Origin of the sequence: Nocardia sp. NPDC057440 (assembly GCF_042802915.1) — a bacterium.
Lineage (GTDB): Bacteria > Actinomycetota > Actinomycetes > Mycobacteriales > Mycobacteriaceae > Nocardia.
This window is the reverse complement of record NZ_JBHVDF010000001.1, coordinates 295237-352783: the sequence shown is the minus strand read 5'-3', so window position 1 is coordinate 352783 and position 57547 is coordinate 295237. Positions and strand designations below refer to the sequence as shown.

49 protein-coding genes and 1 pseudogene (2 of these 50 running past the window's edge) are annotated in these 57547 nt (G+C 66.1%); 27 read left to right on the top strand and 23 right to left on the bottom strand.

Annotation, left to right across the window (positions count from 1 at the left end):
* Positions 1-1400, bottom strand: the 5' portion of a protein-coding gene (gene eccA / locus ACFU4Z_RS01660; protein WP_379058788.1) for a type VII secretion AAA-ATPase EccA. It extends 424 nt beyond the left edge of the window; 1400 of the gene's 1824 nt are visible here — the first part of the coding sequence; it begins with the start codon at positions 1398-1400; the stop codon falls past the left edge of the window.
* A gap of 288 nt (positions 1401-1688) precedes the next feature.
* Here eccA and eccD (ACFU4Z_RS01655) point away from each other — a divergent pair, with 288 nt between their 5' ends.
* The 3 genes from eccD (ACFU4Z_RS01655) to eccCa (ACFU4Z_RS01645) are packed head-to-tail and all read left to right on the top strand — an operon-like array spanning position 1689 to position 8613.
* Positions 1689-3152 carry a type VII secretion integral membrane protein EccD gene (gene eccD, locus ACFU4Z_RS01655; protein WP_379058785.1) on the top strand — a complete coding sequence of 488 codons (1464 nt, stop codon included), beginning with the start codon at positions 1689-1691 and terminating at the stop codon, positions 3150-3152.
* Positions 3149-4555 (top strand): type VII secretion-associated serine protease mycosin, encoded by a 1407-nt coding sequence (gene mycP / locus ACFU4Z_RS01650; protein ID WP_379058782.1) that lies wholly within the window; start codon positions 3149-3151, stop codon positions 4553-4555. Before eccD (ACFU4Z_RS01655) ends, mycP (ACFU4Z_RS01650) begins: the two co-directional genes overlap by 4 nt.
* 5 nt (positions 4556-4560) lie before the next feature.
* The gene (eccCa, locus tag ACFU4Z_RS01645; protein ID WP_379058779.1) at positions 4561-8613 is read left to right on the top strand and encodes a type VII secretion protein EccCa; all 4053 of its coding nucleotides are present in this window, start codon (positions 4561-4563) and stop codon (positions 8611-8613) included.
* A gap of 8 nt (positions 8614-8621) precedes the next feature.
* Here the strand turns inward: eccCa (ACFU4Z_RS01645) and ACFU4Z_RS01640 are convergent, their stop codons facing one another.
* Together ACFU4Z_RS01640 and ACFU4Z_RS01635 are read right to left on the bottom strand one after the other, a co-directional pair.
* A complete protein-coding gene (locus tag ACFU4Z_RS01640; protein ID WP_379058776.1) occupies positions 8622-9227 on the bottom strand; it encodes a GNAT family N-acetyltransferase in 606 nt (201 codons plus the stop codon).
* Positions 9224-10033, bottom strand: a complete 810-nt coding sequence (locus ACFU4Z_RS01635; RefSeq protein ID WP_379058773.1) for a GntR family transcriptional regulator — start codon at positions 10031-10033, stop codon at positions 9224-9226. The genes ACFU4Z_RS01640 and ACFU4Z_RS01635 overlap by 4 nt, the downstream gene beginning before the upstream one ends.
* A 282-nt stretch (positions 10034-10315) precedes the next feature.
* On the opposite strand from ACFU4Z_RS01635, the gene ACFU4Z_RS01630 reads away from it, so the two are divergent.
* Positions 10316-10708, top strand: a complete 393-nt coding sequence (locus ACFU4Z_RS01630) for a DUF4254 domain-containing protein (protein ID WP_379058771.1) — start codon at positions 10316-10318, stop codon at positions 10706-10708.
* A gap of 52 nt (positions 10709-10760) precedes the next feature.
* Here the strand turns inward: ACFU4Z_RS01630 and ACFU4Z_RS01625 are convergent, their stop codons facing one another.
* Both ACFU4Z_RS01625 and ACFU4Z_RS01620 read right to left on the bottom strand, forming a co-directional pair.
* Positions 10761-11144, bottom strand: a complete 384-nt coding sequence (locus ACFU4Z_RS01625; RefSeq protein WP_379058768.1) for a hypothetical protein — start codon at positions 11142-11144, stop codon at positions 10761-10763.
* 18 nt (positions 11145-11162) lie between these two features.
* The gene (locus ACFU4Z_RS01620) at positions 11163-11630 is read right to left on the bottom strand and encodes a VOC family protein (RefSeq protein WP_379058765.1); all 468 of its coding nucleotides are present in this window, start codon (positions 11628-11630) and stop codon (positions 11163-11165) included.
* Positions 11631-11750: 120 nt separating this feature from the next.
* Here ACFU4Z_RS01620 and ACFU4Z_RS01615 point away from each other — a divergent pair, with 120 nt between their 5' ends.
* A complete protein-coding gene (locus ACFU4Z_RS01615; RefSeq protein ID WP_379058763.1) occupies positions 11751-12725 on the top strand; it encodes a GlxA family transcriptional regulator in 975 nt (324 codons plus the stop codon).
* Positions 12726-12729: 4 nt separating this feature from the next.
* On the opposite strand, the gene ACFU4Z_RS01610 is transcribed toward ACFU4Z_RS01615, so the two are convergent.
* Complete coding sequence (locus tag ACFU4Z_RS01610) at positions 12730-16287, bottom strand: AAA family ATPase (protein WP_379058761.1); 3558 nt, start codon at positions 16285-16287, stop codon at positions 12730-12732.
* A gap of 355 nt (positions 16288-16642) precedes the next feature.
* Between ACFU4Z_RS01610 and infA the strand changes: the two genes are divergently transcribed.
* The 8 genes from infA to truA all read left to right on the top strand — a co-directional run bounded on the left by infA (position 16643) and on the right by truA (position 21524).
* Complete coding sequence (gene infA / locus ACFU4Z_RS01605; RefSeq protein ID WP_003418601.1) at positions 16643-16864, top strand: translation initiation factor IF-1; 222 nt, start codon at positions 16643-16645, stop codon at positions 16862-16864.
* Between the two features lie 132 nt (positions 16865-16996).
* Complete coding sequence (gene rpmJ / locus ACFU4Z_RS01600; protein WP_011207363.1) at positions 16997-17110, top strand: 50S ribosomal protein L36; 114 nt, start codon at positions 16997-16999, stop codon at positions 17108-17110.
* Positions 17111-17353: 243 nt separating this feature from the next.
* Positions 17354-17728 carry a 30S ribosomal protein S13 gene (gene rpsM / locus ACFU4Z_RS01595; RefSeq protein WP_378687788.1) on the top strand — a complete coding sequence of 125 codons (375 nt, stop codon included), beginning with the start codon at positions 17354-17356 and terminating at the stop codon, positions 17726-17728.
* A gap of 9 nt (positions 17729-17737) precedes the next feature.
* A complete protein-coding gene (gene rpsK / locus ACFU4Z_RS01590) occupies positions 17738-18151 on the top strand; it encodes a 30S ribosomal protein S11 (RefSeq protein ID WP_040731638.1) in 414 nt (137 codons plus the stop codon).
* Positions 18152-18172: 21 nt separating this feature from the next.
* Complete coding sequence (gene rpsD, locus ACFU4Z_RS01585) at positions 18173-18778, top strand: 30S ribosomal protein S4 (protein WP_328409306.1); 606 nt, start codon at positions 18173-18175, stop codon at positions 18776-18778.
* A 122-nt stretch (positions 18779-18900) separates the two neighbouring features.
* The gene (locus ACFU4Z_RS01580; protein ID WP_040686662.1) at positions 18901-19959 is read left to right on the top strand and encodes a DNA-directed RNA polymerase subunit alpha; all 1059 of its coding nucleotides are present in this window, start codon (positions 18901-18903) and stop codon (positions 19957-19959) included.
* Positions 19960-20008: 49 nt separating this feature from the next.
* The gene (gene rplQ, locus ACFU4Z_RS01575) at positions 20009-20530 is read left to right on the top strand and encodes a 50S ribosomal protein L17 (RefSeq protein WP_366529235.1); all 522 of its coding nucleotides are present in this window, start codon (positions 20009-20011) and stop codon (positions 20528-20530) included.
* Positions 20531-20663: 133 nt separating this feature from the next.
* Positions 20664-21524: a tRNA pseudouridine(38-40) synthase TruA gene (gene truA, locus ACFU4Z_RS01570; RefSeq protein WP_379059295.1), complete on the top strand. Its 861-nt coding sequence runs from the start codon at positions 20664-20666 to the stop codon at positions 21522-21524.
* 147 nt (positions 21525-21671) lie between these two features.
* Here the strand turns inward: truA and ACFU4Z_RS01565 are convergent, their stop codons facing one another.
* Positions 21672-22118, bottom strand: coding sequence for an Hsp20/alpha crystallin family protein (locus tag ACFU4Z_RS01565; protein ID WP_379058757.1), 447 nt, complete (start codon positions 22116-22118; stop codon positions 21672-21674).
* A gap of 159 nt (positions 22119-22277) precedes the next feature.
* Here ACFU4Z_RS01565 and ACFU4Z_RS01560 point away from each other — a divergent pair, with 159 nt between their 5' ends.
* Complete coding sequence (locus ACFU4Z_RS01560; protein ID WP_379059294.1) at positions 22278-23111, top strand: LLM class F420-dependent oxidoreductase; 834 nt, start codon at positions 22278-22280, stop codon at positions 23109-23111.
* Positions 23112-23767: 656 nt separating this feature from the next.
* On the opposite strand, the gene ACFU4Z_RS01555 is transcribed toward ACFU4Z_RS01560, so the two are convergent.
* From ACFU4Z_RS01555 to ACFU4Z_RS01545, 3 genes and pseudogenes are all read right to left on the bottom strand, one after another.
* On the bottom strand, positions 23768-24229 hold the full coding sequence (locus tag ACFU4Z_RS01555; RefSeq protein ID WP_379058754.1) for a hypothetical protein: 462 nt from the start codon (positions 24227-24229) through the stop codon (positions 23768-23770).
* Between the two features lie 48 nt (positions 24230-24277).
* Positions 24278-25036, bottom strand: a complete 759-nt coding sequence (locus ACFU4Z_RS01550) for an alpha/beta hydrolase (RefSeq protein ID WP_379058751.1) — start codon at positions 25034-25036, stop codon at positions 24278-24280.
* Between the two features lie 1103 nt (positions 25037-26139).
* Positions 26140-26597: pseudogene (locus ACFU4Z_RS01545) on the bottom strand (IS5 family transposase); the annotation flags it as partial.
* On the opposite strand from ACFU4Z_RS01545, the gene ACFU4Z_RS01540 reads away from it, so the two are divergent.
* The 5 genes from ACFU4Z_RS01540 (at position 26556) to ACFU4Z_RS01520 (ending at position 32036) form a co-directional block, all read left to right on the top strand.
* The gene (locus ACFU4Z_RS01540; protein ID WP_379059321.1) at positions 26556-26933 is read left to right on the top strand and encodes a hypothetical protein; all 378 of its coding nucleotides are present in this window, start codon (positions 26556-26558) and stop codon (positions 26931-26933) included. The pseudogene ACFU4Z_RS01545 and the gene ACFU4Z_RS01540 sit on opposite strands and share 42 nt — an antisense overlap.
* 268 nt (positions 26934-27201) lie before the next feature.
* Positions 27202-28623, top strand: coding sequence for an MFS transporter (locus tag ACFU4Z_RS01535; protein WP_379058748.1), 1422 nt, complete (start codon positions 27202-27204; stop codon positions 28621-28623).
* Between the two features lie 62 nt (positions 28624-28685).
* Positions 28686-29345: a response regulator transcription factor gene (locus ACFU4Z_RS01530; RefSeq protein ID WP_379058746.1), complete on the top strand. Its 660-nt coding sequence runs from the start codon at positions 28686-28688 to the stop codon at positions 29343-29345.
* Between the two features lie 19 nt (positions 29346-29364).
* Complete coding sequence (locus ACFU4Z_RS01525) at positions 29365-31128, top strand: ATP-binding protein (protein ID WP_379058743.1); 1764 nt, start codon at positions 29365-29367, stop codon at positions 31126-31128.
* Positions 31125-32036: a TAXI family TRAP transporter solute-binding subunit gene (locus ACFU4Z_RS01520; RefSeq protein ID WP_379058740.1), complete on the top strand. Its 912-nt coding sequence runs from the start codon at positions 31125-31127 to the stop codon at positions 32034-32036. Before ACFU4Z_RS01525 ends, ACFU4Z_RS01520 begins: the two co-directional genes overlap by 4 nt.
* 193 nt (positions 32037-32229) lie before the next feature.
* Here ACFU4Z_RS01520 and ACFU4Z_RS01515 read toward each other — a convergent pair whose 3' ends face one another.
* Positions 32230-33126 (bottom strand): LysR family transcriptional regulator, encoded by an 897-nt coding sequence (locus ACFU4Z_RS01515; RefSeq protein ID WP_379058737.1) that lies wholly within the window; start codon positions 33124-33126, stop codon positions 32230-32232.
* Positions 33127-33249: 123 nt separating this feature from the next.
* Here ACFU4Z_RS01515 and ACFU4Z_RS01510 point away from each other — a divergent pair, with 123 nt between their 5' ends.
* Together ACFU4Z_RS01510 and ACFU4Z_RS01505 are read left to right on the top strand one after the other, a co-directional pair.
* Positions 33250-34083: an SDR family oxidoreductase gene (locus tag ACFU4Z_RS01510; protein ID WP_379058734.1), complete on the top strand. Its 834-nt coding sequence runs from the start codon at positions 33250-33252 to the stop codon at positions 34081-34083.
* 28 nt (positions 34084-34111) lie between these two features.
* Entirely contained in the window at positions 34112-34672 is a 561-nt protein-coding gene (locus ACFU4Z_RS01505; RefSeq protein ID WP_379058730.1) for a DUF1772 domain-containing protein, read from the top strand.
* Between the two features lie 7 nt (positions 34673-34679).
* On the opposite strand, the gene ACFU4Z_RS01500 is transcribed toward ACFU4Z_RS01505, so the two are convergent.
* Positions 34680-35024 (bottom strand): metal-sensitive transcriptional regulator, encoded by a 345-nt coding sequence (locus ACFU4Z_RS01500; protein WP_379058727.1) that lies wholly within the window; start codon positions 35022-35024, stop codon positions 34680-34682.
* Positions 35025-35214: 190 nt separating this feature from the next.
* Between ACFU4Z_RS01500 and ACFU4Z_RS01495 the strand changes: the two genes are divergently transcribed.
* A complete protein-coding gene (locus ACFU4Z_RS01495) occupies positions 35215-36024 on the top strand; it encodes an S-methyl-5'-thioadenosine phosphorylase (protein ID WP_379058724.1) in 810 nt (269 codons plus the stop codon).
* A gap of 113 nt (positions 36025-36137) precedes the next feature.
* Here the strand turns inward: ACFU4Z_RS01495 and ACFU4Z_RS01490 are convergent, their stop codons facing one another.
* A complete protein-coding gene (locus ACFU4Z_RS01490) occupies positions 36138-36980 on the bottom strand; it encodes an NAD(P)H-binding protein (protein ID WP_379058721.1) in 843 nt (280 codons plus the stop codon).
* Positions 36981-37111: 131 nt separating this feature from the next.
* Between ACFU4Z_RS01490 and ACFU4Z_RS01485 the strand changes: the two genes are divergently transcribed.
* Positions 37112-37660, top strand: a complete 549-nt coding sequence (locus ACFU4Z_RS01485; RefSeq protein WP_379059293.1) for an NADPH-dependent FMN reductase — start codon at positions 37112-37114, stop codon at positions 37658-37660.
* Here the strand turns inward: ACFU4Z_RS01485 and eccE are convergent.
* Positions 37648-39300, bottom strand: coding sequence for a type VII secretion protein EccE (gene eccE, locus ACFU4Z_RS01480; protein ID WP_379058718.1), 1653 nt, complete (start codon positions 39298-39300; stop codon positions 37648-37650). The genes ACFU4Z_RS01485 and eccE overlap by 13 nt on opposite strands.
* Positions 39301-39412: 112 nt before the next feature.
* Here eccE and eccB point away from each other — a divergent pair, with 112 nt between their 5' ends.
* Both eccB and ACFU4Z_RS01470 read left to right on the top strand, forming a co-directional pair.
* A complete protein-coding gene (gene eccB / locus ACFU4Z_RS01475) occupies positions 39413-40897 on the top strand; it encodes a type VII secretion protein EccB (protein ID WP_379058715.1) in 1485 nt (494 codons plus the stop codon).
* 448 nt (positions 40898-41345) lie between these two features.
* Complete coding sequence (locus tag ACFU4Z_RS01470) at positions 41346-41588, top strand: hypothetical protein (RefSeq protein WP_379058713.1); 243 nt, start codon at positions 41346-41348, stop codon at positions 41586-41588.
* Between the two features lie 143 nt (positions 41589-41731).
* Here ACFU4Z_RS01470 and mycP (ACFU4Z_RS01465) read toward each other — a convergent pair whose 3' ends face one another.
* Together mycP (ACFU4Z_RS01465) and eccD (ACFU4Z_RS01460) are read right to left on the bottom strand one after the other, a co-directional pair.
* Positions 41732-43144 carry a type VII secretion-associated serine protease mycosin gene (gene mycP, locus ACFU4Z_RS01465; protein ID WP_379058710.1) on the bottom strand — a complete coding sequence of 471 codons (1413 nt, stop codon included), beginning with the start codon at positions 43142-43144 and terminating at the stop codon, positions 41732-41734.
* Positions 43141-44607 (bottom strand): type VII secretion integral membrane protein EccD, encoded by a 1467-nt coding sequence (gene eccD / locus ACFU4Z_RS01460; protein ID WP_379058707.1) that lies wholly within the window; start codon positions 44605-44607, stop codon positions 43141-43143. The genes mycP (ACFU4Z_RS01465) and eccD (ACFU4Z_RS01460) overlap by 4 nt, the downstream gene beginning before the upstream one ends.
* Before the next feature lie 172 nt (positions 44608-44779).
* On the opposite strand from eccD (ACFU4Z_RS01460), the gene eccCa (ACFU4Z_RS01455) reads away from it, so the two are divergent.
* On the top strand, positions 44780-48820 hold the full coding sequence (gene eccCa, locus ACFU4Z_RS01455; protein ID WP_379058704.1) for a type VII secretion protein EccCa: 4041 nt from the start codon (positions 44780-44782) through the stop codon (positions 48818-48820).
* Positions 48820-50274 (top strand): type VII secretion-associated protein, encoded by a 1455-nt coding sequence (locus tag ACFU4Z_RS01450; protein WP_379058701.1) that lies wholly within the window; start codon positions 48820-48822, stop codon positions 50272-50274. The genes eccCa (ACFU4Z_RS01455) and ACFU4Z_RS01450 overlap by 1 nt, the downstream gene beginning before the upstream one ends.
* A gap of 96 nt (positions 50275-50370) precedes the next feature.
* Here ACFU4Z_RS01450 and ACFU4Z_RS01445 read toward each other — a convergent pair whose 3' ends face one another.
* From ACFU4Z_RS01445 to ACFU4Z_RS01415, 7 genes are all read right to left on the bottom strand, one after another.
* Positions 50371-50670 carry a WXG100 family type VII secretion target gene (locus tag ACFU4Z_RS01445; RefSeq protein ID WP_379058698.1) on the bottom strand — a complete coding sequence of 100 codons (300 nt, stop codon included), beginning with the start codon at positions 50668-50670 and terminating at the stop codon, positions 50371-50373.
* Positions 50671-50700: 30 nt separating this feature from the next.
* Positions 50701-51036 carry a WXG100 family type VII secretion target gene (locus ACFU4Z_RS01440; RefSeq protein WP_328409355.1) on the bottom strand — a complete coding sequence of 112 codons (336 nt, stop codon included), beginning with the start codon at positions 51034-51036 and terminating at the stop codon, positions 50701-50703.
* Between the two features lie 412 nt (positions 51037-51448).
* Positions 51449-53026 (bottom strand): serine/threonine-protein kinase, encoded by a 1578-nt coding sequence (locus ACFU4Z_RS01435; protein ID WP_379058694.1) that lies wholly within the window; start codon positions 53024-53026, stop codon positions 51449-51451.
* A gap of 150 nt (positions 53027-53176) precedes the next feature.
* Entirely contained in the window at positions 53177-54433 is a 1257-nt protein-coding gene (locus tag ACFU4Z_RS01430; protein ID WP_379058691.1) for a hypothetical protein, read from the bottom strand.
* The gene (locus ACFU4Z_RS01425) at positions 54434-55600 is read right to left on the bottom strand and encodes a hypothetical protein (RefSeq protein ID WP_379058688.1); all 1167 of its coding nucleotides are present in this window, start codon (positions 55598-55600) and stop codon (positions 54434-54436) included.
* 37 nt (positions 55601-55637) lie between these two features.
* Positions 55638-56843 carry a hypothetical protein gene (locus tag ACFU4Z_RS01420; protein WP_379058685.1) on the bottom strand — a complete coding sequence of 402 codons (1206 nt, stop codon included), beginning with the start codon at positions 56841-56843 and terminating at the stop codon, positions 55638-55640.
* A gap of 162 nt (positions 56844-57005) precedes the next feature.
* A protein-coding gene (locus ACFU4Z_RS01415) for a hypothetical protein (RefSeq protein WP_379058682.1) crosses the window boundary here: on the bottom strand, positions 57006-57547 show its 3' end. The gene runs 661 nt beyond the window's last position; only the last 542 of its 1203 coding nucleotides appear in the window; its start codon lies beyond the right edge, outside the window; its stop codon occupies positions 57006-57008.

Sequence of the window (57547 nt, the reverse complement as noted above, 5' to 3'; positions counted from 1 at the left end):
TAGCCCGCGATGATCACCACCAGGCGATCACGGTCGTTCTCCATCCTGGCCAGCAGCGTGTCCACCGCCTCGCGACCGAAGGCGTCACCACCGGACAAGCCGGTCTGGATCAGCGTGTATGCCTCGTCGATGAACAGCACGCCGTCCATCGCGGTGTCGATCAGCTTGTCGGTCTTGATCGCGGTGCTGCCGAGGTGCTGGCCGACGAAGTCCATCCGCTTGGCCTCGACCACCTTGTCGGTCTTCAGTAGGCCGACACCGCAATAGATTTTGGCGACGACCCTGGCGATCGTCGTTTTGCCGGTGCCAGGCGGACCGGTGAAGACCAGGTGATTGCCGCGGGCCATGCTGGCCATGCCCTTCTCGGTCCTGATCTTGGCCAGTTGCGCGGTGGCCTGCAGCTTGGCCACCTGGGTCTTCACCGAGGCGAGCCCGACCTGCTTGTCCAGCTCGGCGCGCGCCTCGGCCAGGATCCGCTTGGCCCGGTCCTCGGCGTCGGCGCTCTGCAACTGTTCGACCGACGGCGCGGAGGCCGGATCCCAGCGATCGGTGCGCGCGTCGATCGATTCCTTGCTCGTCACCGTGATGCGGTAGGCGCGGTCGCGCATGGCCGCTGTGTTCGCGGCGAAATCTGGTGCCTGCGAATACACCTTCTCGAACAGCGCCTGCGCTTCTTCCTCGTTGCCGGTCTCGCGCAGGCACAGCCCGCGGCAGAACATGGCGGTGGTACGGGCCGCCGGGATCGGGCCGGATTCGGCCTGCTCCATCCTGCGGATCGCCTCACCGAACAGACCGAGCTGGGCACACGCCGAGCCGACCATCACATGCGCGCCTGCCGCCAGATAGGTGTCGTCCCACTCGGCGGAGCCCGCGAGCACCGCCATGACATCCGGCCAGCGCTGAGTAGTGAAATGCAGGACGCCGCGGATATAAGCGCTGATCCGATCGTCGATCTCGCGATCGGTGTCCGAGAGCATGGACCTGCGATGGGTGGCGAGCTCGTCGAGCACCCGCTCGGCCTCGTCGTACTCCCGGTCGGCGATCAGCTGCGCCGCCTGCGCCAACCAGATCTCGGTGTAGCCGGCCAGCGGATAGTCGATGTACAGACCGGCGAGGAAGCGGCCTGCCAGCGCGCGCGGCGCGAGCCCGAGCCTGCGCTGCTCCCGGAAAAGGGTTGTGCCGCTGGTCTTGTACAGGTTGTAGAGGACCTCGGTGGTCACCTCGCCCGCCGCCGCGCGCCCCAGCCACGCGTCGCACATGGTCGGATCCCATTCGGTGGCCCGCTGAAAAGCCAATTTCGCGTACTCGAGGTCGCGGGCCGATTCCTGTCCATCGATGGTCAGACCCAGCGACAGGATTCCGGCGTCGAAGGCGCGTTGTGCTTGGCGATTACCCGTCATGGCAGTCGAACCCCGAAGTCTTGTTGGAGCTATTTTTGGTTGGAACGATTGACTGAGTTCATCTTCCGATTCAGCTTAGCGATCGCATGCGCACGGTCCGTCCGATACATTGGGTTTTGCTGCCGGTACGTTGCAACGTGTGCGACAACCACATCGCCGTCTATGCACAACGAGTGCGCGGTAGGTGCGAAGACCGAAGTTCTGAGTTGGTTCGACAGGTAGGTTGCTGAAGCAAGTGTCTGGGTCGTTCACAAATGAGTTGGGGTCGTTCAGCAATTGACCGAGCCGATGAGCAGTGGCTCACGAGCCGCTGAACCCGAACTGTGCCGAGTCTCCGTCATCGGCGGAAATACTCAGCTCGATGTCGGACTGCCCGCGACGGTGCCGATCGCCACTTTCATCGGTGATCTTGTCGCACTCATCGAGTCCCGTAACCCCGATGTCGTCGAGAGCGACGACGGCGACACCCCGCTGCACACCGAGCATTGGACCCTGGCCCGACTCGGCCGAGATGCCATCGCGCCCAGTCGAAGTCTCACCGAGGCCGAGGTGTATGACGGCGAGCTGCTCGTGCTGCGCTCGGTGACCGCGAAAGAGTCGCCCGCGCTGTTCGACGATGTCATCGACGCGGTGTCGCGGCTCACCGCCGACGACTTCCGTGGTTGGTCGCCTGCCGCCGCGCGGTGGACCGGTCTGATCGCCGCGGTGGTTGCGGTGGTGCTCGCCATCGCAGTGCTCGCCGGGGGACGCGCGCACTCCGGCGGACTCGCCGCGCCGTTCCTGGCGACCGGGGTGGCGATCATCGCCACCGTGGCCGCGGGCATCGCGGCACGCAAGTACCGCGACCAACTGACCGCCACCTGGCTGTCGCTGTGCGCGCTGCTGCTGTTCTTCGGCGGCGCCGTGCTGTTCGTGCCGGGCCGGGTCGGCAGTCCCCCTCTGCTGCTCGGCTTTTCGGTGACCGTCGTGGCCGCCGCCGTCGTCTACCGTGCCACCGCGACGGGGGCCGCGCTGTGCGCGGCGGCGGTGACAACGGCGTTGTTCGGCGGCGTCGCGGCGCTGGTGCGCATGGTCTGGGACCCGGCGCTGCCGAAGATCGCGGCCGGGATGCTGGTCGCGGCGATCACCATGATTTCCATGGTGCCGAGGCTGGCCGCGGTGTTCGCGCGCTTGCCGGTGCCGCCGGTGCCGACTGCGGGCGGCGCGATTGATCCCGCCGATCACGAGCCGCGGCCGACCATCGAGGGCATCGGCGCGATCGGCGCCACCGCACTGCCGTCGGCCGCCGGACTCGGTCAGCGGGCGCGCGCGGCCAACAACTACCAGACCGGCATGCTGGTCGGCTGCTCGCTCGCGGCGGTGTTCGGGGCGCTCGGTGCGGCCGATCCGCTGGGATTCACACGCTGGCAAGGTATTGCGCTCGCGGTGATCGCCGCGGTGATTCTCGCCCTGCGCGGTCGTTCGTTCGCCGATCTGGTCCAGGCCTGCGTGCTGATCGCGGCCGGCTGCCTCATTGTGCTCGGACTCGTCACCGGGCTGGCGCTCGGCGATGCGGACCTGGTGTTGCTCGCCGGGATGCTGCTGCTCGCCTTTGCGGCGGGGGTGGTGGTCTTCGGGGTGATCGGTCCGCACCTCGAGGTGACGCCGGTGACGAGGCGGGCCATGGAGATCGTCGAGTACTTGTTGATCGTCGCGGTGATACCGCTGGTGCTCTGGATCATGGGCGTGTATTCGATGGCCCGGAATCTATGACAGCTCGCGCGCTCGGAATGGCTTGCACCGCCGCGATACTCAGCGTATCCGCGTTCGGGTGGGCCGCTCCGGCCGCCGCGGTGCCGCCGCCGGTGATCGACCCCGGCGCGTTCGGCATCGCGCAGGCGCTCAGCGGCAGGGCCGCGCCACCGGAGCCGACCGAGCAGAAACAGTTGTGCAGCGAACCGCTGAACACGCGTGGCGCCGCGGTCGACGCACCGCTGGCCCAACGGGTGCTCGAGCTGCCTGCGGCCTGGCAGTTCAGTCGTGGCGCGGGTCAGAAGGTCGCGGTCATCGACACCGGAGTCAATCGACATCCCCGATTGCCTGCCGTGCAGGCAGGCGGTGACTACGTGTCCGACACCGACGGCACCGCCGACTGCGACGGTCACGGCACCTTGGTCGCGGGCATCATCGCGGCCAAGCCGAGTCCCGACGACGCCTTCTCCGGTGTCGCGCCCGATGCGGAGATCCTGACCATCCGCCAGTACAGCCTGGCCTATGAAGCCAAGGACCGCCGCAACGACAAGACGCCGGGCGCGGTGGCCAGCTCCGGCTACGGCAACGTGCTCACCATGGCGGCGGCGGTGATTCGCGCCGTCGACATGGGCGCCACCGTCATCAATATCTCCGAGGTGTCGTGCACCCCGGCCGGTGGCGACACCGCCGACGCGACACTCGGCGCCGCAGTCGGATACGCCTATGAACGCAACGTGGTCGTGGTGGCCGCGGCGGGCAACATCACCTCCGACGGCGCGTGCGAGAAGCAGAACGAAGGGTCGGGCTGGGGGAGCGTGCAGACCATCGCAAGCCCGGCCTGGTTCCAGCCTTACGTGCTGTCGGTGGCCTCGGTCGACCCCGATGGCAAGGCCACCCCGATATCGCTGCACGGACCATGGGTCGGCGCGGCCGCGATCGGCAGAGAGATCGTGTCGCTCGACAGCAAGCCGGGCGGCACCGGACTGGTCGACAGCGCGCAGACCGAGGAAGGCCCGCGCCCCATCAACGGCACGAGTTTCGCCGCGCCCTATGTCTCCGGGCTCGCGGCGCTGGTGCGCGCCAGATTTCCGGAACTCACCGCGGGTCAGGTCATCGACCGGATCACCCGCACCGCGCTGGCCCCCGGACAGGGGCGCGACGACCGGATCGGCCACGGCCTGATCGATCCACTGGCCGCGCTCACCGCGCAGCTGCCGGACCAGCCGGTGAACGTGGGCGCGGACATGCCCCGCCCGATCGCCGCACCGGTGCGCCCGCCTGGACCCGATCCGCTGCCGCGCCGCATCGCCGTCATCGGTTCTATCACCTGTTTGGTGGTGCTGGGACTCGGTGCCGCGGTGTCGATTCCGTTCCGGCGCGAAGCCGCTGCCGTCGACCTCGATTCCGACGCGACAGAGGTGTAGAACCCATGGCTACCGAAGGTTTCGTGCGTCGTCCCCGCATCGCACCACCGCGTGCGCCCGGCGGCGAAGTGGCACTGAACTCGCCGCCGGAGATTCAACGCGCCGTGCCGGGCCCGCTGCTGATGAAGGTGATGCCGGTCGTCATGGTGTTCGCCGTCGTCGGCATGATCGCGATGATGGTGATGATGGGCCGCAGCCTGCTCGCCAACCCGTTCATGATGATGTTCCCGATGATGATGCTCATGTCGATGGTCGGCATGATGATGGGGATGCGGGGCCAAGGGCCCAAGGGCGCAGGCGAACTCAACGAGGAACGCAAGGATTACTTCCGGTATCTGGACCAGATGCGCAGGGAGGTCAGGCGGACCGGCGGCAAGCAGTTGGAAGCGCTGATCTGGAGCCATCCCGAACCGATCGACCTGCCGTCGGTGATCGGCACCCGCCGCATGTGGGAGCGCCGCCCGGCCGACCCGGATTTCGGACACGTGCGGGTCGGGGTCGGCAGTCATCGGCTGGCGACCAAGCTGGCTCGGCCGGAGACCGGTCCGCTCGAGGATCTGGAACCGGTGTCGACGGTCGCGTTGCGCCGGTTCGTGCGCACCCACTCGGTGGTGCACCGCTTGCCGACCGCGGTCTCGCTGCGCGCGTTCCCCGCCATCAATATCGGTGGCGGTCCGGAAGAATCCAGAATGCTGGCGCGCGCCATGCTGATGGAGCTCACCGCATTTCACGGACCCGATCATGTCGCGGTCGCCATCGTCTGCGCCGACCCGGACGGCCCCGCCTGGGCATGGGCGAAATGGATTCCGCACCTGCAACATCCGACCGTGCGCGACGGCGTCGGCTCGGCCAGGATGATGTACGGGTCGCTGGCCGAACTGGAGACGGCGCTGGCCTCGGAACTGCTCGAGCGGGGCCGCTTCATGCGCAATCCGCAGCCGACGCAAGGCAGGCTGCATCTGGTCGTCGTGATCGATGACGGATACGTCAATGGCACCGAGCGGCTGATCAGCGAATCGGGGCTGGATTCGGTCACCGTGCTCGACCTGACCGCGCCGGAGAACGGCCTCGCCGCGCGCCGCGGTCTGCAACTGGTGACCACGGGCGGCGAGGTGAGTGCCAAGAGTGCCAGCGGCACCGAGAAATTCGCCACCGCCGATGCGGTCAGCGTGGCCGAGTCCGAAGCCTTCGCCCGCGATCTGGCCCGCTACCGGATCGCCACCGCGGCGCAGATCGTCAGCCTCGGCGATGACACCCGCGCGGACCCCGGACTGATGGCGCTGTTGAAGATTCCGGATGCCGCACAGATAGATCCGGCCAAGGTCTGGCGGCCACGCACCGCGCGCGAGCGGCTGCGGGTGCCCATCGGAGTGACGCCGGACGGGACGCCGGTCGACATCGACATCAAGGAATCCGCGGAGAACGGCATGGGGCCGCACGGGTTGTGCATCGGTGCGACCGGTTCCGGCAAGTCGGAGTTCCTGCGCACGCTGGTGCTCTCGCTGGTGACGACGCATTCTCCCGACGCGCTGAACCTGGTTCTCGTCGACTTCAAGGGTGGTGCGACCTTCCTCGGTCTGGACTCATTGCCGCACGTCGCCGCGGTTATCACCAACCTCGAGGAAGAGCTCTCGATGGTCGACCGCATGAAGGACGCGCTCGCCGGTGAGATGAACCGCCGGCAGGAATTGCTGCGTTCGGCGGGAAACTATGCCAACGTCACCGACTACGAGAAGGCGCGCGCCGCAGGGGTGGCCCTCGACCCGCTGCCCGCACTGTTCGTGGTGGTCGACGAGTTCTCCGAACTACTCTCGCAGAAACCCGATTTCGCGGACCTATTCGTGATGATCGGCCGCCTCGGCCGTTCGCTGCACGTGCACCTGCTGCTGGCATCGCAGCGGCTGGAGGAGAACAAGCTGCGGGGACTCGACTCGCACCTGTCCTACCGCATCGGTCTGCGCACCTTCTCCGCCAACGAGTCTCGCGCGGTGCTCGGCATCACCGATGCCTATCACCTGCCCGGCATTCCCGGTTCCGCTTACCTCAAGAGCGATGCCGACGATCCGCTGCGGTTCAACGCCACCTACGTGTCGGGTCCCTATGTCTCGCCGCGTGGCGCGAGACAGGTGGACGGCAGGCTTTTCGGTGGGCAGTCGCCGACCGTGTTCACCGCCGCACCGGTCGAGGCCCAGGCACGGCCCGAATCGGAGACGGTGCGGGTCGGTCTGCCCGATCTGCCGCCGCCGCCCTCGGAAACGCCCGAGGAAGAGGGCATTCCGGAGACGTTGCTCCAAGTGGTCGTGAAACGTCTCACCGGACACGGCCGTCCGGCGCACGAGGTGTGGCTGCCGCCGCTGGACGAGTCGCCGACGGTGGACATGCTGCTGCCCGACCCGGATTGGCGTTCCCCGGTCAACCGGCACGGTCAGCTGTGGCTGCCGATCGGTGTCATCGACAAGCCTTACGAGCAGCGACGTGACGTGCTGACCATCCAATTGGCAGGCGCCCAGGGCAATGTCGCCGTCGTCGGCGGTCCGCAGTCGGGCAAGTCGACGACCCTGCGCACCATCATCATGGCGGCCGCGGCCACTCACAGCCCCGAGCAGGTCCAGTTCTACTGCCTGGATTTCGGTGGCGGCAGCCTGGCCGGCCTGTCCGGACTGCCGCACGTCGGTTCGGTGGCCGGTCGGCTGGACAGTGACCGGGTGCGCCGCACCATCGCGGAGCTGACCAGCCTGATGCGCCAGCGAGAGGAGCGGTTCAGCGAACTGGGCATCGAATCCATGGTCGAGTTCCGCCGGCGCAAGTACGCCCAGCTGGAGGCGCGACTGATCAATGGCACCCAGGCCGCGCCTGGCGATCCGCTCGCCGCCGACCAGTTCGGTGACGTCTTTCTCGTCATCGACGGCTGGGCCGTGGTGCGCGACGAATTCGACACTCTCGAACCGCAGATCAATGCCATTGCGGCACAGGGCCTTTCCTACGGAATCCACCTGGTTCTGGGCGCTTCGCGCTGGGCGGAGATCCGGCCGAACGTCAAGGATCAGATCGGCACCCGGCTGGAGTTGCGCCTCGGTGACCCATCGGACTCCGAAATGGGCAGGCGCAGTGCGGGGCTGGTGCCGGTGGGCAGGCCGGGCCGCGGCCTGACGCCCGATGAGCTGCACCTGCTCATCGCGCTGCCGCGACTGGATTCCGACTCCGATCCGCAGACCCTGGCCGACGGTGTCGGCCAGGCGAAGGCGCAGCTGGAGCAGTTGTACAGCGGCAGGCGCGCACCCGAGGTGCGGATGCTGCCACTGGAGATCAGCCGCGAGCAGGTGCTGAAGATCGCGAAGGAACACGATGTCGAACTCGGCCCGACCAAGGTCGTCGTCGGGCTCGGCGAGAACGAATTGGACCCGTTCGTCCTCGATTTCGGCGCCGAACCGCACTTCATGGCCTTCGCCGACGTCGAGTCCGGCAAGACGACGCTCCTGCGCAATATCGTCATGGGCATCACCGAGAACTCGACGAGCGAGCAGGCGCGGATCATCATGATCGACTACCGCCGCACCATGCTCGGCGTCGTCGACGAGGAACAGCTGGCGGGCTATTCCACCTCGTCGCAAACGTCCGGTCCGATGATCAATGAGCTCGCCCGGTATCTATCCAGGCGCATCCCGGGCTCCGACATCACGCCGCAGCAGTTGCGCGAGCGCAGTTGGTGGAGCGGGCCCGAGATCTACATTGTCGTCGACGATTACGACATGATCGCCGCGGGCTCCAGCGGCAACCCGCTGTTCGCGCTCCTCGAGTACCTCCCCCAGGCCCGCGATATCGGCATGCACCTGATCGTCACCCGCCGCACCGGCGGTGTGTCCAGAGCGTTGTATGACCACGTGCTCGGCGGCATGAAGAATCTGTCGGTCGACGCGCTGATCATGAGCGGACCCAAGGACGAAGGCAAGATCATCGGGGATGTCCGCCCGACCAAGCTACCGCCGGGGCGTGGCATCCTCGTATCCCGTTCGCGGGGGCAGGAAATGGTGCAGATCGCGCATCTGCCGCCGTTGTGACCTCGGCGTCAGTTGTTGGGCAGCGCCGCCCCGAGCGCGATCTCTGTGATCGGCTGCCCGGTGGCCGGAATCGGCACGGCGGCTTCGTAATCCCAACTGTCGGCGCGCCGTTCGAAAAGTGCGCGGGAAGGGCCGGTGGCGATCGGGCCCGCGATGCGGGCCATCCGGAAGCCCGCTCGGCGGTAGTAGTCGTGCAGGTCGTCGTTGGTGGTCCAGGCGTCGAGACGGACCCAGGTGCGCTGTCGGCGGCGGGCGAGCATGCCCGCGTGGGCTAGTAGTCGGTCACCGACGCGCTGGCCGGCGAAGCGGAGGTCGACGATCATGAAGTGGACGACCACCGCGTCGGCTAGTTCCCACGGCGACCACAGTCCGTTGTCGGCGTGATGGTTGACGGTGATCGTCCCCGCCGGTTCACCCGCGACCTCGGCGATCCAGGTTTCCCCTGCTTCCAGTGCCCGGCCGACCGCCCTGGCGAAGATCTCGATGGGCAGCCCGCGTCCTGCCACCGTCCACTGGTCGGAGCCGCGCGCGGTGAGCCATGACGTGCGCTGGACCCGCAGGCGGCAGATCATGCCGAGATCGCCGAAGGTCGCTTGGCGAAGCACGGTAGTCATGGCATCGAAATGCCTGGCCTGTACGAGGTGCCTAGCGCGCGCCGGATGACCGCGGTGCCCTCGTCGTCGCCGAGTTCGTAGGCGAGCCGGTTGCGCGTGGCGATCGACCGGTGCCGGGTGGCGCGGGTGACCCGCTCGTGGTTGGCGCCGATCCTCAGGTGATCGAGCAGAATGGTCCCGGTCGCGACACCGAGGACGATGGCCTCCTCGACGCTGGCGGGCCTGGCGGCCAGGGTGTCCCGGTGCGCGGTCTCGGCGTGGCCACGATCGGCCAGCCGCCTGGTCGTGCCCTCGGGGATATCGTGCGGTGAGTCGATGCCGGTGCTCTCGGCGAGGTCCCTCGGGTAGAAGCTGACCTCCCACGACCACGGCTCGTTGTCGAGGTACTGAACGACCGTTCGGGCCAGCACCCACGAGTCCTCCGGCACGCCGAGCCACAGGGCGACCTGCGGACTGGCCGGTTCCATCCTGGCGCTGAACACCTTGGCGGGTTCCCGGCGCGCCGCCCGTGCGATCTCCTCGAAAATGTCGTGCGCCGACTGCGGGCGATTCGGCCGGATGTGGTCGGTGACAACCGATTCCAGTACCTCCTGGCTTCGTACGATCGTCCCACGGGAAGTAGCGGTATAGACCAGATTTTCGGCGACAAGCACCTGAATAGCGTTGCGCGCTGTCGTTATCGAGACTTCCATGTGATCGGCCAGCTCGGTGTGACTGGGCAGTCGATCGCCCGGACGCCACTTGCCTGCGCGGATCTCCTCGCGGAGGAGGTCTGCGATCCGGCGATACGTCGGACCGTCCGCCATCTTGCTCCTCGGTCAGTCGTGCAGGTAACGAAGTGTACTCTTCGTGACTCCCTACGGCCCGGTAACGCTTGACAGGTGCCTTCAGAGGTTTATTGTAATGAACGTCCTGATCCGGTGTTGTGCGGCGACGAACGGCGAGGCAACGTGGCAGGTTCGGAGATTTCGACAGTCGTTATGGCTCTCCCCGGCACACCGCGGTGTGTCGACTCGGCAGTTCAGTCACTGACCCTCGGACTACTGCCTACCTCTGATCTACTTGTTCGGGCGTGTCGCGGGCACCGCGTGGTCGGCGGTCCGCTGCTCTGGTTCGCCCGTGATCTCGCGGTGCTGCACGAGCGTCGGCTGGTCGGTCGCGGCGGCTCGGTGCCGACCGACCCGGCCACCGTGCTCGAAATCGATCGGCGCAGAACCGAATTGGTTATGGCCGTTGACGACTGGGTGGCGCGCAGCGTCCCGCAGCATCGGCTCGGCGCCACGCTGCACACCGAGACGGTCGGCGCGGTCATCGACCGCATCGCCGAATCCTCGGTGCGTGCGCATCACGCGCTGATGACGCTGGACGCGCACAACGAGCGGTTGCACTGCGCCTGGCACCACCTCGCGGAACTGGCCGACGCCTATGACGACCTGGTTCGCGATATCCAGGCGGGCCGCAGGCGCTTGCCGGAGTGGTGACCCGCCCGGCGCATTGATCACCGAGTGTCAGTGGCACATTGGGCGTCTGTTGTCATGCCGACCACAGCGTCGCGCATGGCAGCGGGGGCATGTCGGGATGCACGTTTCGGTCGATGACGACGTCGAGGTCGGTGCGGGTTCTGTCCAGTATCGTCGCGAGCTCTTCCGCGGCCGCACAGTCACATTGGAAGTCGAGCGGCGCCTCGAGATGCGGGAAGGACACCCGCAGATGGCGGCGCCGTGAGTCGAGCACGTAACGTCCCGTGCGCACCAGGTAGTGCAATGCCGCGCGGCGTTGCGCGCACGGTGATCCCATCCAATGTGCGTGGGTCTGCATGATCCGATGCGCGCTCGCCGGTGTCAGGTGATCGGGCGCAATATCGCAGCGCCCGAGGCTGATCGGCCACGCTTCGCGTTGCTCCGGCAATACAGACATGATGGTGAAACCGGTCGGCTACGACGCCGGTGAGATCGGTGGTGTCTCGCTGCTCCCTAGCGGTGCGGTGAGTTCGAGATGGATGCCGTCCGGGTCGCTGAAAGACAGGATCGCGATGCCGAACGCGTCGAGCGCCGTGACTTCGCCGTGTTCGATCCCGGCGGCGTCCAGCCGGGCAGCCGTGTCGGCCAGCTCGTCCACCGATGACACGGCGAAGCTGAGGTGATCGAGCCCGACCCGCTCGGAGTCGAACCGGTCGGCTTCCGACGCCACGGGCCGCAGGCCGAACAGCATCCCGTTGGTCTGGAAAACGACACCGCCGTAGAGCTGTGCCGGATCGGCGCGCACCTGCGGATCGTCCGGGCTGCCCGGCGATTGCGCCGCGATCTCGAAACCGAGTACGTCCTGGTAGAACGCGCGGGAACGCGCCAGGTTCGTTACCGTCAGCCGAACGTGGTGGATGCCGGTGGTCGCGATCATCGTCATGAGAACTCCGCCGTGAGATGGCCTGGATACGACTGCCGGGTTCGGCGTCTTCAGGAACACTAGGGCGCACATCGCAGATCTTCGAGTGTCGGAAACGACATATTCGGTACTGTAGGCGACATGGATGTCGCGGTATTCGTCGTCGACGGGGTGGCCGATTTCGGATTCGCCGCCCTGCTGGAAACTTTCAACACCGCGAACGCGCTGCGCGGCGAATGGGCAGCCTCCGTCGACCCATGGAACGTGCGGACCGTGTCACTGGGCGAGAGCGTCCGATCGGGTAACGGCCACCTCGTGCCGACTACGCCGCTGGCCGACCTGCCCGGCGAATTCGATCTGATGATCGTTCCCGCGGTGAACGTGCGGGATGCCGAAACCCTGATCAGGATGGTCTCCTCGGCGCCCAATCTGCCTGTGCTGGACCTGATTACGCAAGCACGCGGTGCCGGTGTCCACTTGGCTGCGGCCTGCACCAGCACCTTCTTCCTGGCCGAGGCGGGTGTGCTGGACGGTTTACAAGCGACGACGAGCTGGTGGCTCGGCCCGACTTTTCGCCGTAGGTATCCGAGAATCGTTCTCGACGAGGGCCGGATCCTGTGCCGAGGTGATCACGTCACCACGGCGGGCGCAACGTTGTCGCATGTGGATCTTGCCTTGTCCCTGATCTCCGCCAAGAGTCCGGCACTGGCCGAACTGGTGGCCAAATACCTGGCGTTCGGAGTCCGAAATGCGCAGGCCGACTTCGCTGTATCCGAGGTGATCGCCAAGGGCGATTCGCTGGTCGCGGCCTTCGAACGCTGGGTCCGTGACCATCTCGCCGAGCAGTTCCTGATTTCCGGTGCGGCACAGGGGCTCGGCGTCACCGAACGCAGTCTGCAACGTGCGACCCATGCCGAACTCGGGATGTCCCCAAGGGATTTCGTCAACGAGATACGGCTGGAACGTGCCACGCACCTGCTGCGAAACACCCAGCTGACCATCGATTCGGTGGCCGCCAAGGTCGGATATCTCAACGCGGGTACTCTGCGCGGCCTCTTCCGACGCCGACGCGGCAGAAGTATCGCCGATATCCGAGCCTCCTGGCTGTCGTGGTGAACGATCAGTTCCGGTAGCGGCGGTGATCGACGCTGAATTCGTCGGCGACCGTCGCGGCGAGTTCGACATACGCGCGCTTGGTGGTCTTGTGCAGGCGATGCAGGTCGATCTCGGCGCCCTCCGACAGATGCACGTCATAGGGGATGACGTGCACGGCGCGACAGCGCGACAGAAAGTATTCGCGCAGCTGCTGGATGCCGACATTCGGTGATCCCTCACGCGGCAGGTTGATCACCACCACCGCATTGCGGACCAGGTGATCGTGGCCGTGCAGCGACAACCAGTCGAGCGTTGCCGCCGCGCTGCGAGCTCCGTCGATCGCGGCCGAAGAGATCAGTACCAGGGAATGCGCCAGATCGAGCACCCCGCTCATGGCCGAGTGCATGAGCCCGGTGCCGCAGTCGGTGAGGATGATGTTGTAGAACCGCTGCAGGATTCGGGCGACAGCACGATACTCGTCGTCGCTGAACGCCTCGGAGGCCGCCGGATCCCGTTCGCTGGCAAGAACTTCCAGTCGACTCGTGCCCTGCGAGGTATGCCTGCGCACATCCGAGTACCGCTGGATCGCCGGATCGAGCAGCAGATCACGCACCGTCGACCGCGTCTGCAGCGGTACCCGCTGCGAGAGCGTGCCGAAGTCCGGGTTGGCGTCCACCGCGATCACCCGGTCACCACGGATGGACGAGAAGATCGACCCGAGACCCATTGTCGTGGTGGTCTTTCCGACGCCGCCCTTCAGCGACAGCACCGCGATCCGGTAGTCGCCGCGCACCGGCTGCCTGATTCGTGCGACCAATTCCTGCAGCCGCATCTCCTCCGCTGACAGACCCGGATTGATCGCACCACCGGACACATGGTGCACGGCCTTGCGCCAGCCGCTACCCGGCGCCTTCTTGGCCCGCCGCAACGGAACATCGTCGAGCGACGGCTGCGGCATGTGCAGGTGGTGCGGACCCGGCTGGTGATGCTGCTGCGCAGGCGCTCCAGGATGTGGCCCGGCCTGCGGCTGTCCCCACCCCACGGCACCCGGGCCTGGCCCCGCCGGAGGCTGCTGCCCGTGCCCCGCCGCGCCCTGCCACTGCTCGCTGCCCGCCGCTTGTGGCTGGTAGCCGCCCGGTGCGTGCGACTGCCCGAATCCGGCCGGGTCGCCGACCGGTGCCTGCGCTGCCGCGTGCGGCTGTCCCGGGCCGGCTGGATTGCCCCACTGGTCGCTGCCCGTCGAATGCGTCGCCTGGCCGCCGCCTGCTGGCTGCGGTCCCGTGGGCGGTTGTCCGAATCCGGCTGGGTCGCCGGCCGCTGCGGGTGCTCCCGTGGGCGGTTGTCCGAGCCCGGCCGGGTCGCCGACCGATGGGTGCGTTCCTGTGGGTGACTGCGCGAATCCTGCAGGGGCGCTGCCCGATACGTACGGTCCTGTGGGTGACTGCGCGAATCCCGACGGGGCGTCTGCGGGTGCTTGTGGCGTGGACTGGTCGACGCCAAGGGGGTACGGCGGATGGCGATCTTGTTCCGGTGCGCGCGGCCCTGTCGGTGGCTGTCCGAATCCTGTTGGGCCCCACTGGCCGCCGCCCGGTGCCTGCGGCATCGGTTGATCGTGGGCCGGGTGGTGCGGTCCGGTTGGTGGCTGTCCGAATCCTGCTGGGTTCTGCCACTGGGCGTTACCGGGTGCGTGCGGGGTCGGCTGATTGCCGCCAGCGGGGTACGGGGCACGGCGGTCTTGTTCCGGTGCGCGCGGCCCTGTCGGTGGCTGTCCGAATCCTGTTGGGCCCCACTGGCCGCCTGGTGCCTGTGACCCCGCCGGGGGGCGCTGCCCGTATCCGGTCGGGTTCTGCCACGGCTCGCCAGTCGGTGCCTGTGCCTGCGTCGAAGGCTGGGCGTAACCGGTCGGAGGCTGCGGGCCCGGCGTCGGTTGCGCGAACGCCGCCGGGTTCTGCCACGGCTGGCCCGGTCCTTGCGGCATCGGCTGGTCGGACGCCGCTTGCTGACCGGGTATCGGAGTCCGTGAGTGATCGTTGGGCTCGGCGGCTGCCTCGTCGGCGTCGATCTCGGACGCGAGGCGGTGGCGGCCCCGCACCGCGGACTCCGGTGCGGCAGGCCGTGCGGTCGGCGGCTCGAAAGTGTTGGAGCTCTGGTCGAGTGTCGAGGTGGCGCCGCGCGGTTCCGGCCACTGGGGCGAGGCCATGGGCGTGGCACCGGTTCCGGCGGCCGCTGTGTCCCCGGTCGGCTCGGTTCCCGCTTGCGTTGTCCCCTCCAGTGCGCGCGGATCCTGCTGTGCGGCGCCGACGGTCGAGGACTCCCACGTCGAGCGACCGCCTGCCGCGACGGCCGATCCTGCGTTGTCCACCGACTCGCGCGTGACGAATTCGCCAGGGGGAGGCGGGAGTTCGGGGCGATGTCGCACTGGCGCGGACGGCGGCTCAGCAACCTGCTGACCGCTATCGGCGCGCTCGCCGCTCAGCCACGGCGGCGGACCGTCCGTGCTGTGTGGAACCGACGACTGCGGCTCATCGCGCTGCGAGATCTCCGAAGCGTCGAGTTCGCCGGTGCGCGTGCTCTGTTCCGTTGCGGCAGCGGCTGATCCGTAGGCGGCATCCACGCGATCGGTGTTCGGTGCTTCGGGCTCGAACCCGTGGCCGCCGTGCTCGGGCGCGACGGTCGATTGGGGTCCGTGCACCGGGGGAGTCGGCGGGCCGGTGAGGTCGCGTGGACCGCTCGGGGCATCCGACTCGTATTCCATACGGGCGTGGTCGGAACCGGGTCCGGCGAGCCACGGCGGCGGCCCATCGGGCTCCGGCGTCATCGGCACGCCATGGAGTTCGGCGGACGGTGTCGAAAGGTCGGTCGGCGCAACCGGTTGCCCGCCGGTCGACGGATGCGACGGCGCGGACGGCGACAACGCTTGTGCCGCAGCCGGATCCGGTCTCGGCGCAGACGTCGGCAGATCGGGGTGCTGCTGGTAGCGCACCGTGGAGTCGGTCGAGGCCGGTGGCTCTCGGGGCGCGTCGACCGGCCGTGCACCGAGTGGTTGGAAGCCCTCCGACGGCCGGCTCGGGTTGCGCGTGGGCAGCGGTCCCGACTGCCATGAGTTGTCGGGATGGAGCGGCAGCTGGCCGGGCGCCTGTTGGCGCTGCTGCGGCGGCCAGGAGTCGTTCTGGCGGTGCGGTTCCGGCTGCGATCGCGGTCCATGCTGCGGTTCCGGACCGCGCTGCCGCTCTGGCTCGCGTTGCTGCTCTGGCCCGCGCTGGAACTCGGGCCCGCGTTGCTGCTCGGGACCACGCGACGGTTCGGGAGAGCCGGGGCGCGGCAGCTGATCCTGCTGCTGCTCCTCGCCGTGTTCGTCCTTGTCCCTACGCCAGCCCTTGCGTCGTTTGTCCCGGCGTCCGGGATTGGGCTCCGGTCGATCGCTCTCGGGAGAGCGAGACTTGAAACGGCCGCGACGGGGCGCTTCGTCGATGAGTTCTTGGTGTGGCAGGTTCTGTACGGGTGCTTCGTAGCCGACCTGTGTGACTTCGCTCTCGGATAGCCACGGTGGAAGCATGGGGAGGCCGTCGTTATTACGGCTCACGGCTGCTCCTCGCTACGCTCGATTCCGCCGTGCCCGGGGGCGCTGTGTCCATGGCTCGCTCGCTACGCTCGCTCACCCATCCCCCTTGGATCTGCTGGACCGATTCCTGGACAGCGGCCAGTTTACGCGAAGGCTGCTTGCCGTCGTTGGGAGGGACTTCCCCCGGTCGGTGGGCTCTTCGGTGGGTTCTCGCGGAGCCATTTTTGCCGGATCCCGTACCTCCCGGTAAGCTGGAGCGGCGGTGCACCTATGCGCCGACTGTTTGCATGCCACCGTTTCGTTGGTCAACGGCTTCATACAAGCAGACACGAAGCAATCAAACCAGGTTTGAGCGTAAACCAGGATCGCGGAGGACATGGCGAAGAAAGACGGGGCCATCGAGGTCGAGGGTCGAGTTGTCGAGCCGCTGCCCAATGCGATGTTCCGGATCGAGCTCGAGAACGGTCACAAGGTTCTCGCGCACATCAGCGGGAAGATGCGGCAGCACTACATTCGTATCCTCCCCGAGGACCGTGTGGTCGTCGAGCTTTCGCCCTACGACCTGTCGCGCGGCCGCATCGTTTACCGCTACAAGTGATCGCGCCTGCTCCCGCTTCGGGTGCAGCGCGAACGCATGAGCCGCAAGGCTCACCCACAGAGACTTCCCCAGCCGTCGGCTGGGGAAAAACTGTGTTCACACCCGTGTGAACCATAAGAAGATTGGACGGACGTGAAGGTTCAGCCGAGCGTCAAGAAGATCTGCGAGAAGTGCAAGGTGATCCGCCGTCACGGGCGGGTCATGGTGATCTGCGACAACCTGCGCCACAAGCAGCGCCAGGGCTGATCCGACTCTTTGCAGTCGATCACCAGCCGGGCACCGATCACTGATCGGCTTGGCCACAAAAAGAAGAACTCCCAGCTCCAGCCGCACACTGCGGAATTTCGGGTAGCGATGGCTTCGACCAACTGTCGAGGATCTCAATGCCCGAAGGTGTGCGTGCCAACCCCCGGTTCGGAGGCCGGGGCCCCACCAAGACGAGGGGACGGACAGGGAGCAGACCTCCGCAACAGTTAAGGAACCTGCCACATGGCACGTCTCATGGGCGTTGATCTCCCGCGCGAAAAGCGCATGGAGATCGCGCTGACTTACATTTTCGGCATCGGCCGTACCCGCTCCAAGGAGATCCTCGCGGCCACCGGCGTCAGCCCGGACCTGCGCAGCAAGGACCTCAGCGACGACCAGGTGACGCAGCTGCGTGACTACATCGAGAGCTCGCCCGAGCTCAAGGTCGAAGGTGACCTGCGCCGTGAGGTGCAGGCCGATATCCGTCGCAAGATCGAGATCGGCTGCTACCAGGGTCTGCGCCACCGTCGTGGCCTGCCCGTGCGTGGTCAGCGCACCAAGACCAACGCTCGTACCCGCAAGGGCCCGAAGCGCACCGTCGCCGGCAAGAAGAAGTAGGGATAACCGATGCCTCCGAAGTCACGGGCCTCCGGCCCGAAGAAGACCCAGAAGTCGCGTCGCCGGGAAAAGAAGAACGTCCCGCACGGCCACGCGCACATCAAGAGCACGTTCAACAACACCATCGTGTCGATCACCGATCCGGCAGGCAACGTCATTTCCTGGGCGTCGTCGGGCCACGTCGGCTTCAAGGGTTCGCGCAAGTCGACCCCGTTCGCCGCGCAGCTCGCCGCCGAGAACGCTGCCCGCAAGGCGCAGGAGAACGGCGTCAAGAAGGTCGACGTCTTCGTGAAGGGCCCGGGTTCGGGTCGCGAGACCGCGATCCGTTCGCTGCAGGCCGCAGGCCTCGAGGTCGGCACGATTTCCGATGTCACCCCGCAGCCGCACAACGGCTGCCGTCCGCCCAAGCGGCGTCGCGTCTAGCGGGAAAGGATTAGATAACAAATGGCTCGTTATACAGGCCCCATCACCCGCAAGTCGCGTCGTCTGCGTGTCGACCTCGTCGGAGGCGACCAGGCGTTCGAGCGTCGCCCCTACCCGCCCGGCCAGCACGGCCGCGCGCGGATCAAGGAGAGCGAGTACCTGCTCCAGCTGCAGGAGAAGCAGAAGGCTCGCTTCGCCTACGGCGTCATGGAGAAGCAGTTCAGCCGGTACTACAAGGAGGCCAACCGCCTCAAGGGCAAGACCGGCGACAACCTGCTGCGTCTGCTCGAGTGCCGACTGGACAACGTGGTGTACCGCGCAGGTCTCGCGCGTACCCGTCGTCAGGCTCGCCAGCTGGTCAGCCACGGCCACTTCACGGTCAACAACAAGAGCGTGAACGTGCCCAGCTTCCAGGTGACCCAGTACGACATCATCGATGTCAAGGAGAAGTCGCTCGGCACGCTGCCGTTCCAGGTTGCCCGCGAGACCGTCGGCGACCGTCCGGTTCCCGGCTGGCTGCAGGTGATCCCGGGCCGTCTGCGCATCCTGGTTCACCAGGTGCCGGAGCGCGCTCAGATCGATGTGCCGCTGCAGGAACAGCTGATCGTCGAGTACTACTCGAAGTAAACGGCTCAACCGCTGCTGGTGTGTGGGGGGGGGGGGGGCCCCCCCCCCCCCCCCCCCCCCACACACAACCCCCAGAACGTGGGCGTCAAATAGTGGGCGCCCGTACAGGAGGATGATTCCTAATGCTGATTTCACAGCGTCCGACGCTGACCGAAGAGGTCGTCGCCGAGAACCGCTCGAAGTTCACCATCGAACCGCTCGAGCCGGGCTTCGGTTACACCCTCGGCAACTCGCTGCGCCGTACCCTGCTGTCCTCGATCCCGGGGGCCGCGGTTACGAGCATTCGCATCGACGGCGTCCTGCACGAGTTCACCACGGTTCCCGGTGTGAAGGAAGATGTCACCGACATCATCCTGAACCTCAAGGGCCTGGTCGTGTCCTCGGAAGAGGACGAGCCGGTCACGATGTACGTGCGCAAGCAGGGTCCTGGCACCGTCACCGCCGGTGACATCGTCCCGCCCGCCGGTGTTGTCGTGCACAACCCGGACATGCACATCGCCACCCTGAACGACAAGGGCAAGCTGGAGATCGAGCTCGTCGTCGAGCGTGGTCGCGGTTACGTCCCTGCCGTGCAGAACAAGGCGTCCGGCGCGGAAATCGGCCGGATCCCGGTGGATTCGATCTACTCGCCGGTGCTCAAGGTGACCTACAAGGTCGAGGCCACCCGTGTCGAGCAGCGCACCGACTTCGACCGTCTGATCCTGGACGTGGAGACCAAGAACTCCATCACCGCACGGGATGCGCTCGCTTCGGCGGGCAAGACCCTGGTCGAGCTCTTCGGCCTGGCCCGTGAGCTGAACGTCGAGGCCGAAGGCATCGAGATCGGCCCGTCGCCGGCCGAGGCGGATCACATCGCTTCGTTCGGTCTGCCGATCGAGGATCTGGACCTCACCGTCCGGTCCTACAACTGCCTCAAGCGCGAGGGTGTGCACACGGTGGGCGAGCTCGTTGCCCGCACCGAGTCGGACCTGCTGGACATCCGCAACTTCGGCCAGAAGTCCATCGACGAGGTCAAGGTCAAGCTGCACGCGCTCGGCCTCTCGCTCAAGGACAGCCCGGCGTCGTTCGATCCTTCTTCCGTGGTGGGTTATGACGCGAGCACTGGAACGTGGAGCGACAGCGGCACGTTCAGTGACACCGATGGCGGCGAGCAGGACTACGCCGAGACCGAACAGCTCTAGGCCGCTGGGGTAGGCACCCCGGCCCGGCCTCACACAAGGAGAACAAACAATGCCCAAGCCCAAGAAGGGTGCTCGCTTCGGCGGGTCGGCGTCGCACCAGAAGGCGATCTTCGCCAATCTGGCGACGGCGCTCTTCGAGCACGGTCGTATTTCGACCACCGAGGCCAAGGCCAAGGCGCTGCGCCCCTACGCCGAAAAGCTTGTCACCAAGGCGAAGGCCGGCACTCTCGCCGACCGTCGCGAGGTGCTCAAGGTGATCCGCAACAAGGACGTCGTGCACGAGCTCTTCGCCACGATCGGCCCGTCGTTCGAGGGTCGCGAGGGTGGTTACACCCGCATCACCAAGACGCTGCCCCGCAAGGGTGACAACGCGCCGATGGCGATCATCGAGCTGGTTCGCGAGAAGACCGTGACCAACGAGGCCGACCGCGCTCGCCGTGTCGCCGCGTCCAAGGCCGAGGCGCCTGTCGCCGAGGTTGTCGAGGAGACCGCCGACGAGGCTGTCGCCGAGACCGCCGAGGCCGAGGCCCCGGCTGCCGACGAGGCAGCTGAGGACAAGAAGGACGCCTGACCTCGCGTCGGAGTTCTCGAAAGAGCCCGCCACCCGTTTCCGGGTCGGCGGGCTCGTTCGCGTTGACCAGGAGATCGTTGTGACTGTGGAAGATTCGGTGGGTTCGACTGCGGCGTCCGATTCGGTTGAGCCGGTGCGGGATTCGCTACCTGTGGCGGGCGCGCAGACCGAATCGGTCCGTGTCCGGCTCGATATCGGTTACGACGGCACCGATTTCACCGGCTGGGCGCGTCAGCCCGGGCTGCGCACGGTGCAGGGCGTGCTGGAGGAATCGCTGAGCAAGGTATACCGCGAGTCGGTGCAGTTGACCGTCGCGGGGCGCACCGACGCGGGCGTGCACGCCGAAGGGCAGGTCGCGCATTTCGATACGACCGCCGAATTCGATGCCGGGAGGCTGGTGCATCGGATGGCGCGCTTTCTGCCGAAAGACGTGCGTATCAAGGCCGCTCGTGTCGCGCCGCCCGAATTCGACGCCCGCTTCTCGGCGATCCGCCGCCACTACGCCTATCGACTGACCACCGCGCCGTACGGCGCCGAACCGTTGCAATCACGCAGCGTGGTCGCCTGCCGGTCCGACGTCGATGTCGAGGCCATGCGTGAAGCTTCGCGAAAACTCCTCGGACTGCACAACTTTGCCGCATTCTGCCGACGGCGCGACGGCGCGACCACGGTGCGCGAACTCCAGCGCTACGACTGGGAACGCGACGGTGACGCATTGACCGCCTATGTCAGCGCCGATGCATTCTGCTGGTCGATGGTCCGCAGCTTGGTCGGCGCCGCGCTCGCCGTCGGGGAGGGGCGGCGCACGCCCGATTGGGTTGCCGGTCTGCTGAAGGAAACCGAGCGCTCGAGCTCGGTCACGGTGGCCCCCGCGCACGGCTTGAGCCTGATCGCCGTCGACTACCCCGCCGACGCCGAGCTCGCCGCTCGCAATGCCCAGACTCGCGAAATGCGTTCGGTACCGGTGTCGGACGAGGGCTGCTGCGGCGACTGATCGGATCCGGTCGCGGCGGGGCGGTCGCCGTCTGATCGCGCCACGGATCCGCCTGCCATCCAGCAGAGTGCCTGTGTTCCCGCGCGAGTCGTGAAAAGGGTGCTCCCGCACCGTGAATCATGACACGGCGCGGGAGCGGGAGACAGGTCAGTTGGACGAACCCGCTTCGATGGTCTTCGGCTGCGATGACGAGCCGGAGATCTCGATGCGGCGCGGCTTCGCCTTCTCTGCGATCGGGATCGTCACCGAAAGCACGCCGTTGTTGTAGGTCGCGCTGATCTTGTCGGCATCGACATTGTCGCCGAGCGAGAGCTGGCGCATGTATGTGCCCGCGAAGCGCTCGGAGGCAATCCACTGAACGCCTTCGTCGCTCGGCGTGCTGCGCTGCGCGCGCAACGTGAGTGTGCCGTTATCGACACTGACGTCGACCGAACCGGGGTCGACTCCGGGCAGGTCGGCGTTCAGCACATAATGGTCGCCTGCCCTGAACAGATCCATCGGCATGAATCGCGGAGCGCGGGTGGTGCCGGCGGCTTCGCCCAGCAACTGGCGGGCGACGGTATCGATGTCATGAAACGGATCGAACCTCAGCACAGCAATCACCTCCATACCCGTCGGTGACACTCACCACGGCGGTGAGCGCCGGAAGCTGTGCACAGACAAATCTAGCACTCTCCATGGGTGAGTGCCAGATCTGAAATCGGCACCTCGGCGGGTGGAATAGCCATCAGCTCATGGTCGTTCGCTCCAGGTATGGCTATCGAGCAGCTCGGACGGTTCGGCGTATGGCGCGGCTACACGGGGTTCGACCCCGAGCAGGCGCGGGAGTTGGAAGAGCTGGGCTACGGCACCCTGTGGCTGGGTGCCTCGCCGCCCGCCGAGCTGTCCGAAGTGGAGACGCTGCTGGACGCGACCGAGTCGATCACCGTGGCCACCAGCATCGTCAACATCTGGTCCGCGCCCGCGAAGCAGGTGGCGGAGTCGTTCCATCGGATCGAGGCGCGTTTTCCCGGCCGCTTCCTGCTCGGACTCGGCGCCGGTCATCCAGAACACGCAGGCAACTACCGCAAGCCCTATGACGCGCTCGTCGACTACCTGGATGAGCTGGACGAGGCCGGAGTGCCGAAGCAGCGGCGCGCCCTCGCCGCGCTCGGGCCCCGGGTGCTGAAGCTGGCGGCGGATCGCACCGCGGGTGCGCTGCCCTACCTGGTCACTCCCGCGCACACCGCGAGCGCTCGGCAGGTGCTCGGCGCGGATGCGCTGTTGGCGACCGAGCACAAGGTCGTGCTGGACACGGATCCGGTGCGGGCACGCGCGACGGCTCGTCCGCGCGTCGAGTTCTATCTGGATCTGCAGAACTATGTCGCGAATCTGCGTCGCCTCGGGTTCGCCGACGAGGACCTCTCCCGGCCGGGCAGCGACCGGCTCTACGACGCGCTGGTTGCCCACGGCACCGCCGATTCGGTGGCCGATCAGCTGGCCGCGCATCTGCGTGCGGGCGCCGATCACGTCGTGGTGCAGGTGCTCGACGACGACCCTCAGCAGACACTGCGCGCGCTGGCGGCAGCGCTCGCCGCGCTGCCCTGAGGCACGTCGGCACATGTGAAGTATTGATGTTCGAGCTACTGGCCGTGGCCCGAGCTGTCGGTGTCGCTATGTCTCCGTGGGCAATTCGGTAGCTGTCGCTGAGCGGAGTTGCGATCGGCGGCGGAGACTCTCCGCCGCCGACCTCGCGGCCATGGGAGGCTCTGTCGCGCTAAGAGCGTGTCTTACGTGGTCGCTTTCGCGAGTTTCTGGTAGCAGGTGAGGGTGGCTGCGAGGGCGAGGAAGTCACAGAAATGGTTGACGTAGCGGTCGTATCGGATGCCAAGGCGGTGGTAGCTCAATTGCGGGTAGCACGAACACGTTGCGTGCCTACGCTGACGTGCTCAACCAGACCGCCGAGGCGATCGGTCCCGGCCGCAAGTTCGCCGAGGTGGTCGACACCGATATCGGCGACGCACTCGCTGAACTATGGGGCGAGGTAAAACCGACGACCTGGAATCGCAACCGCGCCGCTGTCGGCTCCTGGCCGGCCCGGTGTGCCGACAACCAAAACCTGCCCTGCCCTGCCCGGCTCAAGTGGCAGCGCGAGAACAACGACCACACCGAGGCCGGGTCGCGTTCCCGGATCGACCGGCGGCCCGACGTACCGCAGGAATACTGCCCGGGCAGGATGCTGGACCGGGTGCGCTGCCGGAAAGTCAGAAAAGATGGCCGATGGACTCCGGGAAAGGGGCTCCCATCGGGCCACCGGGATCAAACGGAGGAGTCGAGCCCGAAAGGCTCATGTAGTGGTCAGCGGTTTCCCGCACCGATAGCCCGAACCGGTCCGGTGTCTGGGTAAAGGCCGCTCGCGGCGGTGCGTCACGGTCCGTTCGGGTCGGCCAGCCGGCCTCGATCCAGGAGCGCACTACGTGATCGAAACATGCACCCACGGCATCCGGAGCGATCCCGACGACCCAGTACGAGATATCGAAGAACTCGGTGATGTCGCCCGGGTCGCCCGCACGGTAGGGCAGTGTGACACCCCGGTGCAGCCGAGCCTGCGGGATCGCCGGATGTACCAATGACAACGCGGATTCGCTCGGCAGCACACCCACCGTTCGCTGGAGATGCCCGTACAGCTGATCCAGAGCCGCCGCTCGGGTAGGTTCGGAACTCATCACACCGCCGATCGTCTCAATGCTGCCGCGATAGGCCCGCGGCAACTATCAGGAAACCAGATCGCCGCGGCCGGTGATGACGAGCCCGATATTTTGCGCGGCCGGATTTGTGGAGGCCAGGTAGAAATCCGACCTATGGTCGTAACCGTTCCAGCGGTCAGGGATCAGCGACATCGACTCGAACGTTCTCGCACCGTACTCGGGATCGGTGGGCAGTGGGCCGTGTGTATCGGGCATCAGGCGCACGTGATCGCCGGAAGACATCGTCGCGAAGACGTGGTCGGCGGTGTTCTCCGGCGCGACGCCGCCGAGACTCAGTTCGCTGGCGTTGTTGGTACCGGTGCCCCAGCTACCGATGAACACGACGTCGTCGGTGTCGAGCCTCGCTCCGCCCCCGGCGGAATGGCCGGTCAGGACACTGGCATAGGAGTGGCCGAGTGTCGTGATGTGTCCGGGCGAGCCCTCATGCGTGGCGCGCAGGCCGGTGTGAAATTCGCGCGCTCCGGCAGCCCCGTCCTGCGCGAACTGCGGGAAAATCGTTTCGACAAAGGATTGTGGTTGTTGGTAGACGTCCCAGTAGGAGACCGACGTTCTGGCGCCGGGCGCGCTGAGCAGCGCTAGCTCCCGTAACTGTGCGACGGTCGGACTCGCGTACTCGAGCGCATCGCCATCGCGACCGGCGGGCCCGAGTAGAACCGCGGTATTGTCGGCGAAGTCCGGATCATCCAGTGAAAACGCGACCCTTCTGTTCTCGTCGATATGGGCGAGGTAGATCCGCGGCTCACCGGGTTGCTGCGCATCGAGCATTTGCCTGAGATGGGAAAAGTAATTGCTCCGGTTGAAATCCTGGGATTCATGGGCTCGCCGCAACAGATCGTCCAGGTTGCGGCGGTTGAGTAGGTCTCGGTCAGCGTGTGGAATCCCATTCCGATTCCCCAGGAACGGATCCAAGTGGAATAGCTCTGCTCTATCGGCTCGGAAAGGTCTTCCCAGGCGTGGCGGAGCTGCCGTGGATCACGGGGTAATCCGATGTCGGGACGTGCAGGCCCGGACGCGACGGCAAGCGGCTGTTCCCGCCGTAGCGCCTCGAAAACCCGCGTGTTGTTCTGATCGGCAAGGATGTACTCGTAATTTCCGCGCATGACCGCATCGCGAGTTCTTCGGTACACGGTCTCGGATATCCCTTCGCCCATTTCCAGGATGATTCGCTCCAGGCGCTGGGCAAGCACCCGGGCACTGAAGATCGGGAGATGGTGCTCCTGCAGATACGAGTCGCCGGGATCCGGCCTGGCGCCGCGCATATCACCACCTCGGCGTCAGCTGATCAGATCCGGCCGGGCTGCCGACCATGTCTCCGGGTTGGCGCGCAAGCGACACCGCGGACCACCGCGGCCGAAGCCCGGCAATTGAGCCAAGTCTGCCAGATGACGCTGAGCTACGGTGGTAGTGTCGCTTGCGCCGGTTTCGGCGGATATGTTCTTCGACCCTTGTATAGGACCCGTATTCGGGTATTCCCCGATTCATGTCGTTGGGTCGCGACCGGGTCTTCCTCGGGCAGCCTCGCCGTAGGCGGTTGACAACTCGGTCGGTGGTGCGTCCGATGGCGGGATGGCCAGGGGCAGCCGGGTGAGGGGTGGGTGACAGAGCATACCCGAGGGCATGGCGTTGAAACGCGCGCAGCGGCGTACTCTCAGGCGCATCCGGGAGAAGCGTTACTGCACAGTCTATTTCGCGGTTCGATGCAGGGCTGCCGTGCTCTCGGTTTCAAAGAAGCATGCCATGAAGGCGAGCTATCAGCACAATCTTGCGTTGCCCGAACACATTTCATTCGTAGTGCAGCGGGTTGCAGATGTCGCCGTGAACCAGGCCGCTGTGGACGCGTATGTCAATGGGTTCAAAAAGGCCGTGTCTCATGTCGCTGATTTCGCCTTCGCGAGTTTCTTGTAGCCGGTCAATGCTGCGGCGAGGGTGAGGAAGCCCAGGAAGTGCGTGGCCTTGCGGACGTAGCGGATGTTGAGCCGGTGGTAGCCGGTCAGCCAAGAGATTGTTCGTTCGATGACCCATCGGTGTCGGCCGAGGCGGTCGCTGGATTCGATGCCCTTGCGGGCGATCCGGACGCCGATGCCCCGGTCACGAACCCATCCACGCAGCTCGGTGGGTCGTACGCCTTGTCGGCGTGCAGCTTTGCCGGTCGGCGTCATCGTGGCCCGCGCCGCGACCGCACTGCCGGGATCGCCCGCACGAGCGGGCGCAGCGCTTCGGCGTCGTTGGTATTGGCTGCCGAAATACCCACGGCCAGAGGCAGTCCCACGCGATCGGACAGCACGTGGATCTTCGAACCGGACTTACCTCGATCGACCGGGCTCGGCCTCGGCCCATCGCGAAACTGATAGTCGGCGTCATCGTCGCAGTCGCCGGGTTCGGCGGTCCATCCGCAGTGGCATCGGCCGACAACGTCACCCCGGCGAACGGCTATCAGGCAGTCGCCTCGGTGTGCGGCTTCCACGAGGAGTCGGGAGGGGCACTGTGGTGGAACAACTGCAGTGATCAGAATCAGCTGATCAACATCCACCGCCCGTGGTCGGTGGATCAGACATACTGCGTGCCTGCGCACAAGGACGAATACGTGACCTCGAGTCAGGAATTCAGCGAGTACCCGGTCGGATACACCAACGATCTGACCTACATCCAGGACGGCTGCTGATCAGAATCGCCCTGAGTGTGATGCGCACCGGCTACTGAGATCTCGAGAGTTGCCGCGCGTATCAGGGCAGGCTCGGCCGCACCGAAGCGGATGTGGCCGAGCCGGGCAGACCTTGCGCATCCAGGCGGCAGCCCGCGACCAGGAAATTTCGCCGAGCTGATCGTCCTAAGGGACTGTAAGGAACCCGCGGGGACCATTCCCTGGCCATTGTGACAGCAGACACACTCGATCTCAGCTGGCGCGCTGACGCGTCGATGAAGGAGATCTTGTGACTACAACACAGCCCGTAGGCGAGCGCCGGGTGATTGCGAATGTGCTTCGCGGATCGATCGGCAATCTCGTCGAGTGGTACGACTGGTACGTCTACGCCGCTTTCAGCGTGTACTTCGCGAAGTCATTCTTCCCCGCGGAAGATCCGACGGCGCAGCTGTTGTCGGCCGCCGCTCTGTTCGCGGTCGGCTTTTTGATGCGTCCGATCGGTGGCTGGCTGCTCGGCCGCTACGCCGACCGGTTCGGTCGCCGCTCGGCGCTGACCCTGTCGGTCAGCGTGATGGCGGCGGGCTCGTTGCTGATCGCGCTGACCCCCGGGTATCAGACGATCGGACTCGCCGCCCCGATCATCCTACTGCTGGCGCGACTGCTGCAAGGATTGTCGGTCGGCGGTGAATACGCCACCAGCGCAACGTATTTGTCGGAGGTGGCCTCTTCCGGCAAGCGCGGGTTCTACTCGAGCTTCCAGTACGTCACCCTGGTCGCCGGCCAGTTGGTCGCGCTGGGTGTGCAGATCATCCTGCAGCAGTTTCTCGACAACGCCCAGATGGACAACTGGGGCTGGCGGATTCCGTTCGTCATCGGCGCGGCCGGTGCGCTGGTGGTGATGTGGCTGCGGCGCGGTATGGACGAGTCCGAGCAGTTCGAGGCCGTCGTCGAGGCGGAGCGGAGCGACACGGCCAGCGCTCTGCCGCACGGTCGAGACACGGCGGACGAGATGAGTGGCAGGCCCGCGCCCGCGCGTGGCTCGCTGCGGATGCTGCTGCAATACCCCCGGGAGTGCCTGCTCGTGATGGGCCTGACCTTGGGCGGCACCGTGGCTTTCTACACCTACACCACCTACATGCAGAAGTTCATGATTTACACCTCCGGCATCTCCAAGCCGACGGTGGCGTGGATCAACTTCATCGCGTTGCTGGTGTTCGTGGTGTTACAGCCGCTGGCCGGCGGGCTGTCCGACCGGATCGGCCGACGCAAGCTGCTGATGTTCTTCGGTGTGGCAGGCGCCCTGCTGACCGTGCCGATCATGACCGTGCTCGCCCACACCAAGAACCCGATCGCCGCGTGGGCGCTGATGATGCTGGCGCTGGTCATCATCACCGGCTACACCTCGATCAATGCGATCGTGAAGGCAGAGCTGTTCCCGACCAAGATCCGCGCGCTCGGCGTCGGGCTGCCCTACGCGCTGACGGTCGCCATCTTCGGCGGCACCGCGGAGATGATCGCGGTCGCGCTGAAGAAGGCAGGCCACGAGTCGCTGTTCTTCTGGTACGTCGCTGGCTGCATCGGTATCTCGCTGATCACGTACTACTTCATGAGGGAAACGTCGAAGGAGTCGACCATCGACGCCGAGGCGCCGGCGGCGGACACCGCGTCCGCGCCGGAGGAAGAACGGGAACTCACGCCCGCGCGCTCCTGACGGCCGTGGTCAACGAGGTTATGCGCGCACGCGCCGATCGTCGCCTGTGGGAGGATCGGCGCGTGCGGCTTGCTGTGGTCGAAGACGACGACGGTGTTGGCGACGCCCTCGTAGAGGCGCTCAACGCCCGCGGATACCGCGCCGAGCGCATGCGAAGGGGCGCGGATCTGCTGATCGCGCATCGCGGCTATGACGCGGTGATCCTCGATCTCGGCCTGCCCGACGCCGACGGGCTGCAGGTGCTGCGGCAGTTGCGTGAGGTGAGCTCGATACCGGTGCTGATCCTGACCGCCCGCAGCGACGAACGTTCCATCGTGCGCGGGCTGCGCGGCGGCGCCGACGACTACCTGGTGAAGCCACCGCGGATCGCCGAGCTGATGGCTCGGCTGGAGACGGTCATGCGGCGCGCGGCGGTGGCGGCGGAGCCGATGCGCGCGGAGGTGCTGACCGGGGATGTTCGGGTGGATCTCGCCGCGCGGGTGGTCGAGGTCGGCGGCACGCCGATCGCGTTGACGCAGAAGGAGTTCGAGTTGGTGGAGGTGCTCGTCGAGCGGCCGGGCGCCGCGGTGAGCCGCCAGCAACTGATGGACCGTATCTGGGGTGACGCGTTCGTCGCGGTGTCGCGGTCGCTGGACGTGCACATGACCGCACTGCGCGCGAAGCTGGCCAGGCCCGGTCTGATCACCACCATCCGCGGCTACGGCTATCGGTGGGGACAATGAGCCGGGGAGTGGAGCCGGAATGCGTCGACGGCTACTGATCGCGTTGACGGTGTTCGCGGCGCTGGCGGTGCTCGCGTTCGCGGTGCCGCTGTCGCTGACCTTCGCCACCAGCCGGACCCAGGAGTTGGTGCTCGGCCGATCCGGCGACGCCGATCGGTTCGCCACCCTGGCCGATGCCGCGGCCGCGGACGGGGATGTGCGTGCGCTGGCCGAGGAAGTCGGCCGCTACCACGAGCTCTATGACGAGCCCGTGCTCGTGGTGGACGCGCGCGGCGCACCGACGGTCAATGCGGCCGTGGATATCGATGACTCCGCCATCGTCGCCGCGGTGGCCGCCGCGCGCCGCAATCAGCGGCCGCAGCCGATCGACCGGCTGACGCCGTGGGGCGCGCCGACCATGCTCGTCGCTCGGCCGGTCGGGACCGGAGTGCAGGTCAATGGCGCCGTGTTGATCGAGGCGTCCACCGCGCGGGCCCGCACCGACATCGCGCGGGCGTGGGCGGTGATCGCGGCGGGAGCTGTCGTCGCCATGGTGGTGTTCACGCTGCTGGCACTGACCCTCAGCCGCTGGGTGCTGCGGCCGCTGGCCGCGTTGTCGCATGCGGTCGCGGACCTGACCGCGACACTGCCGAAACCGCGCACCGAAGTAGCCGCACCCTCGATCGCCCGCCGCCACGGCGGGCCGCCCGAAATGCGGGCCGTCGCGGAATCCTTCGACGCCATGGCGCTGGCCGTCGCCGACTCGGCGGACGCGCAACGTCAGCTCGTCGCCGACACCGCGCACGCCATGCGTAACCCGCTGGCCGCTTTGACAATTCGCCTCGATTCGCTGGAGCCCGCCATACCGGAGGGTGCGACCACGACCTTCCACCGCGCGAGCGCCGAGGTCGAACGTCTGACCGCGCTGCTCGACGGCCTACTCAGCCTGGCCGTAGCCGAAACCCCCGCCGCCTTCGAAGCCGCACGCGCCGCCGGTAGCACCGAAAACCATTGCGATGCGGTACAGGTAGTCGCCGATCGGATAGATGCCTGGTATTCCGCTTTCGAGAGTGCGGGCATGCAACTGGGTGCGCGGGTCGATCCGGTCGTTGGAGACGATGCCGTCGGCGGTGTGAGGGTTGCTGGAAACACTGGCGCCGGCGGAGTGGGGGGCGTTGGCGACGATGCACCCGGCGGGGTGGGGGTCGCTGGAAAGAACAATGCCGCTGGCGGAGTGGAGGACGTTGGAGACGATGCCGCCCGTGGTGTGGGGGTCGCTGGAAACAATGCCGTGAGCCGTGTGCGGGTGGTCGGAAACCATGCCGCTAGTCGCTTACCGGTGGCTGGAGACGATGCGGCCAGCCGTGTGCCGGTCGCTGGAACCTACGCGACCAGCGGCTCGCGGGTCGCTGGATACGGTGCTTCGAGCGACTTGCAGGTTGATCGAAATGGCGCGGACGTAGCGGTTCCCGCAGATGTGCTCGCGCAAATACTCGATGTGCCCCTGAGTAATTCGTGCCGCTACGCGGGTTCCGGCACACACACGACGATTACCGTCGACACCGAGCCCGGTTGGGTGACGGTGACCGTCCGCGACGACGGCGCCGGAGTGGCCCCTGAGGAGATCGACAAACTCGCTACTCGCTTCTATCGCGGCGCCACCGCACCCGCGGGTGGTTCCGGGCTCGGTCTCCCGATCGCCGCCGCCCTGACCCAGGCCCGCGGCGGGACGCTGACCGTCGAGCCGGTCGAGCCGCACGGCCTCGCGATCCGCATCCGTGTACCGAAGGCGGTCGAGCGGTGATCCAGCGTCGGAACTTCTTGGCGCTGGCGGCTTTCGGGGCTGTTGCCGGGATTTCGGGGTGCGGCACGGATGCGGGCGATGTCAACGTCCGGTTGGCTTCCGGCGAGGCTGGTGGGCTTTATCACGCGTTCGCGCGATTGCTCGCGGCTGTTGCGGAGCAGGCGGGCGATGTGCGGATCGAACCGGTGACGACCTCGGGCTCGCAGGAGAATCTGGCACGCCTTGCCGCGGGCGAGGTGGATGCGGCGCTGACGCTGTCGGATTCGGTGGGGGAGCGCGATCGGGTGCTGGCCCTTGGGCGGGTCTACGAGAACTATCTGCAGCTCGCGGTGCGGGCGGACAGTCCGATTCACCGCGTCGCCGACCTGCGCGGCGCCCGGGTGAACCTCGGAGCCGCGGGCTCGGGTGCCGCGGTCACCGGCGAGCGGCTGCTGTGGGCCGCGGGCTTGGATCCGGCGGTGGATGTGTCGATTGCGCATCGGCCGTTGCGGGACGCGGTGGCGGCGTTGGACTCCGAAGAAATCGACGCGCTGCTCTGGGCGGGCGGCGTGCCCACCAGCGCGCTCGAGGTTCCGCGGCGGATGCGCCTGGTCGACCTGGGTGAGTTGGCTGTGCCGATGCGAGAGCGGTTCGGTTATCTCTACGACCGTGTCGAGATTCCCGCCGATGCCTATCCCGGCGGCCGCGCGGTGCACACGGTCGGCGTCGCGAATCTGCTGCTCGCCGCGCCGTCCCTGCCGGACGAGGCCGCAGCGGCGATCGTCGACCTGCTGGTTTCATACGCCGACGCGTTGGTCCCGGCCGAGGCCGCGGGCACCCAATTCCTGGATGCCCGCTCACTGATCGGAACCGGCTCGGTACCACTGCATCCCGGTGCGGCAGCGGTGTATCGGCGCAGACACGGTTGAGATACGGCGTCAGCAGGTAACCGACAGGCCCGCTTCGATCTCATGCCGTTCCATTACCGCTGCGTGTGAATCATTTCGAGGTCCTGATAGTGCCGAGCCCACCGACTCGCGGGTCTCACCAACTACCGCCCCGACCCGGGTTTTGTTCCACCGTGCCTGGGTTCTGCAGCATTGCGTTGCGCACCGGTGGCGATCAATGCTGACGGTTCTTGCTCGTCTCCATCGCGGCGTCGTTGAACGCCCGGACCCTGGCTGTCTCGCGGGAGACCTGCCACACGAACCCCCATTCGACGGGCGGGGCGTCGTCGAACGGGAGGTATACGACGTCCGGGCGGAGGTAGAAGCGGGTGACCTGGGCTCCGACGATGAAAGCGCCCTCGCCCGCGCCGGTGAGCGTGAGGATTTCCTGGAAGGTCTGGGCGCGCCTGCCGTGCGCGATCGGCGCGCCGCTCGGCGTGTGCGACGGGACTCGGTCCTGCACAACCGAGTCGGGCAGCGTCGTCGGCATTCGCAGCAGGGTGACCTCGGTGAGATCTTCCAGCGAGATCGAGGCACGCCGGGCCAGTGGATGCCGGGAGGACACCGCGAGCATCCGCGCCTCGCTGATCAGGGTCGGGCCGGTGACCAGATCGGGCTCATCGATCGGACGGCTGATCAGCACCATGTCGAAGGCGTCGCTGCGCCATCCGTTGAGGCCGTCGTTGATCTGCACCTCTCGGATATTCACCTCGCTGCCGGGGTGCGCCGCGCGGTAGTGCTTGGTCGTCTCCAGAATCAGCTGACCGGCGGCGGCGCCGTTGAATCCGACGTTCAGCACACCGGTGACGCCGCGGCCTTCGGCGGTCGCGCGCTGGATGGCCTGCTGAATCCGCTGGTGCCCCGGTAGCAGATCCTCGCGCAGTAGCCGCCCGATGGGAGTGAGGGTCACTCTGCGGCTGGTTCGTTCGAAAAGCGGTGCGCCGATTTGGCGTTCGAGGCGTTGGATGATCTGGGTGATGCGGCTGGGCGACACCCGGAGCCGCTCGGCCGCCCTGCCGAAATGCAGCTCGTCCGCCAGCGTCAGGAACGCTTCGATCTCATGCCGTTCCATGGCCCTCCAGTCGATCGTTGAGTGGGCCTAAACGGTTGTTTCGTAACGCGTCGTTGTTCCCAGGACCACCCTTCTTAATCCTTGAAAAGGCAGTTGTCCACATGAATCGAGGAACACGAACCTATGAGTGAGAATTCCGAATACATCCTTGTGCTCGGCGGCACAGGCAAGACCGGCAGCCGGATCGTCGAGCGGCTACAGGCCATCGGGGCTCCGGTGCGCGTCGGCTCCCGTTCCGTCGATCCGCCGTTCGATTGGGACAACCCGGCGAGCTGGGCGCCTGCGCTGCTGGATGTGCATGCGGTGTATGTCTCCTTCCAGCCGGATCTCGCGGTGCCGGGCGCCCCGGAGGCGGTGCGCGCCTTCGGCGAGATGGCCGCGACCGCGGGCGTGCGGCGGCTGGTGCTGCTGTCGGGCCGCGGTGAGGAGGAGGCGCAGGCCGCGGAGCAGGCGCTCGCCGAGGTGGGGCTGGATCTGACGGTGGTGCGGTCCAGCTTCTTCGCCCAGAACTTCAGTGAGGGCGAGTTCCTCGCCCCGCTGCGGGCCGGGCAACTGGTGCTGCCGGTCGGGGCGGTTCCCGAGCCGTTCATCGATATCGATGACATCGCCGATCTCGCGGTGGCAGCGCTGACCGAGGAAGGACATGCGGGCCAGATATACGAGGTGACCGGACCACGCATGCTTACCTTCGCCGAGGCGGTCGCCGAAATCGCTGCGGCCACCGGGCGTTCGATCGAGTACGTCCAGGTGTCGCCGGAGGAGTATGCGGCCGCATTGGCCGAGGCTCAGGTGCCCGATTACCTGATCGAGTTCCTCGGCTATCTGTTCACCACCGTCTTGGACGGCCGTAACTCGTATCTCGGCGACGGTGTGCTGCGCGGTCTCGGCCGTCCGCCGCGGGATTTCGCCGAGTATGTGAAAGCGGCGGCGGCCGACGGCGTCTGGGATGCCGAATGATGGCCGCCCGCGGGAGCGGAGCCGCGTCATGAAGGCTGTGCGATCGACCACGCTGATTCTTGCGGCGGTGACGGCCGGACTGATGGCCGGGCTGTTCGCCGCGTTCGCCTATTCGGTGATGCCCGGCCTGAAACGTAGCGGCGACGCCGCATTCGTCGAGGTCATGCAGAACATCAATGTGGCCATTGTGAATCCGCTGTTCATGACGATGTTCATGGGTGGGCTGGTCGCCGGACTCGCCGCGGTGGTGGCGAATTGGCGCTCCGGCGACCCGGCGGTGCGGTACTGGGCGATCGCCGGATTCGTCTGCTACCTGGTGATGTTCCTGATCACCAGCGGCGCGAACGTGCCCTTGAACGACAAGCTCGCCGCCGCGGGTGATCCGGCGATGATCGCGGATCCGGCCGCTGTGCGCGCCGAGTTCGAAGGCCCGTGGGTGGCGTGGAACATCGCGCGTGCGGTCGTCAATGTCGGTGCGCTGACTTGTTTCGCGTTGGCGCTGTTGCGATCCGGCCGACAGGCCGGCGTCGAGGTGATCGCGGACCCGCGCGCCGCGAAGCCGGCACCCGCACGGCCGATGTCGCGATAGCGGATCGTCAGGAACGGACCAGGCGGGCGATGGCGTCGGTGGCCTCTTTGATCTTGGCGTCGGCCTCGGGGCCACCGGCGACCGCCGCGTCCACAACGCAGTGGCTGATGTGGTCCTCGAGCAGGCCCATCGCGACCGCCTGCAGCGCCTTGGTCATCGCGGAGACCTGGGTGAGGATGTCGATGCAGTACTTTTCTTCCTCGACCATGCGCTGCAGGCCGCGGGCCTGCCCCTCGATCCGGCGCAGCCGCTTGAGGTAGTCGTCCTTGGCTGTGATGTAGCCGTGGCTGGAGTGGTCGTCCGCGGGGTGATCCTGGGTGGCCGCGGTGTCGTGCGACGGGTGGGGTGTCACCGGCTGTCTCCTCGCTGCCTGCCGGATCTCCGGCCTGAACTGACTAATACCCCCCTAGGGTACAGCGGATCGAGTGACTTGTCAGGTCAGCGCCCGGCCGGGCAGGTCGGACGCCGGAGTCGCGGCCGGATGGCCGGCGGATCGGGACCCTTCCGACCGGGTCGCAGGGCCGGGCGGGACAATCATGTGCATGAGTTCGCATGCCCGGCCCGCTATCGCTGTCATCGGTGGTAGTGGCTTCTATGATTTCTTCGACAACGAGGCGACCACCGTCGAGGTCGACACCCCCTACGGCAAGCCGAGTGCGCCGGTCGCGATCGGCGAAGTAGAGGGTCGGTCGGTGGCGTTCCTGCCGCGGCACGGCAAGCAGCACGAGTACGCCCCGCACACGCTGCCGTACCAGGCCAATATGTGGGCGCTGCGCTCGCTCGGGGTGCGCCGGATCTTCGCCCCGTGCGCGGTCGGCAGCCTGCGCGCGGACTGGGGGCCCGGCACCGTCGCGGTACCCGATCAGCTGGTGGACCGCACCTCGGGGCGGCCGCAGACCTACTTCGACGGTGGCGGTGTGCACGTCTCCTTCGCCGACCCCTATTGCGACGAATTGCGTGCCGCCGCAACGAAATCCGCGACAGATGAGCTGCCGATGAAGCCGTCGGGCACCATGGTGGTCGTGCAGGGCCCCCGGTTTTCCACCAGGGCCGAGAGCCGCTGGTTCGCGAGCCAGGGCTGGGAGCTGGTGAATATGACCGGCCATCCCGAGGCGGTGCTCGCTCGCGAACTGGAAATGTGCTACGCCGCAGTCGCTTTGGTGACCGACCTGGATGCGGGGGTGGAGGAGGGCGACGGTGTGCATGCCACCGACGTCTTCGCCGAGTTCAAGAAGAACCTCGGTCCGTTCAAGGCGCTGATCCGCCGCTCGGTGTCGGCGGTTCCGCACACCGATACCTGCGCGAAGTGCAGTGTGCACGCGGGCGTGGCGCTGCCGTTCGAACTGCCCTGAGTCATCGGCCGAGCGGGTCATCGGCCGAGCGCGGGTCGTTGACCGAGCGCGGATCGACGGCGGAACCCGGGTCACCGACCGAGTGGAGCGGACCGAAGTTCGGCTCGCTCCGCTCAGGGTGTCGCGGCCGCGAAGGCGGCCGTGTGGGCGCGTGCCCACTGTTCGAAGGTGCGCGGGTCGCGGCCGGTCACCTCGCGGACGGTGGGGTGGACCTCGGATTCGTCCAGCGTGCCGTTGACGAAGAAGCTGACGAACGCCTCGACATATTCGCTCGGCATGCTCGCCGTCAGTTCCGCGACGGTCTCCTCGTTGGTCAGGTTCTGACAGACCAGCGGGCGTTCGAGCACGCCGGCCAGCACCGCGACCTGATCGGCGGGCAATAGCGCCTGCGGCCCGGTCAGTTCGAGGACGCGTCCCTCGAGTCCGCCGCCGGTGAGCGCCGCCGCGGCGACGGCGGCGATATCGGCCGGATCGATCGCGGCGACCCTGACCTCGGAGAATTGGGCCCGCACCACGTCACCGACCGCCAGTTGCGGCAGCCACCGCAACGCGTTCGACATGAACGAGCGCGGCCGCAGAAATGTCCACGAGAGACCGGATTCCCGCACATCACGCTCGGACTGCGTCATGTACCTCGAGACCGCGTTGCTCATATCCGCCAGCGCGGCCGAACCACCCGACAACAAGGCGACCCGGTGCACCCCGGCCTTTTTCGCGCGCGCGAGCAGGTCGGGCATGCCCGCGTAGCCGGGCATCAGAAACATCCCATCGACGCCGTCGAACGTCTCGGTCATGCTTTCCGGTCGATTCAGGTCCCCGGTGACGGCTTCGACACCGACGGGCAGCCCGGCCCGGTCGGGATTGCGCACCAGAGCACGCACCCGTTCCCCGGAAGCGCTCAACTGCGCGACCAGCTCGGCGCCGATGTTCCCAGTCGCGCCGGTCACCAGAATCATGTCGTCTCCTGCAGGCTCGGGGGCGGTCCACACGAACATAGGGCACGCTCCGCCGACGTCGCGGGCAATCGGATCCCCGCCGACGGCAACACCCGCGTGATCGGCGCTAGGCTCGCGCTGTGGACAACCCGATGCGGCTCGAAGTCATCGTGGCCAGCGTGCGCCCGGAGCGTTTCGCCCCGGTCGTCGCCGACTGGTTTCTGCGGACAGTGCGCGCACGGCCCGAATTCGACACGGGCGTAATCGATCTCAGCGAAACCCCGCTGCCGCTGGACCTCACCGACACCCCGGCGGTCGAGGCGTACCGGGCCAGGCTCGCGGCCGCCGACGCTTTCGTGGCGATCACCTCCGAGTACAACCACGGCTACCCCGCATCGCTGAAAACCGCCTTCGACACGGCAAAACGAGAATGGCGTGCCAAACCCATCGGATTCGTCTCCTACGGCGGCCTCTCGGGCGGTCTGCGCGCCGTCGAACAGCTGCGTCAGGTGGTCGCCGAAATCCACATGGTCTCTATTCGGGAGACGGTCAGCTTCCACCAGGCGAAGAAGCAGTTCGACGCGGCGGGACAGACCCATGACGGCGCGGCGATCGACGCCGCCGAACGCCTCGTCAACCAACTCGCCTGGTGGGCAAGGACATTGCGAACCGCCCGCGCCACCGACCCCTACCCGGGCTGACTACCCGCCATGGCACGGCGGCCGCGCGGGTGGCCGATGTAGGTGGCCTCGCGGGGGATGGAGACCAGGGTGAGGTCGACCTGTGCGGTGCCGGTGCGCAGGATGACGTGGTTGCCGATGGCGCCGGGCTGGTGAATCGAGAGGTCGGGGCGGGTGGCGGGCCAGCCCATCGGGTCGCCGGTGACGTAGATCGTCGTGACACCGGCGTGCGGCGCGGGCGCGAGCACCCCGTCGACCACGGTGGCCGTGAAACCCGCGTCGGACTGGTGTGTTTCGACCGCGAGGGTGAGCCGCTCCGGGTTCGCGATGGTGTTCACCAGGTTCTCCCACGCGTGCGCCCGGTCGGTGCGGACCAGGATGCGCTCGCCGACCGCGAGTGCGCGGAACACCAACTGCTGCGCCAGATATAGCTCGCCTGCGACATAGACGGTCGAGATGCCGGTGCCGACGATGCGCACCGCGACACCCTGACCCTCGTCGTCCGAGCCGATCAGCTGACCGCAGCCCGACGACGGCAAGTGCAGCGCGCCGATCACATCGATCGGGTATTCGGCCACCGGTACGGTGTCGTCCAGAGCCGGGATCGCCACCGGGAGATGAGCGAGCAGTCCGTCGCGGTGGCGGCCGTTCATCGAGATGAGGCCCTTGAGATTGGTTCGCTCCGGCAGTTCGCGTGCGGTCAGCCGCCAGGCCGCGCCGATGCTCACCGACTCGGCCGAACTACCGGGACGCAGCCGCACCGCGACCGTGGTGCCGCGCGAGGGCGCCACCCACAGCTGGGCGAGCAGGTCGGAGCCCAAGCGCGTGGGGTCGACCGCGCTGCCGATGTTCACGTTGTTGCCGATCTCCGCGTAGCGCCAGCGGTGGGTCAGCGTGCGCGGATCGAATCCGGCGGTGATCTGCAGGACCGCCTTGCGGATTTCCGGCGCGGTGAGGATGCGGGCGCTGCAGTCGGCGTCTTCGAGCGCACGCATAATGCGTTGTGTCGCAATGGTTACCGCACGCGAGGCGCCCTCGTTGCCGCCGCCGCGGCGGGCCGCGGCCTCCGGGCAGGCGATCGCGTCGAAGCTGATGGCCAGCCACACCGTGCGATGCGCGGTGGCAGGCAGCGGGCCGAGCAGGGATTCGTAGATCTTGCCCGCCGGTGTGCCGGAGCGGCTGCGGTGTCCGTGGCTGATGATGTCGATGCCGCTGAGCAGGATGTCGTGCTGGGTGAGGCATTTGGCCAGCTCGGGGAGCGGCAGCAGGTGCGAGGCGTGCACCGTCGTGCGGGCGATGCGGGTCAGCCCACCCTTGGGCGCGAGTACCTCGACGACCGTGACAACCCGGGTTCCATCCCAGTACAGCCCGAGCGAACGACCATCGGTGCCACGGAAATCGACGGTGTCGCCGATCTCGTAGTCACCGCGCGTGGCATAGCGCCACCAGGTGCTCATCCAGTCCAGCAGGGTCCGTTTGGCAATGGGAATCAGCGGCAGCAGCGCGGCGACGACGGCCACGGCGAGAGCGGGCAGCGCCGCGAGTCCGACGAGCAGCGCGAGCAGTCCGGCTCCGAGTCCGATGACCTGTGCAACAAGCAGATTCTGCAGCGAGATGCGCCCGAGGAGCGGGCGTGGTCCCGCGCCGGCAGATTCGGCCATCGTCGTCCCCCAAGTACCCGATATCGGCCGTTTCCTACTGGCCGAGCTGAACAACAGTCCTCGGGAACTGTACTGTGTTCCGCGAACGTGAGCACTGTTCGGGGGAGGAAACATGCCTTCAAAACCCACTACTCGCTGGCAGGTCAGCGGCTATCGCTTCCTGGTCCGGCGGATGGAGCATGCGCTGGTCCGCAGGGACGTGCGGATGCTGCACGACCCGATGCGCTCGCAGTCGCGAGCCTATGCCGCCGGGCTGGTGCTGGCCGTTGTCGTGCTGGCAGGCTGCGGCGTGCTCGCGCTGCTGCGCCCGCAAGACAAGATCGGCAGCAACAAGATCCTGATCGGCAAGGAATCCGGTGGCGTCTATGTAGTTATCGATGACGTCGTGCATCCCGCGTTGAATCTCGCTTCGGCTCGGCTGGCCGCGGGGGAGCCCGCCAAGCCCGCGGTCGTCAAGGACTCCGAACTCGGAAAGAAGCCGCGCGGCCAGCTGATCGGCATCCCCGGTGCGCCCGCCTCGCTGCGGTTCGAGAAGGACGGCATGGGCCGCGCCTGGACGGTCTGCGATCAGCTGAAGAACGACGGCAGCAAGGATCTCACCACCTCGGTGCTCGCGGGTGACCCCGAGCTCGGTCCGAAGGCTTCGGTCATGGGCGGGGACAAGGCCCTGCTGGTGCAGGGCAAGGACTCGGCGTATCTCGTGTACGAAAACCGGCGGGCCAGAGTCGACATGACCGACCGTGCCGTCACCGACGCGCTGAACATCACCGGCATGGCTCCGCGCCCGATCGGTGAGGGCCTGCTCAACACGATTCCCGAAGTGCTGCCGATCATTCCGCCCCCGATCAACGATCCGGGCGCGGCGGTGAACTACTCGGTCGCCAACCATCGGATCGGTGATGTGGTGGAGGTGCAGACGGTACCGGGTATCCACTACGTCGTTCTGCAAGACGGCTTGCAGCAGATTTCTCCGTTGACCGCCAACATCATTCGTAACCGCTACCGGTCCACGGCGTCCAGCACCACCATCGATCAGACCGACAAGACCAATGCCAACGTCTCGCACACTTTGCGCGTAGAGCTCTACCCGCACACCGCGCCGACCATCATCCAAGCCAAGGACCAGCCGGTCGGCTGCCTGTCCTGGAAGCCGATCGCCGCGGCCGCGGACAACAAGGACGGCAATCGCGCCGAGCTGTCGGTAATCATCGGTGTGGCCCTGCCGATTCCGGACAAGGCCAAATTGGTGCCGCTCGCGCAGGCGGACGGTTCCGGCGCGAACGCCGACTCGGTGTACATCAAGCCAGGCACCGGCGCGTTCATCCAGAGCACCGGCATCGAACCGGACAGCCGCCGCAAGGACAGCATGTTCTACATCGCCGACACCGGAGTCCGCTACGGCATCAAGAACGCCGACGCGGCCAAAGCACTCGGGATGGATACCGAGGCGGGCGTGAAGCCCGAACCCGCACCATGGCCGATCGTCGGCCTGCTCGCCTCCGGCCCCAGCCTCGGTAGGGAAGAGGCGATGGTCGCGCACGACGGCGTTGCTCCGGACCCATCGCCTGCGAAACAGCCTGTGGCATCGGTGAAATAGTGTCGATGCACCGCTGAGCGGTAGCGAACAGCCTGCCGCTCAGCGGGATTCGTTTTCAGACAAGTCCGTGTGAATGCTTCGAACTCCGAGTCCGGATGTCGTCGGAGTTGGCTCTGAACACACGCCGGGCGCGCGCTCGGCCACTGGCGGGCGCGGCGAACTCGGATGCGTGCAGTTCTGATCGGTTGCGCCTGGTTGGGGGACGGGCGATCGATCTGAAATTTGATGGAACCGATGCGGGTCTCATTGCGTCAAAACTACTGACGGACCAAAGCTCGGAAGTGAAACCAGCTGTGGCGCAATGGGTATCACGTATGGACGCGTTGCGGACTGCGATCCTGCGGGATTCTGGCGACATCGTCGAGCCTGGGTACGTTTTTGTGTGAATCGACAGGCAACCTCCGGGGTGGATTCGACTGCCGCGGTTATCGAGAGTTAAAGGGAGAGTATGAGCAACGCGAAGAAGATCGCCGCTTCGTTGGCTGTGTCCATGGCTGGATTCGGCATGATCGGAATGGCAGGCGCCACGACTGCGTCCGCTCACCCGGGCCCTATTACCGGTAATGAGATCTACAATTCAGACGCGGAATGCTACCAGGATATGCGTTTTCATCAGACCACAACAGAATGGGAATGCACCGATATGCCAAACGGTCAGTCCAGGCTGGAGGGTAAGACTCATGCCCAGTGACAGTGGCCGCTCGAGCGGCCACTGATCACGGAACCACGAGGGGTCTCAGCGCTTCTGCTGGGGCCCCTCGCATGAGTTCACTGAAACACTGAGCGGATGCGCTGCCGTGGCTCGATCCCCGCAGCTGATTGCCGTGCACCTTGTCACATGTCGTCAGAGCTGAGTCCGAATCTACGTCGAACCGGGAACGACGCGAGATAGCCGAGGATGAGGGCACCGCCGATAACGCCGGTACCGATCAGCGCGACGTTGCGGGCTTCGTGATCCGGGGCCGGAATATCCGGCGGCAACGGGAGCTGGGTGCTCTTGCCCGTGCTCGGTCGCTTGGGCGGCAGCGTCGCGTCGCTCACCTGGTCGGTCAGCGCCGCTATCGGATCGACCGCGCCGTAGCCGATGTACGGGTTCCAGCCCTCAGCGGGGGCATGAGCGGTGGCCTGGATGCGCTTGATAACTTCCAGCGCACTCAGTTCGGGGAACCGGGCGCGGACAAGCGCGACAACGCCGGACACCAACGGTGTTGCGAAGCTGGTGCCGCTGATAGGGCTCTGCTCACCCTGTTGATTCGCCGCGCTGACCGCGGTGCCGTCACTGCGCGGATTGAGCGAGACCATATTTTCGCCGGGCGCAGCCACGCTCAGCCAGGGGCCGGGCACGGTGAACTTGGATGGAGCGCCGTTCATGTCGATCGACCCGACGGCGAGCACATAGTCGTCCCAGCGGGCCGGGCTGACATTCATCTTGACCTTGCTCCACGGGTCGGCCGTCGGGTCGAGCGGGTCGATCACCGGGTTGTCGGTCTTGCAATTGTCGGTGTTGCCTGCGGCGACCACGACGACGGCGTTCTTCTCTACCGTGGCGTAGCGAAGGGCGGCGCCCACTTTGCCGTCTGCCGCAGGGTTTTCGGATCCGCACCAAACCTCGGAAATATTGATCACCGTGGCGCCGCGGTCAGCGGCTCGCACGATCGCCGAAGCTATGGTGTTCAGGTCCCCATAGCCCTCGGGGAAATCGTCGGGATTCCGTTGCTTCGCAAGGCCTTCCCGCTGATATTTCCTGCTGGTCTGGCGAATGGTCATGATCCGCGCTTCCGGAGCCACACCGGAGAACCCCTGCCCATCGACTTGGGACGCGGCTATCAGGCCGGCGACGAAGGTGCCGTGCCCATCGCAGTCCTCAGTGCCGTCACCTGCATTCGCCACGAAGTCACCGGCCGCGTCCAGCCCCGGCAATCGATGATGACGAGCCACACCCGTGTCGATCACCGCGATCAACTGGCCCTCGCCACGGGAAAACTGCCATGCGCGCTCCAGGTCGAGTGATCGCTGAGCGGTGGGAGTAGCCGGCCCTTCGCCGCCAGAACCGGTGTCCACGCAGTTCGAGTTGGGCGGTCGCTCGGTCTTCTCGGGTGGTACGGCGGGATCACCCGCCGGCTTCAACGCCGGGTTCACCGCGGGCGGGCGGTCGGCGTGTGCGACGCCGTGACCCGCACCGAGACCGAATGACGCGCTCAGGCCCAGCGTTACAGCAACGGCCGCGACGCGCAGGGTCGCGTTCACAGCCCGCGAACGAGCGAGTAGAGCGAAGCCACCCAGAACACCAGCGGCAGTACGGCGGCGACGAACGCGTACTCGAGCAGTTCTACGCCGCGGCGCATCGGCGGCGTCGCCGACTGGTTCGGGATGATGATGCCGAGAATGAGCGCGGCGATCAGGATGATCATCGCGGCGCCGAAGACCATCAGCGGCTGCTCCATGCCGATGCTCGCGCCGATCAGCATGATCAGCACGATGGCCGCGCCGCCCGCGATCAGCACCACGGCCTGTTCGGCGCCCGCGTAGGTGCGGCTGCGGAACATGAGCACGATCGCGCAGACCAGTGCGAGCGCGATGCCTTGCCAGTAGGGGCTTTCGGCGTCGGGGTCGGTGGCCGCCAGCGCACCCGCGACGGTGATGAGCGTGGTCGCCGCGACGAGTCCGCCGAGGTACATGCGGGCCCGTTCCGACTTGACCCGCAGTGCGTCCATGGTCGGCAGCGCGCGGTGGTCGTCCGGATCGTCCTCGGTCGGGTCGATCGGGGTGCCCGGCGAAGGCACCGGCGGCAGCGGCAGTTTGGCGAGCAGCATCGAAACCCGTGGCGCCAGTGAGAGCCCGCCGAGTCCGAGCGCGGCGGCGACCGCGCCGACGGCACGCACCGGTTGCTCGGTGAGCAGACCGACCATCGCGGCCGGAACCGCGTACACCGCAAGGGTGCTCGCGCCGATGAACAGCGCGAGCCCGACACCGGTGACGCGCCACGCGAGAATCGCGGTGGCGCCGAGCAGGACCGAGCCGAGCAGGATGTGCGCCCAGTTGTAGTCGTCGGGCACCAGCAGCATGCCCGCGGTGAACGCGGCGGGCAGTGCGCAACCACCGAGCACCAGCGCGGTGCCGGTGTCGCCGTACATGCGGCTGAGCACCATGCCCGCGACGACGAGCAGGATGGCGACCGTCAGCGCTATCGACCCGCTGACATAACCGGGCAGCGCGTCCTTGGATAGCAACAGACCGAGGCAGCCGACGATCATGGTGATCGCGGCCAGCATGGAGCCGGTGATGCGCGCGACCTTCGGAGTCCAGCTGCGGTAGTGGTCGGTGTCCGCGATCGCGACGTTGTACATGATGTCGTCGAAAAGCGGCGTCGGCGCTGTGTGCGAAGCACTTTCGAGCATCAGCAGCTCGCCGTCGCGGACACCGTGTTCGCCGAGGCTCAGCGAGTTGGAGAACGGGGGATGGCCGATGCGGGCGAGCACCCATTCGGCGGGCTCGAAACGCTCGCCCTCGTTGTCGAAATCGTTGGTGCGGCTGTGCTGGGCGACCATGTCGACGACGCTCGGAATCACCAGGGCGACGGGAACGTCGACCGGGATCGCCATATCCACCTGAGTGTGTTTGGCCAGAATCGTTACCCGAGCCAGGTCCGGCGCACGGACGATTCCGCGCGAGGACTCTTCATCGATGTGGTCAAGGCGCGCGTGCGTCAAGCTTCCCCCAACTCGTCTTCTACCTCGTGTTTCCGCAATCGGCATACCCAGGGGCCGAGCTTGCGAACCCACGGTTCGGGCAGCAGAATGCTGGTCGAACTGTACGACATGTCAGCTGCCGGCTCTACACTGAGGCCGAAGTACAGCTGCGTTAAGGGGGATTTCTCGTCCGATGAGTACCGTCCGGTTCCAGCGCCGTGCGCGACGAGAGATGCCGCGTTCTCCCGGTGGTGAAGTCACCCTGCAGCCGCCGCCCGAGATTCCCCGGGTAACGCCGGGCAGTTTGCTCAGCAAGATGATGCCGGTCGTGATGGTCGTCGGCATGGTCGGGATGATGGCCCTGATGTTCACCCAGGGCGGTGGCATCGCCTCGAATCCGATGACCATGATGTTCCCGATGATGATGGTCTTCTCCATGGTCGGCATGTTCGCCGGTCAGGGTGGTGGCAAGGGGCAGAAGGCCGCCGAAGCGAACGAGGACCGCAAGGACTATCTGCGCTATCTCGACCAGGTGCGCAGGGACGTCGACGACACCGCAAGGCAGCAGCGCGCTTCCGTCGAATGGAGCCACCCGGAGCCCGGCCTGGTCTGGATGCTGGCAGGCACCAGCCGCATGTGGGAGCGGCGCGCGGGGGACAAGGACTTCTGCCACGCCCGCATCGGTATCGGCGGCCAGCGCCTCGCCACGCGCCTGGTCGCGCCGGAGACCGGCCCGGTCGAGGAGCTCGAGCCGATCGCCGCGGTGTCGCTGCGCCGTTTCGTGCGCGCCCACTCGACGGTCCCCGACCTGCCGACCGCGATCGCGGTGAAGGGCTTCGCGACCATCGCCCTGGACGGCGATCGGGTCGAGGCCAGGGAAATGACGCGCGCAATGTTGTTGCAGCTGTGCATGTTCCAGGCACCTGACCAGGTGCTGGTCGCCGTGGTCTGCGGTCCGGACACCGCACGCGAGTGGGAGTGGACCAAGTGGCTGCCGCACACCCAGCACCCCGACGCGCAGGACGGCATCGGCACCCAGCGCATGTTCTACGGCTCGGTCCGCGAGGCGATGACGGGCCTGCATCCGTTGCTGGCCAATCGCGTTCGGTACTCCCGTAATCAGCCCGCCAACGTCAACCTGGTGCACATCGTCATCGTGGTCGACGGTGGTCTGCTCGAGGCCGAGGACGATCAGCTGCGTGAATCCGGCTACGAGGGTGTCACGCTCATCGACTTGTGCGGGTACGCACCGCGTTTGGCGGTGTCGCGCGGCATCAAGATGGTGGTGGAGAACGGTGAGTGCGTCGGTCGCGGCGCCACCGGCAACCAGGAACGTTTCGCGCTGATCGACCGGATCTCCCCGCAGCAGGCCCAGCAGGTGGCACGCAGGCTCGCGCCGTATCGCGCGGCGACTCAGCGCAGCAGCGATGTCGAGGTCGACGACTCCGAGGTGATCTCGTCGTGGTCGCAGCTGATGAGCCTCGGCGACATCGGCACCTTCAATCCCGAACATGCCTGGCGGCCACGCTACGGCCGTGAGCGCTTGCGGGTCGCGTTCGGTGTCGGCGCGGACGGTCTTCCGGTCGAGCTCGACATCAAGGAAGCCGCGGAGAGCGGCATGGGTCCGCACGGATTGTGCATCGGCGCAACCGGTTCCGGTAAGTCCGAGTTCCTGCGCACCCTGGTGCTCAGCCTGCTCGCCACCCATTCGCCGGACCAATTGAACCTGGTGCTCGTCGACTTCAAGGGTGGCGCGACCTTCCTCGGCCTCGACGGTGTTCCACATGTCGCGGCGGTCATCACCAACCTCGAAGACGAGGCCGACCTCGTCGACCGTATGAAGGACGCGCTGGCGGGCGAGATGAACCGCCGCCAGGAAGTGCTGCGCCAGGCGGGCAACTTCGCCAATGTCTCCGAGTACGAGAAGGCCCGCGCCGCGGGCGCGGATCTCGATCCGCTGCCCGCGCTGTTCGTCGTGCTCGACGAGTTCTCCGAATTGCTCACTCAGCACCCGGATTTCGCCGAGCTGTTCGTGATGATCGGCCGCCTAGGCCGCTCGCTGCATGTGCACCTGCTGCTGGCCTCGCAGCGCCTCGAAGAGGGCAAGCTGAAGGGCCTCGAAAGCCACCTGTCCTACCGGATCGGTCTGAAGACCTTCTCGGCCAACGAATCTCGCCAGGTGCTCGGTGTCCCCGATGCCTACAACCTGCCCGGCGTTCCCGGTGGCGGCTACCTGAAGTCGGATTCGGGTGAGATCCAGAGATTCCAGGCCTCCTATGTCTCCGGCCCGTATGTCGGAGGCGGTTCGCAGCGCGAGGTCACCACTGCGGGGATCGCGGGTGGGGAGATCGATGTGAAGGCGCGTCCGTTCGCCGCCACCCACATCGACTTCCGGGCCGCCGACCGGATTCCGTTGCAGGCCACGCCCTCCAACGAGCCGGAGCAGCAGTCCGCCGACGGCGAACAGATCTCCAACGTCAACATGCTGGTCTCGCGCATCCGCGGCCACGGCCGTCCGGCACACGAGATCTGGCTGCCGCCACTGGACGAGGCGCCCACCCTCGATCAGCTCATCCCACGCTCTATCCTCACCGGCGAGTACTCGGCCGTCGCGACGTTGCGAGCCCCGATGGGCATTGTCGACCGACCCTACGATCAGCGCCGCGATCCACTGGTCGTCGATCTGTCGGGTTCACGAGGCAACGTCGCGGTGGTCGGTGGTCCGCAGTCCGGCAAGTCGACCGCGCTGCGCACCATGATCATGGCGCTTTCGCTGACCCACACCGCCGAGCAAGTGCAGTTCTACTGCCTCGACTTCGGTGGCGGCACGCTCGCCAGCCTGCAGGGGTTGCCGCATGTCGGTTCGGTGGCAAGCCGATTGGACGACGACAAGGTCCGGCGCACGGTCGCCGAGATGAACACCATCGTCCGGTCCCGTGAGGCGCGCTTCCGTCAGCTCGGCATCGAGTCCATGACCGAATTCCGCCGCCTGCGGGCCATGGATCCCTCCAGCAGCCCGGCCGCTGCGGGCGCGCACGAGGATCCCTTCGGCGACGTCTTCCTGGTGATCGACGGTTTCGGCTCCATCCGCCAGGACTTCGATCCGCTGGAGCAGCCGATCATGAACCTTGCGGTGCAGGGTCTTTCGTACGGCGTGCACGTTGTCATCGCACTGGCGCGGTGGGCCGAGGCGCGTCCGGCGCTCAAGGACCAGATCGGCACCAGGATCGAGCTGCGCCTCGGTGATCCGATGGACTCCGACCTCGGCCGCAAGTTCGCGGCTCTGGTCCCGCAGGGTCGGCCCGGTCGCGGTATGACACCCGAATGCCTGCACATGCTCACCGGTCTGCCCCGCATCGACGGCAGCTCCGACCCCACCAATCTCGGTGCGGCGGTCGGCGACGCGGTGGCGACGATCGCCCGCCTCACGCCGGGCAGGCATGCGCCCGCGGCCCGCATGTTGCCCGAGATGCTGCCGCGCGAACAGCTGCTGCAGCTGGCGGGCAACTGGCCGTCACAGATCGACCCGGAACGCAAGAACATGCGTATTCCGCTCGGTATCAACGAATCCGAGCTCGCGCCGGTCTACATCGACTTCAACGAGAGCCCGCACTTCATCGTCATCGGTGACACCGAATCCGGTAAGTCGACGTTGTTGCGTTCGCTCATCGAGGGCATCGCCGCGTCGAACACCCCGAATCAAGCGCGCTTTATCGTGGGCGACTACCGGCGCACCATGCTCGGTTTGGTGCCCGATGGGTACCTCGCGGGTTATGGATCGACCGCGCCGCAATTCACCCAGAACATGTCCGATCTCGCCGCCTATGTCGCCCAGCGGACGCCGGGGCAGGATGTCACGCCGCAGCAGCTGCGCGATCGCTCATGGTGGAGCGGACCGGAGTTGTTCGTCATCATCGACGACTACGACCTGGTCGCCACCTCTATGGGCAATCCGGTGTCGGTGCTGGTCGAGCACTTGCCGCACGCTCGTGACCTCGGCTTCCACCTGATCATCGCCCGCCGCTCCGGCGGCGCGAGCCGCGCGATGTACGAGGCCACGCTGGCCAGGATGAAGGACCTCGGCTCGGCGGGCCTGATCATGAGCTGCAACAAGGACGAAGGCGTGCTTATGGGCACCACACGTCCCGGCCTCAAGCCGCCGGGCCGCGGCACCTACGTGACGCGCAACACCGAGGATCTGATTCAGCTGGCGTGGATGCCGGCGGCGGAGTGATGTCCGTCGTCGACCTGGTGGTCACCGACACGCGGATCTGGGCGTGCGGTCCGGCCACCCATTGGGATGTGCCGCCGTCGGTTGTGCTCGGCAGCAACGGGGATCTGGTCATCGGTGAGCCGTTGACGCCGCCGACGCAGGTCAGCTCGGCGGTCCAGTTCGTCGCGGGGGAGCGGATCGCCCTACTACCACGGGTGCCCGCTGTCGCCGAGGCGATGACGGCGGTCGTCGGCACTGTGCTGCAGAACCTCGGCGTCGCCACCCCCTGCAACCGGGTCACCGTCGCGTGTCCGACGGAGTGGGGCGCGCGCCGGCGTGCGGTTCTCGAGACCGCGCTGCGCCGCTTCGCCGGCGATGTCGTGTTCGAGGACATGGCCGTTCGCGCGGTGGCCGCCGATGAGGGCGCCGACCGCAGCAGTCGCACGGTGGTGCTGGAATTCGGCCCGCTCTCGACCACCGCGAGCACCGTCGTGCGCGGCCATCAGGGCACGCATGTCGAATCATGTGAGCACGAACCGAATCTCGCGCTCGCCGACCTCGGCCCCGATCCGCAGGCCACCGACGACCTCGCCGCGCTCGTCGGCAGGCTGCTCGCGGGCCGCCCCGCCGATGTTGTTCAGGTGGTGGGTGTTTCGGATCCGGCGAAACTCGAGGTGATCCGCTCGGTGGTTCCGCCGATCGCTGGACCGGCCGTCGAGCTGCGGCCGATCGCAGGCGCCGACCTGGTGCGCGGTCCGCGGCCGGACCCCGGCTATCAGCCCGAGACTGTCTCGGCGCTGCCGGCCGCGGAGTGGATGCAGCCGCTTCGGCAGCGCGCGGCCGCCGTCGAGGGCCCAGACCGTCGCCGCACCGGATACCTGGTCGCCGCCGTCGCCGGTGTTCTGGTTGTCGCCGCGGCGGCGGTGGGAGCTGTGGTCGTCCTCGGCGGTTCGGCGGACACTCCCGCGGTGTCCGCGGGACCTTCGGCATCGGTCCCACCAGTGCGAGCGACGGCCGACGGCAAGCCCCCACCACCGCCGAGTGGCGCACCATCATCGGAAACCATTGGGCGCGTGCGTTTTCGAATGCCGACGGGCTGGCGTCTCGCGCAGGTTCCCGACCCGAGCAAGCCGCGCGTCGACCTCGTGCCGGAGGACGGCAGCCGCATGCGCATCACCGTGATCCAGACGCCGGTCGCCGCCGGGATCGGTTATGAGCAGGTGGCCAGGAGTCTCGAGGCGCAGATGCGGCAGAAGCCGAATGGTGCGCTGACCGATCTGAAGCATGACCAGGTGTTCGGCGGAAAGTCGGGTATCGCCTATATCGAACGGCCGGGTGACGGTTCCACGGTGCGTTGGCATGTGCTGGTCGAGCACGGGCTTCAGGTCAGCACCGGATGTCAGTTCCTCGGCGAGTGGGAGTCGATCGCGCCGGCCTGCGAACAGTTCGCGGCCTCGGAACAGGTGACCCCGTAAGTATCCTGTTCCGCGCGTTCCACACTTCCGGCCCAGAACAACATTCGTGCCCCCGGCAATCCTGCCGGGGGCACGAATGGTCTGAGTCGTTCAGTGTCAGAAGAGGTTCGCCAGGGCGGTATCCGTGCCCTGCAGCTCGGAGTTGCCCTTGCTGACCAGCTGACCGGCACCGACCAGCGTCGCATTCAGCTGTTCGACATGCTGGTTCCAGGTGGTCTGCATCTGGCCGAATGCATCGTTCGCTGCACCCTTCCAGTTCTGCGTGATGAATTCCTCGATCTTCTTGTGGAAGGAGGTCAATTCGTCTCGAATACCCTCGGCGCGCTTGATGATCTGCTGCGCTCCATCGGCGACTCCGTCGAAATTGGCGGAGATATTCTGCGAGCTACCGGCCATTCTTCAGGCTCCTTTGTTGCGAGTTTCGAATTAGACGGCGGGAAGGTCGAGGCTGGATACCTGAGCCTGAACCTGCCGGGAGAAGTCGGTGTCCTGATCTTCGAACGACGAGCCGGCCTTGATGAGCTTCTCCGAGGTCTCCATCAGCTTGTCGTTGAGCTTGTCGGCCTGGAAGTAGTAGCGCTCCATGAACGCGTTGAACGCGTCGCGTGCCTGGCCCTTCCAGTTGGCGCCGTTGGTGACATTGTCCTCGTCGGTCTTCAGCTGCCGGATGGCGAGCATCAGATTGTTGTGCTGCTCCTGAAACTCCTTCGCCTTCTGCGCGATCAACTCGGGACTAGCATCGAGATGCCCTGCTTCCGCCATTGCGGCTCCTCCTCTTTCTTCTCATGATCAACGTTGCAGGTGCCAGCTGACCTGTTCATAGTGTTTGGACGTGTGCTCTGCTCGATCGGTTCCATCGAATTTCGAAAAATCTGTTGGCCGTCATCGAGTGTCATCGCCCTGCGCGTTGTCGACTGGCTGCACCGTGGCCAGAGTGCCCTGGATGAGATCCCCCCGGACGTTCTCGACCGCGGTGCCGTCGCATCGGTCGCTGCCAGCGCTCTGCTCCCCTCCTTCCCCCTGTGCTCGCTACCACCTGAAACTGGCGAGTGGGCTGGCTGGGCATCACCCTACCGAATGGCGTGCTGGAGCGCTACCATCACCGATCAGGCGGCGGAGCGGCCAACGGTGCTTCGGCTGGGACCCGTCAAGGGGCGTCCTGCGTTGTGCAGGTTCACTTTACGATCTTCGCGATCGTGGGGACCATCTTGTCGATGAGGGCGCTCTGGGACTGATCGGTCCAGACTTGAAAAGCCTGCACGGTCGAGGGATCGTCCACTACAACGATCTTGGCCGTACTCTGCAGTATGGAGTTCGGCAGGCCGCGCAGGCCGCCGTTCTTCGCCTCGCTGTCGGACCTCAGCACGATGACGACTTCGGAATCAATGTCGATGGAATAGCTACTGACCGACAAGGCTCGTGGTGACTTCTCGTCGCCGACCGCCTTGTACTTGGGGCTGTACTGGAAGCCGATGTTCTGCAGGAATTTGGCTTGCTGGCTGGGGTTGAGCGCCGCCGAGAGCGTGGCATTGCCGAAACTGAAGGCGGTCACCGTTTTTCCCGCGAATTGCGGATTGGCGCTGCGGACCAGAGCCAGCTGGTCGCCGTCGGTGCCGGCCTCCGACGCGCGGCTGGTGAAGAAGAAAGTGCCCGCCGCGACGGCGACGACGACGATGGCCAGGATCGCGGGCACCAGAAATCGGCGAGCCAACGATGGCTTGGGGCTGTTCGGCGTGGTCGCGACAAGTCGTTGGTCGGTGTCTTCCCGTTGCTGCGGGGCGTATCCGGCGAGGGGCGCGCGTGGATCGGTGGTAGGTCCGGTGATGAGAATGCGGGGATCGGTGACGGGTGCGAGGTGCGGCATTCGCGTGTCGGTCGAGTAACCGGCCTCGGGCGCTCGGAACTGGTTGCCGTACAAGGCCGCTTCGGCCGCCTGGGTGAACTCCCGGCAGGTGGCGTAGCGGTGCGCCGGGTCCTTGGCCATCACCTTTTCGATCACGCCGTCGAGCGTGGCGGGCAGGCCGGGGCGAACCGAACTCAATTTCGGTGGCGGCTCGTGCAAGTGCCCCATCATGACCACGGCGGGCATGGTCGACGGGTAAGGGTTCTGGCCGGTCAGTAGCTTGAAGAAGGAGCAGCCGAGACTGTAGATATCGGCGCGGTGGTTCAGAGTGGTCCCGACCAATTGCTCAGGCGGCGCGTAGGCGACAGTGGCCATGAAATTGCCTGTCGCCGTGAGGTCTTGGCCGTCATCGGAGGATTTCGCTACACCGAAGTCGGTCAGCAGGATCCGCTCGTCGTCGTCTTCCTCCGCGGCGGAGAGCAAGAAATTGGCCGGCTTCACATCGCGATGCAGCAGTCCGCGCCGGTGGGCGTAGTCGAGTCCCTTGCCCACCTCGGACACGATCCGCAGTGCTCGCTGCGGGGTCATGACCGCGGGCCCCTTCTTCGCCTCCTCCGAGGCGTCGGTGCCCTCTACATACTGCATGGCGATCCACAGTTGACCGTCCTCTTCGCCACGGTTGTACACCGCGACGATATTCGGATGGTCGAGTCCTGCGGCCAGATTCGCCTCGCGCTCGAACCGGGCGCGGAATTCACCATCGGTGGACAGGTCGGCGCTGAGCACCTTCAAAGCGTCACGGCGGGGCAGGATCGGGTTCTGCGCCAAGTACACGGTGCCCATTCCGCCCGCGCCGAGGACCTGAAGCACCCGGTAGCCGCCAACGATTGCGCCGGGCCGCAACGCCATTCGGTCCTCCCTCAATGATGTCGAAAGCCCGAACACGCGAGCCTCCCGAAGGAATCTAGCAAGTCACCGCCGGGTATTCGACTTGCATCCAGGTGCGGACGAGCGTGGCCGCGGCGACCAGGTGCAAGCCCTTGCCGCGTGCGATCGTCCTCAGCTACTCGTGATCAGGGCATATTGCGCGGAGATTTTTTGATGGAGGTCCTGCAACTGTTTGCCGAAGGCCTGCACGAGGTACCGGTCGACATGAAAGCTGCAGATATTCATGACCACGGTCCGCGTCTCACCGGATTTGGCCATCTCGCCATAGCATTCGACCTGCTGTGCGAGTGCGGAAGGGGAGTCGACCATCTGTTGATTCGGCTCGAGGGTGGTGGACGGCTGCCACTCTTTCCAGAGTGTCCGCGCACCCTTGTCGGATCGGCTTCGAAACACCACGGCGTCGCCGAACGCGACGAGGTCGACTTCACCCTGTTCCAAAGCCGTCAGTGAGGACGGACCGGCCCGCAACAGCGACAGTGTGCCGCGGCCGGTATAGACGCCGTCCGGTTCGGTGCGCAGTGGCGATTCAGGATTGCTCGGCAGGGTGCGCCCGAGTAGACCCTGTGGATCGAGGGCGACATGTTTCAGCTCGTCGGCGGGTGTCGGCCGGAACTTGTCGATCAGTGGAATCTGCACGTCGAGCATCCGCTCGACCTGGCTCGTCAGGGCCGGGAGGTCCGGAGCCGCGGTGTCGTCGACGACCTTGACGAAGATGACGTACCGATCGTGCACGGTCCACGAGCCGATCGAGGAGATGTCCGGCCGCCAATGTGCCGTCGTGCTCGGATGTTTGGTGATCGGAACCGGCTGGTTGTCGCGGTTGTAGGTGAAGTCGTCGTGTTCGAGGGCCGGGCCGACTGCCGATGCCGTCTTCGCGTCCGGGAACATCAGCACCGCGACATTCAAGGTGCGGCGCTTGGCCTCGGGTTCGCCTCCGGTCTGCCAGGCATTGACCCAGCCGGCAACCAAATCCTTCGCGACATCATCGAAGGTGTCGTTGATGACGAGGTTGCCCAGGGTTTTTCGGTTGAGTACGACGTGCGGACGGTTGAGCCACGCGTCCTCGACATAGGACGGATCGGCTTCGAAGGGCAGGGCGACATAGTCGGACAACCGCTGTGCTTCGCGGGCACGGGCCTGCCGGTCGCTTCTCGCGTTACCGATCTCGCGTGGTTTTGTCTGGTAATTGCCGACATCGAGCTTCGATACGTCGGACGGTACTCGCGTGGGCATTCCGGTCACCGCCGTGCCACAGGCGCCGATACCGATCGTCAGCGCCGCGGCCGTGAGCAGGATTCCGACGGCTCGAACCGGCGTCGATCCAACGGCGAGCATCACGCCCTTCCCCTTCGTTCGCGTAGTTCTCATCTAGTGTCCGTAGGCAAGCAGCTTGTACTGAGCCGCAGTCCGCTGATAGAGCTGCTGCACGCTGCTGGTCTGCACCCGCGCGGCGTATCGGTCATATCCGAAATAGCACACCGGCGAATAGCGGTCCTTGCTCGTTTTCGGATCCTTGGTGTCGAAACACTTCACCCCGGGCATGTGTGGTGGACTATCGATTGCCTTGTAGCCCTTGGCTTCCTGATCAATAAAAGCGGCGATCAAACGCTCCGGGCTTTCGGTATCCCGGGTTCGATAGAGCTGGCCGCCGGAAAAAGCGACCAGATCGACGCCCGCGTCGTCGAAGGCGGCCTTGGTGAGATTGGGGTAGTGATCGGTGTGTAGCGCTGCCTGCCTTGGCACCACCATCGACAGATCACCGCGGTCGGTGGGCTTCCCTTGGTCGTCCAGCGGCAGGGTGCGGCTGAGCAGGCCTTCGACGTCGAGTGGTAGCGATCGGAGTTGATCGACGGGGGTAGGCGTATAGCCCTTCAATCCTTCGATCTGCTTACTGAAGGTTTGTTCTGTCAGGTCGACGAGCCGTGCCGTGTCCACAGGTTCGCTCACCGGATCGTCGACGTGAACGAGCAGGAGGATGGGACCGTCTACCAATTGCGAATCGAGATATCGACTTTTCGGATTCCATTTCGCGCGGGCGTCGGGTCGTGCCGGAATTTTGATGGACTCACCGGGGGAAGACTCTTGCTGGCGATCCGCGATTCGTGCGGCAGCTGCCTGGGCGAGAGCGGTATTTTCGAATCGCAAGGTGTACAGATCTAATCCAGTACCGAGGCCGACTTGTTCGCGACGCTGGCCACGCGAGTACCAGCCGGCGATGAAACCGGGGGTGAGGTCATTGAAGTCTCTGCTGTTGAGTGACGGAAGTGCCGTGGGATCACCGGGAGTAATCCGCCGGTCCCAGTATATGCTTGTTTTGAAGGCGAACTTTCCGTCTATCTCCGCGGGAAGTGGGGTTGCGTTACCGATTCGGATGGCTTCCTGGCGTGCTCCCGATATCTCCGTGCGGCTCGCTTCGAGATCTCGCGGAACTGTCGCGTAGTTGCCGGAATCCAGCGCAGCCGCGTCGATGGTGCGAGTGGCTGTATCATTGTCACTGTCACCGCAGCCTGCGGATAAAACGATCGCGGCGGTCATGATGACGCACCAGATATGTCGTGATCGCATCACGGCCTCACTCACTCTTTGCCAGAATTGCGTACTGGGCCGCGGCTCGCTGGTAAAGTGCCGGATCCGACCGTGCAGAGTAGGGCGCTTTCGATATCACGACGGCCACGTACCGTCCATAGACCACTGCGCACAGATCGTCATACGACCGGAATGGGTCGGACGAGTCGAGTTTCAAACATCTGACATCAGGTAGCCCTGGCGGCGGGGCCAACTCCTCATCATTCTTTCCGGCCTTGACCAGCACGTTCTGCAGGTGGAACGCAGCAGCGAGATCGCGCGTCCGATAAATGATCCCGGCGCGCCGTCCGACCAGATCGACCCCGCTTTCCTCGAATGCTTTCCCGATTTCGACAGGGTTGCGCTCGAAATGAAGCTGTCCGGACGGTTCGTACGGACCGAAGTCGTGATCGAAGATGAACGGATCGCTGTAATCCTTCGCTTTGGGGAGCGCTCGTCGCATGATGCTGTCCGGATCAGTGGGGAGGTCCAGCACATCATCCAGCGGCGTCGGCTGCTGCTGATCCAAACGGGCGACCTGTTGATCGATAGTCTTCCCGATAGTGCTCGAAAGGGAACTTGGATTCGGTTCCGGGACCGCGGCATTAGTCAGAATGACATATGGGCCGTGTGACACGAACGAGATGGCGGTAATATCATCTGCTGATGATGTCCTGGCGTCCGGGCGGTTCTCGATCGGAATCGGGTGACGTCCGGGATCCGCGTTGGTGATCTGATCGAATTCTTCGGTTGCTTTTCGGCCGGCAGCTTCGGTGGGGAACCGTAGCACGGAAATGATCAACTTTTTCCGGTGCCGGAGGTCGCCGTTGATTCGCGAAACATACGCGCCGGCGATCAGATTGTTGTCGACAGCAGCAGGGCGATACTGCGGTGGAAATGTATTCGACGTGACCATCTGTTCGCCATCGAAGAACAGCTCCACATCGCTGAGGAACGTGATGTCACTGTCGATATCGGACGGATGCACCAGGTAGTTGAGCATCCGACGCGCCTCTACAAGGCGCAATTCGCCCGGAGTGCTGATTTCCGCGTCATATCCGGTGGGTTCGGGGGAGTACGCCCCTACCTTCAATGACGGAAGATCCACCGGCGTCAAGCCCGGCTCGGGGCTTCCCGAGACGCTGGTCGAGCAACCAGCACTCGCCACAGCTACCACGATGACCAGCGCCGCCAGCCCGCCTCTGTACTTCATACTTCCCCCGTCCCGGCAGATCCCTCGCCATCGTCCGTTCGTCAGTCCGGGACGACGGCCAGCGTCACACCCACCCCTCGTTCGGTAGCTCTCGCGGGATATTACTTCACTCGCGCGTGCCGCACCGAGATCAGTTTTCAGCGGAAGCTCTGTTCGCCGGTATCAGAGACTGTTGGCGAGCAGCGCGTATTGCGCCGCGACCTTCTGCCGGACGTCGGGCTCCTTGTCACTGGTCACCACGCCGACGTACTGCTTGTACGGCACATAGCACCGGTATTTGTATTCGCGGTCCGGATCGCCTTTGCTATTGAGCTCCAGGCATTTTGCGCCCGGGACGTCGTTGGGTGCGCCGATCGGGTCGAACTGACTGCCTGCGCTGCCGATGAGTCCGGTGATGAGTTTCTCGGCAGCGGCGGAATCGCGCACACGCGTCACGGAGCTGGCATCGACGATGGCGACGCGGTCGACACCGGTCTCCTCCATCAGACGTTTGCGGACGCCTTCGTCATCGGAGGAGCTGATCATGAAATTCGCTCCGTAGATGGCGAAGCTGGTGCCGTCGGGGGTGTGACCCTTGCGGTCGGTGACCGCGACTCTGGCCAGTAGGCCGTCGGGGTCGACCTTCAGGGTGCCGAGCTTGTTCTGCGGGGTGGCCTGGAATTTGTCCAGCGCGGGGACCTGGGCGGCGAGGGTCTTGTCGACCC

Bases quoted from the DNA above. Each gene is read 5' to 3' on its own strand.
- ACFU4Z_RS01515 (WP_379058737.1), bottom strand. From the start codon at position 33,126: ATGGAACGGCATGAGATCGAAGCGTTCCTGACGCTGGCGGACGAGCTG.
- ACFU4Z_RS01615 (WP_379058763.1), top strand. From the start codon at position 11,751: ATGGATGTCGCGGTATTCGTCGTCGACGGGGTGGCCGATTTCGGATTC.
- ACFU4Z_RS01625 (WP_379058768.1), bottom strand. From the start codon at position 11,144: ATGTCTGTATTGCCGGAGCAACGCGAAGCGTGGCCGATCAGCCTCGGG.
- ACFU4Z_RS01635 (WP_379058773.1), bottom strand. From the start codon at position 10,033: ATGGCGGACGGTCCGACGTATCGCCGGATCGCAGACCTCCTCCGCGAG.
- ACFU4Z_RS01525 (WP_379058743.1), top strand. From the start codon at position 29,365: ATGCGTCGACGGCTACTGATCGCGTTGACGGTGTTCGCGGCGCTGGCG.
- ACFU4Z_RS01440 (WP_328409355.1), bottom strand. From the start codon at position 51,036: ATGGCGGAAGCAGGGCATCTCGATGCTAGTCCCGAGTTGATCGCGCAG.
- infA (WP_003418601.1), top strand. From the start codon at position 16,643: ATGGCGAAGAAAGACGGGGCCATCGAGGTCGAGGGTCGAGTTGTCGAG.
- eccD (WP_379058785.1), top strand. From the start codon at position 1,689: ATGAGCAGTGGCTCACGAGCCGCTGAACCCGAACTGTGCCGAGTCTCC.
- rpsD (WP_328409306.1), top strand. From the start codon at position 18,173: ATGGCTCGTTATACAGGCCCCATCACCCGCAAGTCGCGTCGTCTGCGT.
- ACFU4Z_RS01560 (WP_379059294.1), top strand. From the start codon at position 22,278: ATGGCTATCGAGCAGCTCGGACGGTTCGGCGTATGGCGCGGCTACACG.
- eccB (WP_379058715.1), top strand. From the start codon at position 39,413: ATGCCTTCAAAACCCACTACTCGCTGGCAGGTCAGCGGCTATCGCTTC.
- ACFU4Z_RS01445 (WP_379058698.1), bottom strand. From the start codon at position 50,670: ATGGCCGGTAGCTCGCAGAATATCTCCGCCAATTTCGACGGAGTCGCC.
- ACFU4Z_RS01510 (WP_379058734.1), top strand. From the start codon at position 33,250: ATGAGTGAGAATTCCGAATACATCCTTGTGCTCGGCGGCACAGGCAAG.
- mycP (WP_379058782.1), top strand. From the start codon at position 3,149: ATGACAGCTCGCGCGCTCGGAATGGCTTGCACCGCCGCGATACTCAGC.
- rpsK (WP_040731638.1), top strand. From the start codon at position 17,738: ATGCCTCCGAAGTCACGGGCCTCCGGCCCGAAGAAGACCCAGAAGTCG.
- eccCa (WP_379058704.1), top strand. From the start codon at position 44,780: ATGAGTACCGTCCGGTTCCAGCGCCGTGCGCGACGAGAGATGCCGCGT.
- rpsM (WP_378687788.1), top strand. From the start codon at position 17,354: ATGGCACGTCTCATGGGCGTTGATCTCCCGCGCGAAAAGCGCATGGAG.
- ACFU4Z_RS01580 (WP_040686662.1), top strand. From the start codon at position 18,901: ATGCTGATTTCACAGCGTCCGACGCTGACCGAAGAGGTCGTCGCCGAG.
- rplQ (WP_366529235.1), top strand. From the start codon at position 20,009: ATGCCCAAGCCCAAGAAGGGTGCTCGCTTCGGCGGGTCGGCGTCGCAC.
- ACFU4Z_RS01425 (WP_379058688.1), bottom strand. From the start codon at position 55,600: ATGACCGCCGCGATCGTTTTATCCGCAGGCTGCGGTGACAGTGACAAT.
- ACFU4Z_RS01470 (WP_379058713.1), top strand. From the start codon at position 41,346: ATGAGCAACGCGAAGAAGATCGCCGCTTCGTTGGCTGTGTCCATGGCT.
- ACFU4Z_RS01420 (WP_379058685.1), bottom strand. From the start codon at position 56,843: ATGAAGTACAGAGGCGGGCTGGCGGCGCTGGTCATCGTGGTAGCTGTG.
- ACFU4Z_RS01550 (WP_379058751.1), bottom strand. From the start codon at position 25,036: ATGCTCGATGCGCAGCAACCCGGTGAGCCGCGGATCTACCTCGCCCAT.
- ACFU4Z_RS01505 (WP_379058730.1), top strand. From the start codon at position 34,112: ATGAAGGCTGTGCGATCGACCACGCTGATTCTTGCGGCGGTGACGGCC.
- eccCa (WP_379058779.1), top strand. From the start codon at position 4,561: ATGGCTACCGAAGGTTTCGTGCGTCGTCCCCGCATCGCACCACCGCGT.
- ACFU4Z_RS01620 (WP_379058765.1), bottom strand. From the start codon at position 11,630: ATGACGATGATCGCGACCACCGGCATCCACCACGTTCGGCTGACGGTA.
- ACFU4Z_RS01555 (WP_379058754.1), bottom strand. From the start codon at position 24,229: ATGAGTTCCGAACCTACCCGAGCGGCGGCTCTGGATCAGCTGTACGGG.
- ACFU4Z_RS01490 (WP_379058721.1), bottom strand. From the start codon at position 36,980: ATGATTCTGGTGACCGGCGCGACTGGGAACATCGGCGCCGAGCTGGTC.
- eccE (WP_379058718.1), bottom strand. From the start codon at position 39,300: ATGGCCGAATCTGCCGGCGCGGGACCACGCCCGCTCCTCGGGCGCATC.
- ACFU4Z_RS01485 (WP_379059293.1), top strand. From the start codon at position 37,112: ATGCGGCTCGAAGTCATCGTGGCCAGCGTGCGCCCGGAGCGTTTCGCC.
- ACFU4Z_RS01430 (WP_379058691.1), bottom strand. From the start codon at position 54,433: ATGAGAACTACGCGAACGAAGGGGAAGGGCGTGATGCTCGCCGTTGGA.
- ACFU4Z_RS01450 (WP_379058701.1), top strand. From the start codon at position 48,820: ATGTCCGTCGTCGACCTGGTGGTCACCGACACGCGGATCTGGGCGTGC.
- ACFU4Z_RS01640 (WP_379058776.1), bottom strand. From the start codon at position 9,227: ATGACTACCGTGCTTCGCCAAGCGACCTTCGGCGATCTCGGCATGATC.
- ACFU4Z_RS01435 (WP_379058694.1), bottom strand. From the start codon at position 53,026: ATGGCGTTGCGGCCCGGCGCAATCGTTGGCGGCTACCGGGTGCTTCAG.
- ACFU4Z_RS01495 (WP_379058724.1), top strand. From the start codon at position 35,215: ATGAGTTCGCATGCCCGGCCCGCTATCGCTGTCATCGGTGGTAGTGGC.